This window comes from Streptomyces sp. NRRL F-525 (assembly GCF_000716605.1).
Taxonomy (GTDB): Bacteria; Actinomycetota; Actinomycetes; order Streptomycetales; family Streptomycetaceae; genus Streptomyces.
The window spans coordinates 113,728-171,398 of the sequence record NZ_JNXE01000018.1; the positions used below are offsets into that span (position 1 = coordinate 113,728).

49 protein-coding genes and 1 pseudogene (2 of these 50 only partly in view) are annotated in these 57,671 nt (G+C 69.3%); 32 read left to right on the top strand and 18 right to left on the bottom strand.

Translation table 11 applies throughout. The features are described 5' to 3' along the window. Positions 1-567, top strand: partial view of a 5-dehydro-4-deoxyglucarate dehydratase gene (locus OO69_RS25865; RefSeq protein WP_033283168.1) — the 3' portion only. It extends 399 nt beyond the left edge of the window; 567 of the gene's 966 nt are visible here — the last part of the coding sequence; its start codon lies beyond the left edge, outside the window; the stop codon is at positions 565-567. After that, the gene (locus OO69_RS25870; RefSeq protein WP_033283169.1) at positions 564-1,727 is read left to right on the top strand and encodes a hypothetical protein; all 1,164 of its coding nucleotides are present in this window, start codon (positions 564-566) and stop codon (positions 1,725-1,727) included. The genes OO69_RS25865 and OO69_RS25870 overlap by 4 nt, the downstream gene beginning before the upstream one ends. Here the strand turns inward: OO69_RS25870 and OO69_RS25875 are convergent. Next, positions 1,664-2,977 (bottom strand): MFS transporter, encoded by a 1,314-nt coding sequence (locus tag OO69_RS25875; protein WP_033283170.1) that lies wholly within the window; start codon positions 2,975-2,977, stop codon positions 1,664-1,666. The genes OO69_RS25870 and OO69_RS25875 overlap by 64 nt on opposite strands. A 153-nt stretch (positions 2,978-3,130) precedes the next feature. Between OO69_RS25875 and OO69_RS25880 the strand changes: the two genes are divergently transcribed. The 16 genes from OO69_RS25880 to OO69_RS25955 all read left to right on the top strand — a co-directional run bounded on the left by OO69_RS25880 (position 3,131) and on the right by OO69_RS25955 (position 20,877). Next, positions 3,131-3,721, top strand: coding sequence for a TIGR03086 family metal-binding protein (locus OO69_RS25880; RefSeq protein WP_033283171.1), 591 nt, complete (start codon positions 3,131-3,133; stop codon positions 3,719-3,721). A gap of 296 nt (positions 3,722-4,017) precedes the next feature. Then, entirely contained in the window at positions 4,018-4,767 is a 750-nt protein-coding gene (locus OO69_RS25885) for an MBL fold metallo-hydrolase (RefSeq protein ID WP_033283223.1), read from the top strand. A 191-nt stretch (positions 4,768-4,958) separates the two neighbouring features. After that, on the top strand, positions 4,959-5,627 hold the full coding sequence (locus OO69_RS25890; RefSeq protein WP_033283172.1) for a GntR family transcriptional regulator: 669 nt from the start codon (positions 4,959-4,961) through the stop codon (positions 5,625-5,627). After that, entirely contained in the window at positions 5,624-6,532 is a 909-nt protein-coding gene (locus OO69_RS25895) for a dihydrodipicolinate synthase family protein (protein ID WP_033283173.1), read from the top strand. The genes OO69_RS25890 and OO69_RS25895 overlap by 4 nt, the downstream gene beginning before the upstream one ends. Beyond that, positions 6,520-8,250 carry an L-arabinonate dehydratase gene (araD, locus tag OO69_RS25900; protein ID WP_033283174.1) on the top strand — a complete coding sequence of 577 codons (1,731 nt, stop codon included), beginning with the start codon at positions 6,520-6,522 and terminating at the stop codon, positions 8,248-8,250. The genes OO69_RS25895 and araD overlap by 13 nt, the downstream gene beginning before the upstream one ends. Positions 8,251-8,362: 112 nt before the next feature. Then, a complete protein-coding gene (locus OO69_RS25905; protein WP_033283175.1) occupies positions 8,363-9,298 on the top strand; it encodes a carbohydrate ABC transporter permease in 936 nt (311 codons plus the stop codon). Next, on the top strand, positions 9,295-10,179 hold the full coding sequence (locus OO69_RS25910) for a carbohydrate ABC transporter permease (protein ID WP_033283176.1): 885 nt from the start codon (positions 9,295-9,297) through the stop codon (positions 10,177-10,179). The genes OO69_RS25905 and OO69_RS25910 overlap by 4 nt, the downstream gene beginning before the upstream one ends. 49 nt (positions 10,180-10,228) lie before the next feature. Beyond that, entirely contained in the window at positions 10,229-11,422 is a 1,194-nt protein-coding gene (locus OO69_RS25915; protein ID WP_033283177.1) for a Gfo/Idh/MocA family protein, read from the top strand. After that, positions 11,422-12,267, top strand: coding sequence for a PmoA family protein (locus tag OO69_RS25920; protein WP_033283178.1), 846 nt, complete (start codon positions 11,422-11,424; stop codon positions 12,265-12,267). The genes OO69_RS25915 and OO69_RS25920 overlap by 1 nt, the downstream gene beginning before the upstream one ends. After that, positions 12,264-13,772: a glycoside hydrolase 43 family protein gene (locus tag OO69_RS25925; protein WP_033283179.1), complete on the top strand. Its 1,509-nt coding sequence runs from the start codon at positions 12,264-12,266 to the stop codon at positions 13,770-13,772. The genes OO69_RS25920 and OO69_RS25925 overlap by 4 nt, the downstream gene beginning before the upstream one ends. A gap of 114 nt (positions 13,773-13,886) precedes the next feature. After that, on the top strand, positions 13,887-15,224 hold the full coding sequence (locus tag OO69_RS25930; RefSeq protein ID WP_033283180.1) for an ABC transporter substrate-binding protein: 1,338 nt from the start codon (positions 13,887-13,889) through the stop codon (positions 15,222-15,224). A 106-nt stretch (positions 15,225-15,330) separates the two neighbouring features. Continuing rightward, positions 15,331-16,116 (top strand): rhamnogalacturonan acetylesterase, encoded by a 786-nt coding sequence (locus OO69_RS25935; RefSeq protein WP_033283181.1) that lies wholly within the window; start codon positions 15,331-15,333, stop codon positions 16,114-16,116. A 17-nt stretch (positions 16,117-16,133) separates the two neighbouring features. Further along, on the top strand, positions 16,134-17,444 hold the full coding sequence (locus OO69_RS25940; protein WP_033283182.1) for a pectate lyase family protein: 1,311 nt from the start codon (positions 16,134-16,136) through the stop codon (positions 17,442-17,444). Positions 17,445-17,532: 88 nt separating this feature from the next. Next, positions 17,533-18,702 (top strand): pectinesterase family protein, encoded by a 1,170-nt coding sequence (locus tag OO69_RS25945; RefSeq protein ID WP_033283183.1) that lies wholly within the window; start codon positions 17,533-17,535, stop codon positions 18,700-18,702. A gap of 2 nt (positions 18,703-18,704) precedes the next feature. After that, positions 18,705-19,742: a pectinesterase family protein gene (locus tag OO69_RS25950; protein WP_033283224.1), complete on the top strand. Its 1,038-nt coding sequence runs from the start codon at positions 18,705-18,707 to the stop codon at positions 19,740-19,742. Positions 19,743-19,773: 31 nt separating this feature from the next. Next, positions 19,774-20,877 (top strand): right-handed parallel beta-helix repeat-containing protein, encoded by a 1,104-nt coding sequence (locus OO69_RS25955; RefSeq protein ID WP_033283225.1) that lies wholly within the window; start codon positions 19,774-19,776, stop codon positions 20,875-20,877. 98 nt (positions 20,878-20,975) lie between these two features. Here the strand turns inward: OO69_RS25955 and OO69_RS25960 are convergent, their stop codons facing one another. Genes OO69_RS25960 through OO69_RS25970 form a run of 3 tightly spaced genes read right to left on the bottom strand, consistent with a single transcriptional unit; the run spans position 20,976 to position 26,039 of the window. Continuing rightward, positions 20,976-21,401, bottom strand: coding sequence for a hypothetical protein (locus OO69_RS25960; protein WP_051801196.1), 426 nt, complete (start codon positions 21,399-21,401; stop codon positions 20,976-20,978). Further along, entirely contained in the window at positions 21,398-25,693 is a 4,296-nt protein-coding gene (locus OO69_RS25965; RefSeq protein WP_078652562.1) for a DUF6531 domain-containing protein, read from the bottom strand. The genes OO69_RS25960 and OO69_RS25965 overlap by 4 nt, the downstream gene beginning before the upstream one ends. Beyond that, positions 25,677-26,039, bottom strand: a complete 363-nt coding sequence (locus tag OO69_RS25970; RefSeq protein ID WP_033283184.1) for a hypothetical protein — start codon at positions 26,037-26,039, stop codon at positions 25,677-25,679. Before OO69_RS25970 ends, OO69_RS25965 begins: the two co-directional genes overlap by 17 nt. 202 nt (positions 26,040-26,241) lie before the next feature. Here OO69_RS25970 and OO69_RS25975 point away from each other — a divergent pair, with 202 nt between their 5' ends. Beyond that, entirely contained in the window at positions 26,242-27,036 is a 795-nt protein-coding gene (locus OO69_RS25975) for an HAD family acid phosphatase (protein WP_033283185.1), read from the top strand. Here OO69_RS25975 and OO69_RS25980 read toward each other — a convergent pair. After that, positions 27,029-29,269 carry a family 43 glycosylhydrolase gene (locus OO69_RS25980; protein WP_033283186.1) on the bottom strand — a complete coding sequence of 747 codons (2,241 nt, stop codon included), beginning with the start codon at positions 29,267-29,269 and terminating at the stop codon, positions 27,029-27,031. The genes OO69_RS25975 and OO69_RS25980 overlap by 8 nt on opposite strands. Before the next feature lie 249 nt (positions 29,270-29,518). Between OO69_RS25980 and OO69_RS25985 the strand changes: the two genes are divergently transcribed. From OO69_RS25985 to OO69_RS51995, 4 genes are all read left to right on the top strand, one after another. Further along, a complete protein-coding gene (locus tag OO69_RS25985) occupies positions 29,519-30,673 on the top strand; it encodes a right-handed parallel beta-helix repeat-containing protein (RefSeq protein WP_033283187.1) in 1,155 nt (384 codons plus the stop codon). Between the two features lie 155 nt (positions 30,674-30,828). Next, a complete protein-coding gene (locus OO69_RS25990) occupies positions 30,829-32,037 on the top strand; it encodes an MFS transporter (protein WP_033283188.1) in 1,209 nt (402 codons plus the stop codon). Between the two features lie 153 nt (positions 32,038-32,190). Beyond that, positions 32,191-34,851: a WD40/YVTN/BNR-like repeat-containing protein gene (locus OO69_RS25995; protein WP_033283189.1), complete on the top strand. Its 2,661-nt coding sequence runs from the start codon at positions 32,191-32,193 to the stop codon at positions 34,849-34,851. 53 nt (positions 34,852-34,904) lie between these two features. Beyond that, positions 34,905-35,381 (top strand): hypothetical protein, encoded by a 477-nt coding sequence (locus tag OO69_RS51995; protein WP_033283190.1) that lies wholly within the window; start codon positions 34,905-34,907, stop codon positions 35,379-35,381. A gap of 593 nt (positions 35,382-35,974) precedes the next feature. Here OO69_RS51995 and OO69_RS26005 read toward each other — a convergent pair. From OO69_RS26005 to OO69_RS26015, 3 genes are all read right to left on the bottom strand, one after another. Continuing rightward, positions 35,975-37,657, bottom strand: a complete 1,683-nt coding sequence (locus tag OO69_RS26005; RefSeq protein ID WP_051801197.1) for a rhamnogalacturonan lyase B N-terminal domain-containing protein — start codon at positions 37,655-37,657, stop codon at positions 35,975-35,977. 112 nt (positions 37,658-37,769) lie between these two features. Continuing rightward, positions 37,770-38,627 carry a hypothetical protein gene (locus OO69_RS26010; RefSeq protein WP_033283191.1) on the bottom strand — a complete coding sequence of 286 codons (858 nt, stop codon included), beginning with the start codon at positions 38,625-38,627 and terminating at the stop codon, positions 37,770-37,772. Next, complete coding sequence (locus tag OO69_RS26015) at positions 38,624-39,190, bottom strand: SigE family RNA polymerase sigma factor (RefSeq protein WP_019060605.1); 567 nt, start codon at positions 39,188-39,190, stop codon at positions 38,624-38,626. Before OO69_RS26015 ends, OO69_RS26010 begins: the two co-directional genes overlap by 4 nt. 267 nt (positions 39,191-39,457) lie before the next feature. Between OO69_RS26015 and OO69_RS26020 the strand changes: the two genes are divergently transcribed. Continuing rightward, entirely contained in the window at positions 39,458-40,909 is a 1,452-nt protein-coding gene (locus OO69_RS26020; protein WP_033283192.1) for an NCS2 family permease, read from the top strand. Positions 40,910-40,984: 75 nt separating this feature from the next. Here the strand turns inward: OO69_RS26020 and OO69_RS26025 are convergent, their stop codons facing one another. The 3 genes from OO69_RS26025 to OO69_RS26035 all read right to left on the bottom strand — a co-directional run bounded on the left by OO69_RS26025 (position 40,985) and on the right by OO69_RS26035 (position 43,796). Next, positions 40,985-42,442, bottom strand: coding sequence for a peptidoglycan D,D-transpeptidase FtsI family protein (locus OO69_RS26025; RefSeq protein ID WP_033283193.1), 1,458 nt, complete (start codon positions 42,440-42,442; stop codon positions 40,985-40,987). Between the two features lie 103 nt (positions 42,443-42,545). Continuing rightward, the gene (locus tag OO69_RS26030; RefSeq protein ID WP_033283194.1) at positions 42,546-43,019 is read right to left on the bottom strand and encodes a GNAT family N-acetyltransferase; all 474 of its coding nucleotides are present in this window, start codon (positions 43,017-43,019) and stop codon (positions 42,546-42,548) included. A gap of 3 nt (positions 43,020-43,022) precedes the next feature. After that, positions 43,023-43,796, bottom strand: a complete 774-nt coding sequence (locus tag OO69_RS26035; protein WP_033283195.1) for an IclR family transcriptional regulator — start codon at positions 43,794-43,796, stop codon at positions 43,023-43,025. A gap of 133 nt (positions 43,797-43,929) precedes the next feature. Between OO69_RS26035 and OO69_RS26040 the strand changes: the two genes are divergently transcribed. Next, positions 43,930-45,459, top strand: a complete 1,530-nt coding sequence (locus tag OO69_RS26040) for an aldehyde dehydrogenase (NADP(+)) (RefSeq protein ID WP_078652563.1) — start codon at positions 43,930-43,932, stop codon at positions 45,457-45,459. Between the two features lie 105 nt (positions 45,460-45,564). Next, a complete protein-coding gene (locus OO69_RS26045; RefSeq protein WP_033283197.1) occupies positions 45,565-46,173 on the top strand; it encodes a DUF1349 domain-containing protein in 609 nt (202 codons plus the stop codon). On the opposite strand, the gene OO69_RS26050 is transcribed toward OO69_RS26045, so the two are convergent. Beyond that, the gene (locus OO69_RS26050) at positions 46,139-47,503 is read right to left on the bottom strand and encodes an MFS transporter (protein ID WP_033283198.1); all 1,365 of its coding nucleotides are present in this window, start codon (positions 47,501-47,503) and stop codon (positions 46,139-46,141) included. The genes OO69_RS26045 and OO69_RS26050 overlap by 35 nt on opposite strands. Positions 47,504-47,573: 70 nt before the next feature. Between OO69_RS26050 and OO69_RS26055 the strand changes: the two genes are divergently transcribed. The 4 genes from OO69_RS26055 (at position 47,574) to OO69_RS26070 (ending at position 51,031) form a co-directional block, all read left to right on the top strand. Next, entirely contained in the window at positions 47,574-48,569 is a 996-nt protein-coding gene (locus tag OO69_RS26055; RefSeq protein WP_033283199.1) for a GlxA family transcriptional regulator, read from the top strand. Then, positions 48,566-49,057, top strand: a complete 492-nt coding sequence (locus OO69_RS26060; RefSeq protein WP_199811028.1) for a GNAT family N-acetyltransferase — start codon at positions 48,566-48,568, stop codon at positions 49,055-49,057. The genes OO69_RS26055 and OO69_RS26060 overlap by 4 nt, the downstream gene beginning before the upstream one ends. Positions 49,058-49,145: 88 nt before the next feature. Continuing rightward, positions 49,146-49,874, top strand: coding sequence for a DsbA family oxidoreductase (locus OO69_RS26065; protein ID WP_033283201.1), 729 nt, complete (start codon positions 49,146-49,148; stop codon positions 49,872-49,874). A gap of 107 nt (positions 49,875-49,981) precedes the next feature. Then, positions 49,982-51,031 (top strand): aminotransferase class V-fold PLP-dependent enzyme, encoded by a 1,050-nt coding sequence (locus tag OO69_RS26070; protein WP_420707906.1) that lies wholly within the window; start codon positions 49,982-49,984, stop codon positions 51,029-51,031. A 61-nt stretch (positions 51,032-51,092) separates the two neighbouring features. On the opposite strand, the gene thpD is transcribed toward OO69_RS26070, so the two are convergent. From thpD to OO69_RS26100, 6 genes and pseudogenes are all read right to left on the bottom strand, one after another. Beyond that, positions 51,093-51,989 (bottom strand): ectoine hydroxylase, encoded by an 897-nt coding sequence (thpD, locus tag OO69_RS26075; protein ID WP_033283203.1) that lies wholly within the window; start codon positions 51,987-51,989, stop codon positions 51,093-51,095. A 5-nt stretch (positions 51,990-51,994) separates the two neighbouring features. Next, positions 51,995-52,399, bottom strand: a complete 405-nt coding sequence (locus tag OO69_RS26080; protein WP_033283204.1) for an ectoine synthase — start codon at positions 52,397-52,399, stop codon at positions 51,995-51,997. A gap of 46 nt (positions 52,400-52,445) precedes the next feature. Further along, on the bottom strand, positions 52,446-53,717 hold the full coding sequence (gene ectB / locus OO69_RS26085; protein WP_033283205.1) for a diaminobutyrate--2-oxoglutarate transaminase: 1,272 nt from the start codon (positions 53,715-53,717) through the stop codon (positions 52,446-52,448). A gap of 49 nt (positions 53,718-53,766) precedes the next feature. After that, positions 53,767-54,273 (bottom strand): diaminobutyrate acetyltransferase, encoded by a 507-nt coding sequence (ectA, locus tag OO69_RS26090; protein WP_033283206.1) that lies wholly within the window; start codon positions 54,271-54,273, stop codon positions 53,767-53,769. A 278-nt stretch (positions 54,274-54,551) separates the two neighbouring features. Continuing rightward, positions 54,552-54,978, bottom strand: a pseudogene (locus tag OO69_RS48905) (DinB family protein). 189 nt (positions 54,979-55,167) lie between these two features. Next, entirely contained in the window at positions 55,168-56,268 is a 1,101-nt protein-coding gene (locus OO69_RS26100; RefSeq protein ID WP_033283207.1) for a pyridoxal-phosphate-dependent aminotransferase family protein, read from the bottom strand. A gap of 185 nt (positions 56,269-56,453) precedes the next feature. On the opposite strand from OO69_RS26100, the gene OO69_RS26105 reads away from it, so the two are divergent. Both OO69_RS26105 and OO69_RS26110 read left to right on the top strand, forming a co-directional pair. Continuing rightward, a complete protein-coding gene (locus OO69_RS26105) occupies positions 56,454-57,305 on the top strand; it encodes a transporter substrate-binding domain-containing protein (RefSeq protein ID WP_033283208.1) in 852 nt (283 codons plus the stop codon). Continuing rightward, on the top strand, positions 57,302-57,671 hold the beginning of the coding sequence (locus OO69_RS26110; protein ID WP_033283229.1) for an amino acid ABC transporter permease. Its footprint extends 470 nt past the window's final position; 370 of the gene's 840 nt are visible here — the first part of the coding sequence; it begins with the start codon at positions 57,302-57,304; its stop codon lies off the right edge, out of view. Before OO69_RS26105 ends, OO69_RS26110 begins: the two co-directional genes overlap by 4 nt.

Here is a 57,671-nt window from a genome sequence, read left to right on the forward strand (position 1 = left end):
GCGGCGACGGCACTGCCCGTCATCGTCTACCAGCGCGACAACGCCGTCTTCACCCCCGCCACGGTCGTCGAACTCGCCCGCACCGAGGGCATCATCGGCTTCAAGGACGGCCTCGGCGACCTCGACCTGATGCAGCGGATCGTGAGCACGGTACGCGCCGAAGTCCCGGGCGAATTCCTCTACTTCAACGGACTCCCGACCGCCGAACAGACCCAACTCGCCTACCGGGGCATCGGTATCACCCTCTACTCCTCCGCCGTGTTCTGCTTCGTCCCCGAGATCGCGCTCGCCTTCCACCGCGCGCTGGCGACCGGCGACGACACCACGGCGAACCGTCTCCTGGACGGCTTCTATCTCCCGTTCGTCGAACTCCGCGCCCAGGGCAGGGGTTACGCCGTCTCGTTGGTCAAAGCGGGCGTACGGATGCGGGGGTTGGACGTCGGCGAGGTCCGCCCACCCCTGACCGAGCCGACCGAGGACCACGTCAAGCAGCTGGCCCAACTCATCGAGCGCGGCTATACGTTGATCGAGTCAGAGGTCGCATCGCGGATCGAGGAGGGCGCGTGAAGGCATCGGCATTCGTCTACCCCTGGGATGTCAACGGCGACCCCGAGGCGGGCGCCCGGATCGCCGAACTCGGCGTCCAGCAGGCGACCTTGGCCTCCGCGTACCACTCCACGCGCGCGCTGACCCCCCGCCACCCGCGCCACCGCATCGTCACCGCCGAGCACGCGGCCGTGCTGTATCCGCCGGACAACCGTTGGCAGGGACGGGAGTTGAGGCCGTACCCGGCGGGCGACTGGGCGCCGGGCGACGCCTACGGCGAGGCCGCGGCCTCCCTCACTGAAGCAGGCCTGGAGGTGCACACCTGGGTGGTGCTGGCCCACAACTCCCGCCTGGGCGCGGACCATCCGGACACCTCGGTGGTCAACGCCTACGGCGACCGTTACCCCTGGGCGCCCTGCATCGCGCAGCCCGCCACGCGCGCGTACCTCGTCGACCTCGCCGCCGAGGCGGCCGTACGCCCCGGCGCGCGCGGCACCGAACTGGAGTCCCTCGGCTGGTACGGCCTCGCCCACCTGCACGCCCACGACAAGACCGCCGGGGTCGGGCTCGGCGATGCCGGCCAGTACCTCATGTCCCTGTGCTTCTGCCCGACCTGCCGGGAGGGCTACGGCGAACAGGGCCTGGACGCCGAGGAGTTGGCGGCGGTCGTACGCGCCGCGCTGGAACCGGTGTGGCGGGGCGCGCCCTCCGACGGCGGCTGGGCGGGGGTCGAGAAACTCCTCGGCGACGCGAACGCGACGGCCACGCGCGCGTGGCGCGACGAGCGGGCCCGCACCCTCCAGGAGACGGCGGTCGCGGCGGTCCGGGCGGCCGCCCCCGCCGACTTCCAGGTCCTGCTCCACGCGGACCCGGAGTCGTACCACTGCGGCGCGAACGTGGGTGTGGACCCTGGGCACATCCTGTCCGTGGCCGACGGCGTGGTCGTCCCCTGTACGGCGGGCGGGGGTCTGCTGACCCCGTTCGCCGAACAGGGCGTGGACGGGGCCGTGTTGGCCGCCAACTTCACGGTGGTCTCCGGGATGGGGGGACGGCCGGGGGCACTTGCGGCCGACGCGGAACGGGCACGGAGCCTCGGGGCGACTGAACTGCGGCTCTATCACGCGGGGTTGGCGTCCGAGGGGGATTTGGGTGAGGTGCGGGGGGCGTTGGGCGGGCTCTGAGGCGGGGATGGGGGCGGGGTGGGCGACGACGGGGGTGCGTCCGGCGCAAGCACCGGCGAAGACGCCCCCGTCCCAAGCACCGCCAAGGACAAGCCCGTTGCGAGCAGCGCCACCCCGATCAGTGCCAACAGCACGCGGAAGTCGGCCAGTTCGACCAGTGCCGCCCCTGCTCCCAGCCCGATCACGCTCGGTGTGAAGATCAGGGTGTTCGCGGTGGCGGTGGCCCGGCCGAGCAGGGGACCCGGCAACTCCCGCTGTACCGCGGTGAACGCGGCGATCAGTACGCACGGCAGCCCCAGGCCGATCGCCACGGCGCCCGCCAGGACCACCGCGTCGGACGGCACCGCACGCGCGGCCACCGCGACCCCCATGAGCGCGATCCCGGCCGCCCCGAACCGCCGTTCGCCGAGCCGTCGTAGAGCGGGTCCGGAGACGAGGCCGACCGCCACCGAGCCGGTGCCCTGGGCCGCGTACAGCACGCCGGTGTAAGTGGGCGCGTGGCCCAGGCCGCCGACGATCGCGTAGTTCGTGGAGCTGCTCAGGGAGGCGAGGAACATCGTGGCGCCGCCGGCCAGGACCAGCGGACGTAGAAGAGGATGCTTCCACAACTCGCGTACGCCCTCTGCGGTTTGGGTGCGCCAGGTGCCGGTGGGGCGTTGCGGAGGTTCCTCCCGGGTGCGGATGAGCAGCCACAGGGCCGCCGCCAGCGCGAACGTGACCGCGTCCAGAGCGGCCACCGTAGGGCCGCCGAACGCCGCGTACAGGCCCGCGCCCGTCAGTGGGGCGACCAGTTTCATGCCTTCCACGGCCGTCATCCGCAGCCCGTTGAAGTCGCCGAGGAGGTCGCGGTCGACGACGGCGGCGAGGAGGGCGGACTCGGCGGGGTCCTGGACGACGATGGTGATGCCGTAGACGAACAGGACCGCGAAGAGCAGCCACAGGTCGGCGCGGGAATGGACGGCGGAGAGGGTGAGGAGGAGTGCGGCCAGGGCGAGGTTCGTCCGGATCAGCAGGGGCTTGCGGCGGACGCGGTCGGCGATCGTGCCGAGGGCCGGGCCGAACAGGGTCGGGGCCCACACCGCGAAGGTGCACAGCGCGGCGAGGCCGTTCGAGGCGGTGAGGTCCTTCACCCACACGCCGGCCGCGAGCCCGAGCGCGGACGTGCCGAAGGCGGACACGATCAGGCCCGCGAGATACAGCCCCGCGTTGCGGTCCCGCAGGATGCGGGTCACCGTCCAGTTTGTCGTCATGCCTGGTCATCGTGGGTCTAAGGCGGGGGCGGCGGCATCGGGCAGGTGCCGTAGAAACGCGCGGTGGGGGAGGCGTGGCGGGGCTGTGCGATGAGTTTCGGGGCCGCCGTTGGTCTACCTCATGAGCGGAGCCCAATACCTGAGGAGATGCGCATGACCGACGACACGATCCTCGACCTCGGCCCCCAGACCCGGGTCATCGCCCGGCTCGCCGAGGGGGTGACCGACGAGCAGCTGACGGACGGGACGCCGTGTCCCGAGCTCGCCGTACGCAACATGCTGGGACACCTGCTTGGCCTGTCCGTCGCCTTCCGCGACGCCGCGCGCAAGGACCTGGGTGTCACGACCGACACCAACCCCGGCGCCACCGCCCCGGACATCGGCCCCGACTGGCGCGACCAACTCCCCAAGGCCCTCGACGACTTGGCCGAGGCCTGGCGCGACCCGGCCGCCTGGACCGGCATGACCCGTGCGGGCGGCATCGACCTCCCCGCCGCGGTCGCCGCGGCCGTCGTCGCCGACGAACTGGTCATCCATGGCTGGGACTTGGCAGTGGCCACCGGCCGCCCCTACGCCCCCGACCCGGCCGCCCTCCAGGCGTCGCACGGCTTCCTCCTCGCGGCCACCCAGGACCCGACCCGAGGCGGCGGCATCTTCGGCCCGGTGATCCCGGTACCGGACGAAGCACCGTTGCTGGAACGGGCGTTGGGGCTGAGCGGGCGTGACCCTGGGTGGAAGGCGTAGGGGGAGTAGGAGCGGGCGGGGGGGGCTTCGGCGGGGGAGTGGCGCGCCGTGAACTGGCGGCGGTGGGGCGCCAGTTGCCGCCGTCAGCCCGCAACCGGGGCCCGGCGGCGCCGGCATGCCCGCGAGCCAAATCGTCGTAGGCCCCCCAGCCCCCCGCCTCCACCCCACTCCGAAGCCGAACCCCGTCGAACGCCGAACGCCCCGAATCCCGCCCCATATCCCACCTCGCCCCCATCCCCCACACACCACCCCGAAACCTGAGCGCAGTGGGCCCCGGAACCGTACTCTTCCCCACCATGCCTCTCAGTCTGACCGTCCTCGGCACAGCCTCACCGCATCCGCGCCCCGGCCGCCCCTGCTCCGGGTACCTGCTGCGTGGCGGCGGCGCCGAGGTGTGGGTGGACGCGGGGACGGGGACGTTCGCTGAGTTGCAGCGGCACACGGATCCGGCGCGGCTCACCGCGATCTGGATCTCGCATCTGCACGCCGACCACAGCGCCGATCTCCTCGCCGCCGCCTACGCGTTCGCCTACGGCGGGATGACCCCGACCTCCCCGATCCCGCTGTACGCCCCGCAGGACTGCGCCCGTCGGCTTGCAGGGTTCTTCGGGCAGCCGGACGTACGGTTCCTGAGCGGCGTCTTCGACTTCCGGCCGCTCTACGACGGCCACGCCGTCCGGCACTGGAACCTCCGGCTCACCGCACGTGCCGTCGCCCACGACACCGAGGCGTACGGGCTGCGCGCCGAGTGCCAGGGGAGCGTGCTCGGGTACTCCGGGGACAGCGGACCCTGCGAGGCGCTGTCCGAACTCGCGGGCGGCGCCGACGTATTCCTCTGTGAGGCCGACATCGACCGGCATCGCGAAGGCGAACGGCAGGTCCACCTCACGCCCGAGGACGCCGCCGCCTGTGCCAAGGGCGCGCGTGAACTCCTCATCACCCACGTGGGACCCACCCTCACCAGGGAAGCGGCCCTGGAACGCGCCGCCGCGATCTTCCCCGGCCGCACCTCCGCCGCGCTGGAAGGCGTCACCAAGACCATGTGAGGCCGTGCGACGGCCAGTTGCGGGTTCTTCTGTCAGAAGCATTGACGAAACAAAAGCGCGCTCCTACCTTCAACCCGTCGTACTTCGTACGTCATATATGAGACGCGATACGCGAGATCAGATACGTGAGATCCGATGGATCTGACAGATCCGATCCGCGACCGCAGCCACGTGACATCCGAGAGGCGCGCATGACCTCTGTGCCCACGCCGATCCCGTCCCGCACGCAGTACGTGCAGGAGGAGATCAAACGCCGCATCCTCACCGGACAGTTGACGCCGGGTCAGCCCCTGGTCGAGACCGACCTCGCCGCACAGTTCGGGGTGTCCAAGACCCCGGTGCGCGAGGCGCTCAAGACCCTGGCCGGTACCGGGCTCGTCGTGATGAACCAGTACAAGGGCGTCACGGTGCGCATGGTGGACGCGGACATGGCGCGCGAGGTGTACGACGTACGGCTGCTCCTCGAACCCGAGGCTCTGCGCCGTGCCGTAAGGCGCAACGCCTCCCTCGACGACGCCCGCGCCGCGCTGACCCGCGCGGACGAGGCCACCGACACCGCCGAACGCTCCCTCGCCAACCGGGAGTTCCACCGCGCCCTGTACCTGCCGTGCGGCAACCCGCTGCTCGGCCGGATGCTCGACGAGGTCCGCGACCAGGCCGCCCTCGTCTCCGCCGTCGCCTGGGCCGCCTCGCCCTCCTGGGAACGGGAGGCCGGCGAACACCGCGAGATCCTGCGCCTCGCCCTCGACGGCGACGCGGACGGCGCGGCCACCGCACTGCACGCCCACATCGCGTCGTTCGTCCAACGGGCCTTCCCCGGCACCGAGTTGGGAACCCAGGGAGAGGACGGTCAAGCATGACAGCGGCGTTCGAGGCCCAACGCACCGCCCTGGCCGACGTGGTGGCCATCCCGGTGACCCCGTTCGCCGAGGACGGCAGCGTCGACCAGGACACCCACCGGGCCCTGCTCCGCCGCCTCCTCGACGGCGGCGTCGGCATCCTCACGCCGAACGGGAACACCGGCGAGTTCTACGCCCTCACCCCTCAAGAGCGGCGGCTCGTAACGGAGTTGACCATCGACGAGGCGGGCGACCGCGCCGCGATCCTCGTCGGCGTCGGACACGACGTACCCACCGCCATCGCCTCCGCCCACCACGCCCGCGACCTCGGCGCCCAGATGGTGATGGTCCATCAGCCCGTCCACCCGTACGTCTCGCAGGACGGCTGGGTCGACTACCACCGCGCCATCGCCGAGGCCGTGCCCGACCTGGGCGTCGTCCCGTACATCCGCAACGCCCAGCTCCTCGGCGCCCGCCTCGCCGAACTCGCCGACGACTGCCCGAACGTGATCGGCGTCAAGTACGCCGTCCCGGACGCGGCCCGCTTCGCCGCCTTCGCCCGGGACGCGGGGCTCGAACGCTTCGTGTGGGTCGCCGGGCTGGCCGAACCGTACGCGCCCTCCTACTTCTCGGCGGGCGCCACCGGCTTCACCTCAGGGCTCGTGAACGTCGCCCCGTCCGTCTCGCTGAACATGATCGAAGCGCTTCGATCAGGGGACTATCCGGGCGCGATGAAGGTGTGGGAGCAGATCCGCCGATTCGAGGAGCTAAGGGCGGCGAACGGCTCCGCGAACAACGTCACGATCGTCAAGGAAGCGCTTGCGTCCCTCGGCCTGTGTCGCCGGGACGTCCGCCCGCCCAGCAGGCCCCTGCCCGAGAACGAGCGCGCCGAGGTCGCCGCGATAGCCTCCGGATGGTCCGTATGAAGTCACCGGACGAGCTCAGAAGCCACCAGTGGTACGGCACCGACGGGCTGCGCTCCTTCAGCCACCGCGCCCGCACCCGCCAGCTCGGCTACCTCCCCGAGGAACACCTGGGCAAGCCCGTCATCGCGATCCTCAACACCTGGTCCGACATCAACCCCTGTCATGTGCACCTCCGTGAGCGCGCGCAGGCCGTGAAGCGCGGGGTGTGGCAGGCCGGCGGCTTCCCGCTCGAATTCCCGGTCGCCACCCTCAGCGAGACCTTCCAGAAGCCGACCCCGATGCTCTACCGCAACCTCCTCGCGATGGAGACGGAGGAGCTGCTGCGGTCGTACCCCGTGGACGGCGCCGTGCTGATGGGCGGCTGCGACAAGTCGACCCCCGCGCTGCTCATGGGCGCCGCCTCCGTCGACCTGCCCACCGTCTTCGTCCCCGCCGGGCCGATGCTGCCGGGCCACTGGCGCAACGAGATCCTCGGCTCCGGCACCGACATGTGGAAGTACTGGGACGACAAGCGCGCCGGCCTCATCGGCGAGTGCGAGCTGACCGAACTGGAGAGCGGCCTCGCGCGCTCGCCGGGGCACTGCATGACCATGGGGACGGCGTCCACGCTGACGGCCGCGGCGGAGGCGCTCGGGGTGACCGTGCCGGGTGCGTCGAGCATCCCCGCCGTGGACTCGGGGCACGATCGGATGGCCGCGCAATCCGGCATGAGGATCGTTGAACAAGTCCACAAGGGGCGTGTTCTCTCGTCGATCCTCACCCAGGAGGCCTTCGAGGACGCGGTCACCACCGTCCTCGGCCTCGGCGGCTCCACCAACGCCGTGATCCACCTGATCGCCATGGCCGGCCGCGCGGGTGTCCGCCTCACCCTCGACGACTTCGACCGGATCGCCCGCACGGTCCCGGTCCTCGCGAACGTACGGCCCGGCGGACAGACGTACCTCATGGAGGACTTCCACTTCGCGGGAGGCCTCCCCGGCTTCCTCTCCCGCATCACCGACCTGCTCCACCTCGACCGGCCGACGGTCTCGTACGACACCCTCGGCGAGCAGCTCGCGGGCGCGCAGGTGCACAACGACGACGTGATCCGACCCCGCGACAACCCGGTCGCGAGCGAGGGCGGGGTCGCCGTCCTGCGCGGCAACCTCTGCCCGGACGGCGCCGTCATCAAGCACATCGCCGCCGAACCCCACCTGCTCAAGCACACCGGCCCCGCGGTCGTCTTCGACGACTACCGGACCATGCAACGCACCATCAACGAACCGGAGTTGGGCATCACCGCCGACAGCGTGCTGGTGCTGCGCAACGCGGGCCCCAAGGGCGGCCCCGGCATGCCCGAATACGGCATGCTCCCGCTCCCCGACCACCTCCTCAAGCAGGGCGTCCGGGACATGGTCCGCATCTCCGACGCCCGGATGAGCGGGACGAGTTACGGCACGTGCGTGCTGCACATCGCGCCCGAGTCGTACGTCGGCGGACCACTGGCGCTCGTACGGACCGGGGACACCATCACCCTGGACGTCGAGGCGCGCACCCTCCAACTCAACGTGGACGACGAGGAGTTGGAGCGACGCAGGGCGGAGTGGACACCGCCGCCCGCACGGTACGAGCGCGGTTACGGCGCGCTCTACAACGACCAGATCACCCAGGCGGACACCGGCTGCGACTTCGAGTTCCTGGCCCGGCCGGGCAAGGTGCCTGACCCGTACGCCGGTTGAGCACCTTCCGCATGCCCATCGAGCAAGCGCTTCCTGCATCGAGCGTCCTGCATCGAGCGTCCTGCACTGAGCGTCCTGCACTGAGCGTTCCTGTACTGAACGGAGAACAGTCATGGCCCAAGCCGCAGCCGTGGCGAAACCGCCCGCGCCACCCCGGCGGCGCCGTGCCTCCGCGACCCCGCGCAGGCTCCCGTACCTGCTGATCGCCCCGGCGGCCCTGCTCATGCTGGGCTTCATCGCCTACCCGGTCATCAGCGTCTTCTACTACAGCCTGCAGAACTACAACCCCACCAAGCCGTGGCGCAACGGCTTCGCGGGCCTCGACAACTTCACCCAGGCTTTCACCAACGACCCGCAGTTCTGGGACACGTTGACGTTCAGCGCCAAGTGGGTCGTCGTCGAGGTGGGCCTGCAACTGCTCTTCGGCCTGGCCCTCGCACTGATCGTGAACCAGACCTTCGTGGGCCGTTCCATCGGCCGCGCGCTGGTGTTCTCCCCGTGGGCCGTGTCGGGCGTCCTGACCTCCGCGATCTGGGTGCTGCTCTACAACTCCCAGACGGGCGTGACCCGTTACCTCGCCGACATGGGAATCGGCCAGTACGGCACGAGTTGGCTCTCCGACCCCTCAACCGTCTTCTCCGCAGCGGTGGTCGCGGACCTCTGGCGAGGGGTCCCCTTCTTCGCGATCCTCATCCTCGCCGACCTGCAGTCCGTGTCGAAGGACCTCTACGAGGCCGCCGAGGTCGACGGCGCGAGCCGCTTCCAGCAGTTCCGGAACATCACCCTGCCGCACCTCAAGGACGCGATCGTCCTGTCCACACTGCTGCGCGCGGTCTGGGAGTTCAACAACGTCGACCTGCTCTACACCCTGACCGGCGGCGGCCCGGCCGGCGAGACGACCACGCTCCCGCTCTACGTCGCCAACACCAGCGTCGAGGCCCACAACTTCGGCTACGCGTCAGCCCTCACCACGGTCGCGTTCGTGATCCTGCTCTTCTTCTCGATCGTCTATCTGCGCCTGAGCAAGTTCGGAGGCGGCGACAAGTGATCACCGAGATCGCCCCGGCCCGCGAGGGGGAGTCCGCCGCCCCGCAGCAGCCGCGCAAGGTCCGCCGCGCCTGGGACGAGGTCCCGCGCTGGCAGATCTACGTCCCCCTGGGGATCTACCTCGTCTTCACCCTGATCCCCTTCTACTGGATCCTCCTCTTCGCGTTCCGCCCGGCCGGTTCAACCTCGCTCGTGCCCTGGCCGATGACCTTCGACCACTTCCAGAAGGTGTGGACGGAACGCAGCTTCGGCGTCTACTTCCAGAACAGCGTCTACGTCGGCGTCGCCACCCTGATCCTCACCACCGTGGTCGCGCTGGCCGGCGGCTACGCGCTCGCCCGTTTCGAGTTCAGGATCAAACGCGCGTTCATGCTGGCCCTGCTCTGCTCCCAATTCGTGCCGGGCGCCCTGCTGTTGGTCCCGCTGTTCCAGATCTTCGCCAAGCTCCAGATGATCAACTCGCTCGGCAGCGTCGTCATCGCGGAGACCGTCTTCCAGCTGCCACTCTCGATGATCCTGATCAGCGGCTTCATCAGGAACGTCCCGCAGTCCCTGGAGGAGGCCGCCTGGGTCGACGGCTGTAACCGCTTCGCCGCGTTCCGCATCGTCGTCCTCCCGCTGCTGCGGCCCGGGTTGATCGCCGTCGGCTCCTTCGCCTTCGTGCACGCCTGGAACCACTTCCTGTTCGCCCTGATGTTCCTGTCCGACCAGAGCAAGCAGACGATCCCGGTCGGCCTCAACACCCTGATGGGCGCCGACAGCGTCGACCTCGGAGCGCTCGCCGCGGGCGGCATCATCGCGGCCGTACCGGTGGTGATCGTGTTCGCCTTCATCCAGAAGTGGCTGATCACCGGCTTCAGCGCGGGGGCGGTGAAGGGATGAGGCAACCGCTTACCCTGCTGACGAAGATCGTCGAAGCAGGGAGAATCCCATGAACCCCACCACCGGTCCTACGACCGTCACCACACCTGCGGCTACGGCAGTCACGCCGCCCGTCTCCATCGTCCTCGCCGGTGCGCGCGGTCACGGCCGCTGGCACGTCGAGAACATCCGCCGGCTCCAGGACAAGGGGCTCGTACGCCTCGTCGGCATCTGCGAGCTGACCCCGCTGACCGAGGAGGAGTTCGGGGGCGAACTCCCCGCGCAGTCACCGGACTTCGGCGGGCTCCTCGACTCCACCGGCGCCCAGGTCGCGGTGATCTGCACCCCGATCCCGACCCACACCGACCTCGCCCTGGCCGCCGCGAAGCGGGGCGTGCACCTGCTGCTGGAGAAGCCGCCCGCGCCCTCGTACGCCGAGTTCCGGCGCATGGCCGACGGGGTCGCCGCCGCCGGAGTGGTCTGCCAGATCGGGTTCCAGTCGCTCGGCTCGCACGCCGTGCCCGCGGTCCGCGAACTGATCGAGAAGGGCGCGATCGGCACGCTGACCGGCGTCGGCGGCGCCGGTGCCTGGGCCCGCGACGAGGCCTACTACCGGCGCGCCCCCTGGGCGGGCAAGCGGCGCCTGAACGGCGTCGACGTCATCGACGGCGCGCTCACCAACCCCCTCGCGCACGCCGTCGCCACCGCCCTCGCGCTCAACGACACGACCCGCGCCGAGGACGTCGTCCGCATCGAGACCGAACTCGTCCGCGCCAACGACATCGAGTCCGACGACACCTCCTGCGTCCGCGTCACCACCGTCCAGGGCCGCCCGGTCACCGTCGCGGTGACCCTGTGCGCCGAACACCCCGGCGAGCCCTACGTGTTGGTGCACGGCACCGAGGGCCGGATCACCTACTGGTACAAGCAGGACCGCGTCCTGCTCCAGCGCGCGGGCCACGGCCCGGAGGAGTTCGAGTACGGCAGCACGGACCTGCTGGAGAACCTGGTCGCCCATCTCACCGACGGCGACGCCCTGTTGGTCGAACCGGACGCAACCGGCGCCTTCATGAAGGTCGTCGAGGCGATCCGCGAGGCCCCCGACCCGGCCCCGCTGCCCACCGACGCCTGGCACCTCATCCCCGCGGAGAACCGCCGGGTCGTCCCCGGCATCGACGCACTGGTCACGGCGGCGGCCGACACCCTCGCCCTCTACTCAGAGCTGGGCGCCTCCTGGGCCCCACCGAAAGAGGTGAGCACCTGATGATCACCCATGACACGCCGGTGCTGCGCGTCGCGGGCCGCCCGGTCGCCCGGTACGTCACCCGGCCCGAGCTGCCCGACCGGCTCTCCCCGCGCCCGTATCTGCACCCCGTGACCACCCTGGCGGGCACGGCGGTCACCGAGCTGAGCCCCGTCGACCACACCCACCACCTCGGCGTCGGTGTCGCCGTTCCCGACGTCGAGGGGCACAACTTCTGGGGCGGCCGCACCTACGTCCAGGGCCAGGGCCCCACGGAACTGGACAACCACGGCGCCCAACGCCACGCCGGCTTCCAGCTCCGCGACCCCGACGGCTTCGTGGAGGAACTCCGCTGGGTCGCCTCCGGCGCCGAACTGCTCCGCGAACGCCGTACGGTCGCCGCCACCGAACTCACCGACAGCGCCTGGGCGTTGGACTTCACCTTCTCCCTCACCAACGTCACTCCGGACACCCTCTCGATCGGCAGCCCCGCCACGAACGGCCGCCCCGGCGCGGCCTACGGCGGCTTCTTCTGGCGGGCCCGCAAGGAGGCCGAGACCCCGAGCGTCTTCACCGCCGACCACGAGGGCGAACCGGAGGTCCACGGCACCCGCGCCGACTGGCTCGCCCTCGCCGGCACCGGCTGGACCCTGGTCTTCGCGGGCGCCACGGACCGCTCCCGCCAGGACCCGTGGTTCGTCCGCACCGCCGAATACCCGGGCGTGGGCGCGTCGTTGGCGTCGGACGAGCGGCTGCCGATACCGCCCGGCGACACGGTCGTACGACGGATCGTCACCGTCGTGGCCGATGGCTGCCTCTCCCGTGCCGAGGCCGCCGCGCTCGTGCGGAAGGCGGTCGGCCAGTGACCCACGAGACGTACACCAACCCCGTCCTGAACGCCGACTGGTCCGACCCGGACGTCATCCGCGTCGGCGACGACTTCTACCTCACCGCGTCCAGCTTCGGCCGCGTCCCGGGCCTGCCCCTGCTGCACTCCCGCGACCTGGTCAACTGGACCCTGGTCGGCCACGCCCTCCAACGCCTGGAACCGGCACGGGAGTTCAGGACCCCGCGCCACGACTGCGGTGTCTGGGCACCGGCGTTGAGGTACCACGACGAACGCTTCTGGATCTTCTGGGGCGACCCCGACCAGGGCATCTTCCAGGTCAACGCCCCCGAGATACGCGGCCCTTGGACCCGCCCGCACCTCCTCAAGGAGGGCAAGGGCCTGATCGACCCGTGCCCCCTGTGGGACGACGACAACGACGAAGCCTATCTCGTCCACGCCTGGGCCAAGTCCCGCGCGGGGATCAAGAACCGCCTCACCGGCCACCGTATGCACCCCGACGCCACGACCCTCCTCGACGACGGCAAGGTGATCGTCGACGCGGACCGCATCCCCGGCTGGTTCACCCTGGAGGGCCCCAAACTCCACCAGCACGACGGCTGGTTCTGGATCCTGGCCCCCGCAGGGGGAGTTGAGACCGGCTGGCAGGGCGCACTCCGCTCACGCGGCTTCTTCGGCCCGTATGAGGAGAAGGTCGTCCTGGAACAAGGAGACACCGACATCAACGGCCCCCACCAGGGCGCGTGGGTGCGCACCCCGTCCGGCGAGGACTGGTTCCTGCACTTCCAACAGCGGGGCGCCTACGGCCGGTTGGTCCACCTCCAGCCGATGCGCTGGGACGCCGAGGGCTGGCCGGTCATCGGCGACGCGGGCGCCCCCGTAGCCGTACACCGGAAACCGGACCTCCCGCCGCAGCCGCCGGCCGCGCCCGCCACCGACGACGACTTCCCCGGCGGACGGTACGGCCGCCAGTGGCAGTGGACGGCGAACCCCCAGGACGGCTGGGCCACCCACCACTCCGGCGACGGCCTGCGCCTGACCTGCGCCCGCACCGCCGACGCCCACGACCTGCGCCGCCTCCCGAACCTCCTCACCCAGCGACTCCCCGCCGCACCGGTCGCCGTAGAGGTCGAACTGCGGCTGCACAGCGAGGAGTTGGGGGCGCGGGCCGGACTCGCCGTGCTCGGCGACGCGTACAGCTGGATCGGACTTCAGCGGGGCGCGGACGGTGAGGTGCGGTTCGTCCACCGTTTCGCCGAGCCCGTCGCCGAGCGCGAACGGGACGCGGGGGAGTCCTGCCTCGCCCCCGAGGGCCGGGTCCGGCTGCGCGTCGAGATCGGCTCGGGGGCGCGGTGCCGTTTCTTCTACGACGTCGGGGGCGGGCCACGGCCGAGTGGTCAGGTCTTCGCCGCCACCCCCTGGCGCTGGGTCGGCGCCCTGCTCGGGCTGTTCGCGCTCGCGCCCGTCGGCACGGGACATGCCGGCGCGGCCGGTTTCACGCGGTTCCGGATCAGTTCTCTCTGACTCACCCTGCCCGTCCGCCTGTTGGGAGTCGCAATGACGCACCTCCGTGGCAAGCGCTTGCCCACCGCCCGCGAGGCCACCACACCGTCGCATCCACAAGAAGAGAGCCGCTCTATGAAGACCAGCATCCGCAGAAGCAGGCGTGCCGCCGTGGCCGTCGCCCTGGGCTCCGTGCTCGCGCTGACCGCCACCGCGTGCGGCGACGACGGCAGCGGGGCCGCGGGGGACAAGGGCGGCGAGGGGTCCGGCAAGGGCACGATCACCTTCTGGGACAACAACGGCGGTGTCCGCACCGACATCTGGAAGCAGATCATCGCGGACTTCGAGAAGAAGAACCCCGACATCAAGGTCAAGTACGTCGGGATACCGGCCGCGAGCGCCCAGTCCAAGTACGACACCGCGATCCAGGGCGGCGGGCTGCCCGACGTCGGCGGGGTCGGAACGGCGGTGCTGGCCGAGGTCGCGGTGCAGGGGGCGCTGGAGCCGTTGGACAGCCGGCTCAAGTCCAGTTCTCTGAACGGGAAGTTGAGTCAGAACCTGCTTGATGTCAGCAAGAGCGCGGGGGGTGGGGACACGCTGTATCAGATTCCTACCTCCGCGAACAATGGCACGTTGTGGTACCGCACCGATCTGTTCAAGGCGGCGGGGCTGGACGCGCCGACGACCTGGTCGAAGTTCTATGCCGCCGCGGACAAACTCACCGACAAGGCGAAGAACAAGTTCGGGTTCACCATTCGCGGTGGCGAGGGGTCCATCGCGCCCGCGTTGGACGCGGTGTACGGGCAGACCGGGATCACGTCCTTCTGGAACGGGGACAAGACGACGGTCAACGACCCGAAGAATGTTGCCGCGTTGGCGAAGTACGTCGGGCTGTTCAAGAAGGACACTCCGTCCGCCGACCTCAACAACGACTTCACGAAGATGGTCGCGCAGTGGGACAGCGGGACGATCGGGATGTTGAGCCATAACCTCGGGTCGTACCAGGATCATCTGAAGGCGCTGGGCGCGGACAAGTTCAAGGGAATTCCCAATCCGACGCTGGACGACGGTACGCGGGTGCAGATCTCCAACCCCGTTGACGGGCTGAGTCTGTTCAAGTCCAGCAAGAACAAGGAAGCGGCCTGGAAGTTCATCGAGTTCGCGGTGTCCGCGGGGGAGAACTCGAAGTACAACGAGTCTGCTGGGCAGGTGCCGGCCAACATGGACGCGGCTGACGCGGCGTGGATTCAGAAGTCCGAGCCTACGCAGTTGGCTGCGGCGGCGTTGAACGGGGCTTCCACGAAGATTGTGCAGCTGCCGTATTACCTGCCGGACTGGAACACGATCTCGAAGGCGGACAACGAGCCGAACTTCCAGAAGCTGTTGTTGGGGAAGGTGACGGCTAAGGAGTTCCTGGACACGTTGGCTGATCAGTTGAACAAGGCTCAGGCGGACTGGAAGAAGAACCACTGAGTTGGGTGGTTGCGGTTGTGGGGGACTGCGGGCCCGTTGTGGCTGGTCGCGCAGTTCCCCGCGCCCCTAAAAGACATGCACCTCAGCTGCGTTGAAAGGCACCCCTGTGTCCTTAAGCCGTAGGCAGGTCACCCTCGCGGCGCTGGCCGCCGTTCCTCTTCGACCCGGAGGGCGGAAGGGCCGCACTCTTTACATCGCCGGTGATTCCACCGCCGCGCAGAAGTACTCCGTCGAAGCTCCGGAGACCGGGTGGGGTATGGCGCTTCCCTTCTTTCTGCGGAAGGGAGTGAAAGTCTCCAATCAGGCCGTGAACGGGCGGAGTTCGAAGAGCTTCGTCGATGAAGGGCGGCTGGACGTGATCCTTGCCGCCATCCGGCCCGGTGATTTCCTCCTCGTCCAGTTCGCGCACAACGACGAGAAGATCGCCGATCCGACCCGTTACACCGAGCCCTGGACGACGTACCAGGACTATCTGCGGCTCTACATCGAAGGGGCCCGGGCTCATGGCGCTCGGCCCGTGCTCGCCACCCCCGTCGAGCGTCGCAGGTTCGACGTCGACGGCAACGCGCTGCCGACGCACGGGGATTACCCGGCGGCGATGCGGGCGCTCGCGCAGGAGGAGCGGGTCGCGCTGCTCGACATCGAGGCGTTGTCGCTCGCGTTGTGGCAGCGGCTCGGGGTGGAGGAGACGAAGGTCTACTTCAACTGGACCGACACCGAGCAGGACAACACGCACTTCAATCCGCCCGGTGCGATCGCCGTGGCGCGGCTCGTGGCGCGGGAGTTGCTGCGCACGCGGGTGCTCGCGTCGCGTGATGTCGTCCGGCTGCACGAGGACATTCCGACGTCCTGGATCACCTGGCCCGAGGCGAGCGACGTCTCGGACGCGTAGGCAAGGAGACCCGCACGATGCGTACACAGAAATGTCATGGACGTGTCATAGCAACGCTGGTGGGCTGCACCGCCCTGGCCCTCGCGGTCACCACGACCACCGCCCAGGCTCATCCGCGCCCCCTCGACCGCCAGACCCTCGGCGCCGCTGACGGCTGGGCCTCCTACGGCACCGGCACCAGCGGTGGCGCGGCGGCCACCCCCGACCACGTCTACACCGTCTCCAACTGGGCTGATTTCAAGGCCGCGTTGGCCGCCGGTGGCACCGCGCCGAAGATCATCAGAGTGAAGGGTGTGATCGACGCCAACGCCGAGGGCTGCGACTCCTTCGCCGCGCCCGGCTACGACTTCGCCCAGTACCTCGCCACCTACGACCCCGCCGTCTGGGGCTACGGGCAGAACCTCGACAACGAGCCCGCCGACAGCCCCGAGGGCCTGCGCCGCGTCTCCGCCGCCAACCAGAACACCGCCATCAAGGCGTTCGTCCCCGCCAACACCACCATCATCGGCATCGGCAGGAACGCCGGCTTCAAGGGCGCCAGCCTGCAGATCACGGCCGTCGACAACGTCATCGTCCGCAACCTCGCCTTCGAGAGCCCGCTCGACTGCTTCCCGCAGTGGGACCCGACCGACGGCGACACCGGCAACTGGAACTCCGAGTACGACAGTGCCGTCATCTACGGCTCCACGCATGTGTGGTTGGACCACAACACGTTCACCGACGGGGCCCACCCGGACAGTTCGCTGCCCACCTACTACGGGCGGATCTTCGAGCAGCACGACGGCGAACTCGACATCGTCAAGGCCGCCGACTACGTCACCGCCTCCTGGAACGTCTTCACCGACCACGACAAGACGATCCTCATCGGCAACAGCGACAGCGCCTCCACGGCCGCCATCGACCGGGGCCATCTGAAGGTGACGCTCCATCACAACCTGTTCTCCAACCTCGTCGAGCGCGCACCCCGCGTCCGCTTCGGCCAAGTCGACTCGTACAACAACCACTTCGTCGCCGACCCCGGATACGGCTACAGCTACGGCATCGGGCTGGAGTCCCAACTCGTCGCGGAACACAACGCGTTCACGGTCCCGGCCGGAATCGACGAGGCCACCATCCTCAAGAAGTGGTCCGAGGCGCCGCTCACCGCCGACGACAACTACGTCAACGGCGAGCTCACCGACCTGATCGCCGTCCACAACGCGGGAGTTCCGACCGAGATCCTGCAGTCCGGCGCGGGCTGGACCCCGACCCTGCGCACGAAGATCGACCCCGCGAAGGCCGTGCCGTTCATCGTCGACCGGGGCGCGGGCGCGGGCCGCCTGCGCTGACCAACACCCGTACACACCGGGCCGGTTCCTCCCGACCGGCCCGGCGCCGGGGCCCACCTCACGAGCCGCACCGCGAAGGAGCACCCGCATGCCCTCGCACCACCACTCCCGCCAACTTCCCCTGTCCAGACGGGGATTCCTCGTCGCGAGCGTCGGCGTCGGCGCGGGCGCCGCGCTCGGCCTCACCGCGGTACCCGCCCTCGCCGTCGGCGGACCGCGCGCGTTCGGCCGCTACGGTTCACCCGCCGCGCGCCTCACCCCGCTCACCCGGTACGTCGACCCGCGCGGCCGGGGCGACTTCACCACCGTCCAGGCCGCCGTCACCGCCGCGACCACCGCCGGGTACACCCTGGTCATCGCGCCCGGCGTCTACCGCGAGACGGTCACCGCCGGAGTCACCGACCCGGCGACCGGCCAACTCACCCCCGCCGCCTCCGAGATGACCTGGATCGGCGCGAGCGAGAACCCGCGTGACGTCGTCATCGTCTACGACAACGCCAACGGGACGCGGAAACCCGATGGTTCGGGCACCTACGGCACCACCGGCTCGGCCACCACCACCATCCGCACCGACGGATTCACCGCCCGCCGGATCACCTTCGCCAACGACTGGCTGCGTGCCGACCACCCCGAGATCACCGGCACCCAAGCGGTCGCGATCAAGGTGCAGGGCGACCGTTCGGCGTTCTTCGACTGCCACTTCCTGGGGCATCAAGACACCCTGTACGCCGACTCGTTCGCCCTCGGCGTCTTCGCCCGCCAGTACTACGCGCGCTGCTACGTCGAGGGAGACGTCGACTTCGTCTTCGGGCGCGCGACCGCCGTCTACGACCACTGCCACTTCCGGACGCTCAACCGCACCGACCTGGCGACGGCGCCGTACGGCTTCGTCTTCGCGCCCTCCACGGCGGTCGCGAACCCGCGCGGATACCTGGTGACGCACAGCCGCGTGAGCAGCCAAGCCCCGGACGCCTACTACAAGTTGGCCCGTCCCTGGGTGCCCGGCTCGGACACCACCGCCCACCCGATGCTCACCGTGCGGGACACGGTGCTGGGCGCCGGGATCGACGCGGTGGCGCCGTACACCAACATGTCGGACAGCTATCCCTGGCAGGGGCAGCGGTTCGCCGAGTACCGGAACGCGGGTCCGGGTGCCGAGATCAGCGTGCCGGAGAACCGGCCCCAACTCACCCCGGCACAGGCCGAGTCGGCGACGCGTGAGGTCTATCTCGGCGACTGGAAGCCGGGGCGGCGATGACCCTGCGCAGACGCACCCTCCTGACGGGGATCGTCGGTGGGCTGGTGGCCGCAGGCGCCGGGCCCGCCGTAGGTCTCGGCCGTCGTCGTGTGCTGCATGTCCGGCCCGGTGACTCGGTGCAGGCCGCCGTCGACGCGGTGGAGGGCAGCGGCTGGACGGTCGTCGTGCACCCGGGGACGTACCGCGAGGTCGTCAACGTGCCTGCGGGGGCTGGTGAGTTGACGTTGCGCGGGGCCACCCGCGACCCGCGTGACGTCGTCATCGTCTACGACAACGCCAACGGGACGCAGAAACCGGACGGTTCGGGGACGACGTACGGTACGGCGGGCTCCGCGACCTTCACGTCGGCGGCGCCCGGGCTGACCGTACGGGACCTCACGCTCGCCAACGACTGGCTGCGCGCGGACCATCCGGAGATCACGGGGACGCAGGCGGTGGCCGCGTATGTGACGGGGGACCGCTCGCGGTTCGCGCGGGTCCGTCTACTCGCCCACCAGGACACGCTGTTCGTGGACACGTCGGCGCTGGAGGTCTTCGACCGGCAGTACTTCTCCCGCTGTTACATCGAGGGGGACGTCGACTTCGTTTTCGGGCGGGCGACGGCGGTCTTCGCGGACTGCCACTTCCACACCCTGCAACGGGACGTGGCCTTCACGCCCAAGGGCATGGTCTTCGCGCCGTCCACCGCCCGTGCCAACCCGCACGGCATCCTCGCGGTCCGCTCCCGGATCACCTCCGGCGCCGAGGACGCCGCGTACAAGCTGGCCCGGCCGTGGGTCCCGTCGTACGAGACGACGGCGTGGCCGTCCCTCGTCGTGCGGGACACCCGGATCGGGCCCGGCATCGACCCGGTCGCGCCGTACACGAACATGCGCGACGCCTATCCCTGGCAGTCGATGCGCTTTGCCGAGTACCGCAACACAGGGCCGGGCTCCGTGATCACCGTCGCGGAGAACCGGCCCCAACTCACGCCCGCCGAGGCTGACTTGCACACCCCTGCCGCCTACCTCGGTGACTGGCGACCCGTCCGCCCACTCTGATCGACGAAAGGACCCGCACGTCATGCGTCGTATCAGCACCTTCACCGCACTCGCCGTGACCACGGCCTCGCTCGGACTCGCCGTGATCGCCACCCCGGCACACGCGGCGACCGTCGTGGTCAGCAACTCCACCGATCTGACCAGCGCCATCAAGAACGCCACCGCCGGTACGGTCATCCAGGTCCGGGCCGGCACCTACTACCCGACGGCCACCCTCCAGTCGACGGCCAACGGCACCTCCTCCGCGCCGATCACCCTCACCGCGTACGGCTCGGAGACGGTCAAGATCGACGGTTCGTCACTGCCGTCCGGTTCCTGGATCTTCAAGCTGACCGCCGACTACTGGAACGTCTCCAACCTGACCTTCCAGAACTCCCCGGACAGCGCGGTCGTCTGCCAGTCCTGCACCGGCACCAACTGGAGCAACGTCAAGACCATCAACGGCGGCGACTCCGGCTTCACGCTCACCGGCGACGGCACCGTCAACAACACGGTCAAGAACCTTGACTCGTACGGGAATTACGACGCCGCCACCCATGGCCAGAACGCCGACGGGGTCGCCATCAAGTTCGGCTCCGGCACCGGCAACCTCGTCACCGGCGCCCGGCTGTACAACAACTCGGACGACGGCATCGACCTCTGGTCCTTCTCGTCGCCGGTCACCATCGAGCACAGCTGGTCCTTCGGCAACGGGATCAACCGCTGGGGCGACTCCGCCTTCGAGGGCAACGGCAACGGCTACAAGCTGGGCGGCAACGGCGTCACCGTCGCCCATGTCGTCAACAACTCGGCCGCCTGGGGGAATTCGGGCAACGGCTTCACCGAGAACTCCAACACCGGCTCGATCGTCATCAACCGCACCACCGCGTACGCCAACAGCGGCTCGGGCTACTACTTCGCCACCAGCTCAGCCAAACTCGGCAAGAACCTCGCGGTCAGCAACGGCGGCGGCTCGGTCAGCAAGGGTTCCGCGGTCACCTCGTCCGGCAACAACTGGGACTCCGGCATCTCCACCCCGTCCTTCATCTCCACGGACGCGTCGACGACGTACAACGCCCGCTCATCGAGCGGCACACTCCCGGCGACGACGTTCCTGACGACGGGGAGCACGACGATCGGCGCGACGATGAACTGACGTGTGGCGTGGGCTCGGTCGAGGTGCCGCGGAAGGTCGGCCGAGCCCGCGTCCGCACCACAGAGCGGGCGGACCGCCCAGGGCGAAGACGACGTCGATCACGTCGCGAGTGCGCGAAACGCCGCCAGGGAGTCCTCGTAGTCGGATGCCACCGGGTCCTCGGAGGGAAGGGCGCGGGACAGCGACTCGGCCGCGCGCAGGACGGCCGAGGCGAGCTCGGCAGGGGTCGTGCGGGCGATGACGCCGTCCCTGGACGCCACGGAGAGGCCGTCCTTGGTACGCCGGACCACGAGAGTGAACGAGGTGTCGACGCCGGTGAAGGTGAACACCCTGTCGCCGCCCCGGAGAAACGTGCCGAGGCCGTCCAGCAGCTGTACCACCGAGAGATGGATCATCATTCCCTGGTCGGGCGTACGACCCGCCGAGTCGGCTGTACCGAGATCCCCCGTGACGGACATGTCACCCAGGTCGAAACCGCTCGGGTCGCCCTGGCCGGGTCGTACGGTGAACTGCACAGTGATCACGGGGTGTAGCTCTTTTCCACTGGGAAGAAGGTGATGACGCGGTTTCCGTCCCCCGAGTCGACGACCAGCCGGTAGCGGGCCGACATCCCGTTCACCGTCATCCTCTTCTCGAAGATCTGGATCCGGCGCGCGGGATCCGAGACCCGCGTGCCCCTCTGGATCATTGTCCTCGCGGCCTTGTCCACCTGGTCACGTGTGGTCGTCGGAGGCATGAGATCGCCGTGGCCGTCCGCCGCGGTGCCCGCGATGTGACGCTCGTCGATGTGCTGCCAGCCCTGCTTGGGGTCGCCGTCCTCCAGCCTCGGGGTGGTGCGGCAGAGCGCCAGCCCATGGGGATCGATCCAGGTCAGCGGATGCGGGCCGTACCAGTACGGGTTCGGGCCGGCGTCGAGACCGAGCGGGTCGGAGGAGATGTACCGGGCGGTTTCCGGGTCGTAGTACCGGTGGAAGTTGTGGTGCAGCCCCGTTTCGGGGTCCGCGTACTGACCGGGGAACCTGAGCGGACAGTCGACGGACTCGTGGTCGTCCGTGGGCGCCGGGTATCTCGTGCCCCAGAGGGTGGTACGGCGCTGCCAGGCGACGTCGCCGCCGGTCGAGACGAGTTCGGTCGGTGTACCCACGGCGTCGGTGACGACGGCGTGGAAACGGAGGGTGCGGTCGGCTGTCGTGTCCTCGGCCAGTCGGGCGAGGAACGACGTGCCCGCGGTGGGCTCCGCTGACCGGTGGCTCGTCTGGGTGAGAGGGCGGTGCGTGCCGGGCGCGTAGTCCCAGGTGATGACCGCGCCGTCGGCGGTCCGCTGTTCGACGAGCTGCGTGCCGTCCCAGGTGAAGTCGGTCCGCCCGGTCGTCGAACCGCCCTCGTCCAGACGGTACTTGGCTGTGCGGCGGCCGAGCGGATCGTACTCGTAGCGCCAGCGCTCACCGTCCGGCGTGGTCGCCCCGGTGAGACGGTCCTCCGTGTTCCATTCGTACGTCCAGGCCTGTCGTTGCCCGCTGAGCAGCTTGCGTGTCCTGCGTACCAGGCGGCCTTGTCCGTCGTACTCGTGGGACGTGCGGCCGGCCCGGCGGACGAGGGAGCCCTCGAACTCCCGGTCACCGGGCGCCTCGTGCGCCGGCGCGGCCGCATGGGCGAGATTGCCCACGCGGTCGTACGCGTACGTCTCGGTCCAGCCGTGAGCGCGCACGCCCGTGACGCGGCCCATGGTGTCGAGGTCGAACTTGCGGGTGCCCGAGGTCAGTTCGCGGATTTCGGTGACGTGGCCGTCGGCCCGGTAGGCGTAGGCGCGGTGTTGGAGGAGGACGTCTGTATCCGTGGTGCCCCGAGTTGTGAGGGACTGGGTGGTGAGACGGTCGGCCGTGTCCCAGGTCTGGGAGAGGGCGATGTCCGTGCCGACGCGGCGCAGCGTCTCGCGTCCCCCGGCGTCGTGCGTGAACTCCAACACGCCGTCGGCGACGCGGAGTTCGGCCGGTCGCCCCGCCGGATCGTACGTCCACTGCGAGGTGATGCCGCTCGGGGTACGACGACGGGTGCGCCGGCCGAGAGCGTCGTAGGCGCAGGTGGTCGTGCGGCCGTCGACGGTTTCGGTGAGGACCCGGCCGAGTGCGTCGCGTTCGACGGTGACGTCGGCATGCGTGTTGGCCGCGTGCGCGAGGTGACCGTCCGGGCCGTAGGCGTATCTGGTGACCTCGCACGCCTCATCGACCTGCTCCGTCACCCGGCCGAGCGCGTCCCGCGTGAAGTGCAGCGTCTCACCGGCCCCGTTGGTGGTGGAGCGCAGGCCACCCGCCGCGTCGTGCGTGTAGGTGAGGGTCCGGCCGTTGAAGTCCGTCTCGCCCACGAGCCGCCCGGCCTCGTCGTAACGATAGGACCAGGTCAGGCCCTGCGGGTTGGTGACCCCGGTCAGACGCAGCTCGGTGTCGTGGGCGAAGGCGTACGTTCCGCCGTCGGGGTCGGTACGGGTCGCCGGCACGTCGAAGCGGCCGGGGCCGTAGCGGGTGCTGTTGCCCGCCGGGTCCGTGTGGCGGAGGAGGTTGCCCTCACCGTCCCACTCCCACGACTCCCGTGTGCCGTCGGGGAATTCACGCCAGGCCGCCCGGCCCTCGGTCGTCCAGCCCATACGGGTGGTGTGCCCGAGCGGGTCGGTGACGTCCAAGACGCGGCCGAAGGCATCGCGTCGCACGGTCGTGACGTGGCCGAGTTCGTCGGTCAGGGCCATGGGCAGTCCGGCGGGGTCGCGTCGGATCTCACGCGTGTGCCCGAGGGCGTTCACCACGCCGGTCAGGTGACCACGTTCGTCATAGGTGTGCCGGGTCTCGGCGCCGGTCGGGTCGACGGTGGCGAGCAGCCTGCCGCGCTCGTCGTACGTGTGGCGCCACACCGCCCCGCCCGGTTCCGTGACCTCCGTCGGGAGACCGAGTCCGTTGTACGACGCCCGCGCCAACGAGCCGTCCGGCAACGTGAGTTCGGTGAGATTCCCCGCCTCGTCGTAGGCGTATCGCGTCGTACGGCCCAGCGGGTCCGTCGCCGTGACCGGCCGCGAACCGTACTCGTCCCACTGGGTTCGCGTGACGTTGCCCAGCGCGTCGGTCTCCTCCTCGACCAGGCCCTCCGCGTTGTGGCGGTGCGTGGAGACGCGGCCCTGGGAGTCGGTGTACGTCGTCGTGCGCGTCGAGTCGTCGTAGGTCAACGTGCCGGACAGGATGCCGTCGACGCCCTCGGTGCGGACGACCCGGCCGCGTTCGTCGTAGACGTAGGAGAACCAAGTCCCGTTGCGGTCGGTCCACTTGGTGATCCGGCCCTGCTCGTCGTACGCGAACCGCACTGGTTCCCCGGTGGAGTTGACGACCTCCGTGAGATTGCCGGCGCCGTCGTAGCCGTAGCGCATGACGACCGTGCCCTCGCCCACCGGGCCGTCGGGGCCGTAGCGCGACGGGGGTTCGTCGAGCAGGCGCAGGGCGGTGATGCGGGGGCCGGTGGTGTCGACGGCGACGTAGTAGCCGCCGGAGTGGCGCAGGCCGAACGGGATGCCCTCGTCGTCGCGTTCGACGTCGACGCGGGTGCCGTCGCGGTCGGTCCAGGAGTCCAGGGCGAGGTGGAAGACGCCGAAGGTGGGGGAGGGGACCGGGGCGGCGAAGGTGCGGACGACTCCCGTCGCCGGGTCGGTGACCGTCATCGCGCTGTCCGGCTTGCCGTCCCAGTCCAGGGGCCAGCGGACGCCCTTGACCGGCATGGCCGGGACGCCCGGTTCCGGGACCGGGTAGACCAGGCGCATCCCGTCCGCCGCCGCGAACACCACGCCCTCGCCGTCGATCTGGAGGCACTCGTCGAGGGTGGAGATCCAGGTCGGGCCGAAGCGGACGCCGCCGCGGTAGGAGGAGAGGTGGGTGCGGGTGAACTCCAGCGGCAGGCTTCCCGGCAGCGCGAGGTCCGTCGCCGTCATCAGCATCGCGCCGGTCGCCACGTCGATCGGCTCGCCGACGCAGGGGGTGCGGTCGGCGTTGCGGGCGGCCGGGCCGAGTTCGACGAGGTCGGGGCGGAGCGACGGCGGTCGTAGCAACAGGGGTGTCGTGTCGCTGAACGCGCCCTCGATGCCCGCCTTGACGACCCCGCCGCCCGCGCCGAGCGCGCCGCCGAAGATCATGCCGTCCTTGGCGGCCTGGTTGACCTCGTCGAGGCTGAAGCCCTGCTGCAGGCCGGTCGCCATCTTCAACGGCTGGGCCACGGCCAGGTCGACGGTCACCGACTCGATCCCGCCGAAGGTCGCGGCGACCAGGGTGCCCGCGGCGATCTCGGCGATCGTCGTGGAGACGGCCACGCCGAGACCGGCGCCGAACTCGATGACGAGGTCGGCCGCCGCGACGGCCGCGCCGGAGGCCAGGCCCGCGGTGAAGAACGCGAGCGCCACCCCGCCCGCGATCACGGCGGCGTCGATGCCGATCTGCGTCCAGAGCTTGTTGATGGCGTCGTCGATCGCGTCGGCGAACTTGTCGAGCGCGGTGGCCATTTGGCGGCCCGAGTCGGCCAGGTCCTTCAGCCAGCCGCTGTCCTTGCCCTGTGCGCTCTGCGCGTAGCGGCCCCAGAATTTGCCGAACGCCTCAATGGATTCACCGGTGTTGTTGTGGATGATCGACGACGCGCTCTGCTGGACCGGACCCCGTACATCGTCCACGGCGTCCGCGAAGGTACGCCAGGCCGTCGCCGCCGAGCGCAGCTTCCCCGAGTCGGCCTCCGGCCACCACAGGCCCAGATCCAGCAGGATCTTCCGGGCCTCGTCCTCAACGCTCACCGGCACCGTCCGACTTCGTGACCTTCACTTCGGTGAACATCCCCGCGATCAACTCGTCGTTGTCGACATGACCGTCCGCCAGATCGGCCATCGCCTCGTGAATGCTGGTGAGACCGAGCACCAGCGTGCCCGCCGCACTCTCGATCTTCTTCTGGAACGGCTTGTAGGAGTCGCCGAACTCCTTGCCCTGCTTGTCGTTTCCCCACGGCTCGCCCAGCCCGTCCAGGGACTTCACCAGCGCGGTCAGCGCCTTGCCCAGATCAACCGCCGCCGTCTGGAAGTCCGGTGCCGCCCGCTTGATATCGGCGGTCTTGATGTCGAGGACCTCGGCCGGGTCCTTGCCGTCACCCATCGCGCGTTCCCCCGTTCGCAGTCGCGTCCACGACGGTAGGGGAAGTCCGTCAAGGGAGGGTCAAGTGACCCCCATGCGCCGGCAATTCCCCGCCCTGTGGATTGTGTATCGATCGGATAAAGGTCCTCGCGCCTGACGTGTGATGCGCGTAGACAGTCCCTGACCTGGTGCATCACCCATCGGAACCAGATCCGGAGATTCCATGCGGAAGTCCCTTAGAGCGGCCGCCCTCGGCGCCGCCTGTGTCGTCGCCGGTGCCGCCCTCTACGGCAGTGGCGTCGCCACCGCCGGCCAGTCGACGGCCAACTCGACGCACGAGCCGTACAACATCGGCCTGTTGACGAAGGACATCGACACCTACTACGGCACCACGCTCGACAGCAGCGGCGTGTACCAGGCCTCGGCGACCAGCCCGTACGCCAAGGACCTGGCGCGCATCGACGCGTCGGCCAAGAAGTACATCGACGAGGCCGTCCACAAGCACCACCAGAAGGGCGTCAAGCCGGCCGTCGTCTTCGACATCGACGACACGCTGCTGCTCAGCCTCGACTACGAGAAGAAGAACAACTACGGCTACAGCTCGGCCACTTGGGCCGCGTACGTCGCCCAGGCCAACCGCCCGGAGGTCTTCGGCACCCCCGAGCTGGTCAAGTACGCCGCGTCCAAGGGCGTCACGGTGTTCTACAACTCGGGCCTCAGCGAGGCGCAGCGCGCCTACGCGGTCGACAACCTGAAGAAGGTCGGCGCCGACGTCAACCTCGACGCCGACCACATGTTCCTCAAGAACACGGCCAACCCGCCGTCGTACTTGAGCGGTTGCGCGACCGCCGGTACCTGGACCTGCACCACCGTGCAGTACAAGTCCGGTACCCGGAAGCACATCGAGGACCTCGGGTACAACATCATCGCCAACTTCGGCGACCAGTACTCGGACCTCGACGGGGGCTACGCCGACAAGACGTACAAGATCCCGAACCCGACCTACTTCGTCAGCTAGTCCGTACGGGCTGTCCGCCGGTCAGCACGGGGCTGATCGACCCGAGGGTGGGCACCACCGGCTGAATCGTTCCGTCCGCCGCGAACCGCAGGCGGTCGATCGTGGTCTCCCGGTGCGTGCCGTCCCCACCGGGCTTTCCTGGCCCGTTCAGGGCGAACCGGTGATAGACGATGTACCAGTCGTCGGTCCCCGGCACGTTCACCACGGAGTGGTGGCCGGTGCCCAGGATGCCGTACTCGGGGTTCTTGGACAGGATCGTGCCCCGCTCGGTCCACGGGCCGAGCGGGGACGGTCCCGTCGCGTACGCCACGTGGTAGTTCTCGCTGCGGGTGTCGTCCTCGGACCACATGAAGTAGTAGGTCCCCTTGCGCTTCACGACGAAGGACCCCTCACGGAAGTCACCCGCCGTGATGTCCTTCACCTTCGTCGCGTCGTACGACGTCATGTCGTCGTTCAACGGCACCACGTACGCGTGCCCGTTGCCCCAGTAGAGATACGACTGCCCGTCGTCGTCCGTGAAGACGGCCGGGTCGATCATCTGGCCGCTCAGTGAACCCCCTTTCGCCACAAGGGGTTTGCCCAGCGCGTCCTTGAACGGGCCCGCGGGCGAGTCCGCCACCGCGACCCCGATCTGCTGCTCCGCGCAGAAGTAGAAGTAGTACTTCCCGTCGCGCTCCGCGATGGCCGGCGCCCACGCGTTCTTGTCGGCCCAGGAGACATCGGGCCCCAGGTCGAGGATGACTCCGTGGTCCCGCCAGTGGACCAAGTCCCTTGAGGAGTACGCCTTGAAGCTCGTCCCGCCCCAGTTCGCGTAGCCGTCGCTCGTCGGGTAGATCCAGTACTGCCCGTCGAGATAGTGCACGTCGGGGTCGGCGGTCAGCCCCGGCAGCACGGGACTTCGGGTCGGGACCGCCTCCACCGTCCAGGTGCGGCTCGTCCCGTCAGCCGCTGTGACCGTGTACGACTGCGGCGTGCGGAAGTCCCGTCGCGTACCGGACGGCGGGCTGACCTTCGCCCCCGCGCCGATCGCGAGGCTCGGCGCCAAGTGCCGTAGATCCGCGCCGGGTTGCATCGGCAGCACGACCTTCGCCGAGGCCTCCGTGACGACCGCGTACCCCTTCTGCCCGCTCGCCGTCGCGTCCACGACCGACGTCGGCGTCGCCGGATACGCGGCCAGCAGCCGGTCGTACTCCGCCTGCGTCACCGGAAGTACCGTGCCGTGGCGGGGACTTGCCGGGAGCTGGTAGTCCGTGGACGGGGTCCACCGGCCGGAGTCGAGGTCGGTGGTCTCGAAGGGGACGTAGCCGCGCAGCCCGTACTCGTCGACGAACAGGTACCACTTCTTCTCGGTGTTGGACTTGAACACCGTCGGGCCCTCGCCACGCTCGATCGCACCGTTGCCGATGCATTCGGAGACGAAGTCGTACGACGTGGAGGTCAGCGAGGTCGACTTCTCGCCGGTGATGAACTTCGAGCAGGGGGAGCTGGAGGACGGGTCGCGTTCGTCCTTCGTGTAGCGGTAGTAAGTGTCCTTGTACTTCACGACAGTTGAGTCGATGACGGAGTAGCCCGGGTCGTCCCAGACCTTCGGGTCGCTGAAGGTGCGGAAGTCCTTCGTCGTCGCGTACATCATGCGGTTGTACGTCGAGCCGGTGTGGCCGGGATCGTCGTCGGCGTACAGCTTCGACGCCCAGAAGACGACGTACTCACCGAGCGAGTCGTCCCAATAGGCCTCCGGCGCCCAGGTGTTGCCCGCGTTGTCCGGGGCCACCTTCACCAGCCGCTGGTCGGTCCAGTGGACCAGGTCGGTCGACTCCCAGATCATCACGGACTTGCTGCCGTGCCGCTGGACGTCGTCCCAACTCCCGCTGCTGTTCTGGTACATCCGCAGGTCGGTGGCGACGAGGTAGAACTTGTCGCCCTTCGGGGAGCGGATCACGAACGGGTCGCGCAGCCCCTTCTCGCCGATCGTCGAGGTCAGGACGGGCTTGCCCTGGTTCAACTCCCGCCAGTGCAAAGGGTCGTTGCCCCGACTGAGGGCGTAGCGGATCTGTTCGCCGTCGGCGGTGCCCTCGCCCGTGAAGTAGGCGAAGAGGTAGCCGGCGTACTTGGGGTGGGTCACGGGCGGTGCTCCTGAGTGCGCGGTACTGGGCGGGGCGGCGAGGAAGGCGAGGAGGAGGGCGGCCAGGGTCACGAAGGGGAGCAGGAGGGTGCGGGCGGTGCGGGGTCGCATGGCACATCCTGTGGGGGTGTGGGGGATTCTGTTGAATAGCTGTGCCTTCGGAGTGTCACCAGAGGGGCGCGGGGCGTCAATCGGTGCGGGTGGGGTGGGGCGGAGCGAAAGTTTCGCTGCCCGCCGCGTGTCTTTTCCCGTGTCCGCGGCAACCCTTTCCGGCCTCGGCGGCGACCAGGGATCAGAAACGGGCCGGGGCGGCCCCTCCGGCCCGTTTCGTCCTCGTCATCCAGGAAAGGAACCAACGCCGTGCGTACGAGCACCGGACGCCACCGCAGGACCCGCACCCTCTCGATCGCCGCCGCGGTGGCCGTCGCCGCGGGGGCGGGCGGCGTCTACCTCGGCCTCAACAGCGGCGGCGCGCAAGCCGCTTCGTCGACGGTCACCGTGTCCACCACCGCCCAGCTGGAGTCGGCGGTCGCCAACGCCACGGCGGGGACGGTCATCCAGGTCAGGGCGGGCACCTACACCCCGGCCGCGACCCTCAAGTCCACTGCGGACGGCACCGGTTCGGCCCGCATCACGCTGGAGGCGTACGGCACGGAGAAGGTGAAGATAGACGGCTCCAAGCTGCCGGCGGGCCAGTGGCTGGCGGGCATCTACGGCGACTACTGGACGGTCCAGAACCTCACCTTCCAGAACTCCCCGGCACAGGGCTTCGTAGCCACGTCGTCGGTCGGCGGGATCTTCAAGAACCTGGTGACGGCGAACAACGGCGACTCGGGCTTCACCCTGCGCGGCGACGGCACGACCAACAACCTCGTGCAGAACCTGGACAGTTACGGCAACTACGACGCCGCCGGGCACGGTCAGAACGCCGACGGCATCGCCATCAAGTTCGGCTCCGGCACCGGCAACAAGGTCACCGGCGCCCGCCTCTACAACAACTCGGACGACGGCCTCGACCTCTGGCAGTTCTCCTCGCCGGTCACCATCGACCACTCCTGGGCCTTCGGCAACGGCAAGAACCGCTGGAACGACTCCGCCTTCGAGGGCAACGGCAACGGCTTCAAGCTGGGCGGCGGAGGCGTCGCGGTCGCCCACGTCGTCAACGACAACGCGGCCTGGGACAACACCCTCAACGGCTTCACCGAGAACTCCAACACCGGCGCGATCATCCTCAACCGCAACACGGCCTACTCCAACACGGAGTCCGGCTTCTTCTTCGCCACGAGCAAGTCCCGCCTGGCCCGGAACCTCTCCGTCGGCAACAAGGGGGGTTCGGACACGCTGGGTTCGGGTGCGGTCTCGGCGGCGAACAGCTGGGACGGCGGGGTTGCTACTCCGGCGTTCAAGTCGACGGATGCGACTTCGGCGTACGGGGTGCGGTCGTCCAGCGGGACGCTGCCGACGACGACGTTCCTGACGACGGGGTCTACGACCATCGGCGCGACGATGAACTGACGTGCCTCGCCGCGGACTTCGCTCTTCGCGGGACGGCACACGGAGCTGATGCGTGAAAGGCCCCGGTCGCTGCGAGTCGACCGGGGCCAACCGGCATTTTCTCGCTACTCACACTTCCTCACGGCGCACGCTCGTTTCTCGGGGATCCTGTACCTGTGACCGAGCCCAGCAGCGCCCCGCGGCCGACCGGACCCCGCCCCGCGTGGCTGACCCGCAACGTCAAGGTGCTGTGCGGGGTGTCCTTTCTGCAGGACGCGGCCAGCGAGCTCCTCTATCCGATCCTGCCGATCTTCCTGACCGTGGTGCTGGGCGCCCCGCCCGCCGTCGTGGGTGCGATCGAGGGACTCGCCGAGGGCGCGGCGTCGATCACCAAGGTGGCCGCCGGGCGCCTCGCAGACCGGTTCGACCGCCGTCCCCTGATCGGCGTCGGCTACGGCCTGGCCGCGGTGGGCAAGCTCCTGATCGCGCTGGCGACCGTCTGGCCGCTGGTGCTCCTGGCCCGCGTCACCGACCGGCTCGGCAAGGGCATGCGCGGGGCGCCGCGCGACGCCCTGCTCGTCGAGGGCGTGTCGAAGGGGCAGCGCGGCAGGGTGTTCGGTCTGCACCGGGCCGCCGACACCGCCGGCGCGGTGGTCGGCCCGCTCGTGGGGCTCGCCCTGTACGAGGCGCTCGACCACCGGCTGCGCCCGCTGTTCTGGGTCGCCGTGATCCCCGCCGTCGCGTCGGTCGCGCTGGTCGCCGCCGTCCGCGACCCCCGAGCCGGAACGACGGGCAGCTCCTCGACGCGGCCCGCCCGCACACCCTGGAGGTCGCTGCCGCGCCCCTACTGGCGGGTTCTCGGGGTGCTGCTCGCCTTCAACCTGGTCAACTTCCCCGACGCGCTACTGCTGTTGCGCGCCCATGACTTGGGCCTCTCGACAGCTGGGGTGGTGGGCGCCTACGCCGTCTACAACCTCGTCTACGCCGCCCTGTCCTACCCCGCCGGGGCGCTCTCCGACCGCTTGCCGCGCCCGCTGGTCTTCGCCGCAGGCCTGCTCTTCTTCGCGATCGGCTATCTGGGCCTCGGCCTGATCCACAGCCCCTGGGCGGTCTTCGTGGTGCTCCCGCTCTACGGCGGTTTCGCGGCCTGTACCGACGGCGTCGGCAAGGCCTGGATCTCCACTCTCGTCCCCGACCTCCAACAGGGCTCCGCGCAGGGCCTGTTCCAGGGCGCGACCGGCGCCGCCGTGCTGCTCGCGGGCGTGTGGGCCGGGCTCGCCTGGGGCGCCGACGGCCACGTTCCGCTGCTGGTCTCCGGGGGCATCGCATTGGTCCTCGCCGGTGTGCTGCCGGTCATGGCCGGCACGCGGACCGCGGCTCCCTGATCCGGGGCCCCTGAGAGAGGGGTGAACCGGTCGGCTTCCGGCCATGTTTGGTGACAGGTTCTGGTCAAGGACTGTCCAAATGCCGGACGTTTTCTGTCACCAGTGGTCGGGTCGTCCCCAACGGCTGTATTCGTTCCCGTTCGGGAGGACCTGGTGTCAGTGCCGACCCGCAAGAGACGTTGGTTCACGATCTGTGCCATCACCGCATCCGCCGCACTCGTGGCGATACCCGCCGGCGCCGCGCCCGGCTCGGGCGGCACCCCCTTCGGGGTCCGCGCACTGGCTCAACTGGCCGCCGAACGAGGGCAGTCGGTGGGTGCCGTCAGCCCGAAAGCCAAGGCCGACGACGACGGCGGCGACGACGGCAACGAGGCCGACGAGATAGCCGAGGGCGCCGACCAGTACGCCGAGGCCCGCACCTCGCCCGGCATCGTCGCACCGGGCGCGTACGGAGCCGCCTGGACCAGTCTGACCAACCTGCCCAGCACCGGCGGCAGTTGGCGCAACATCACGAACCTGCCGTACAACTCCGACGACCCGCGCTACCGCGACTACGACTCCAACTCCAGTGGCGGCTCGGGCAATGTCACCGGCCGGATGGCCGCGATGGCCGCCGACGACGACGGGTACGTGTACGCGGGCAGCGCGGGCGGCGGAGTATGGCGCTCGCACACCGGAGGCGGTCACTGGCAGCCCATCAGCGACAAGCTGCCCGCCCAGTCCACCGGCGCGCTCGCGCTGGACGGCGCCGGGCGGCTGTGGCTGGGCACCGGCGAGGCGACGACCAACGCGGACGCGTATCTCGGCAGCGGCGTCTACGTCCTGTCGGACCCCCGGCACGGTACGTTCTCCGCCCGCAGCCGCGTCGGCGGCGACGAGCTGGAGTCCACCACCATCCATGAACTGCGCTTCGGCGGCGGCAAGGTGTGGGCCGCGACCAGCGAGGGTGTGTGGAGCCACTCCACGAAGCGGCTCAGCGGCGCCTGGAAGCTGGAGTTCGCGCCCAACCCGGCCTATCTGCCGGGCGGTTCACTCGCGAACGACGACTCGGCCGCGTACAAGAACATCGCCAACGACATCGCGATCGACCCGAAGGACCCCTCCAAGGTGGTCCTCGCCGTCGGCTGGCGCAGCGGTGACGACTACAACGGCTTCTACACCAAGGGCTCCGACGGCACCTGGACGCGGATCACCAGTGGCCTCGGCGATCTGCCGGCCGACGCGGACAACGTAGGCAACGTCACCTTCGCCCGCTCCGCCGACGGCTCGCGCTACTACGCCATCGACCAGTCCCCGGAGCAGCTCAACACCAACCCGGACAGCGGTCTGGAGGGCATCTACGTCTCCAAGTCCGGCTCTCCGACCGGTCCTTGGACGAAGATCGCCGACTACAAGGGCCTGGCAGCCGACGGTTCGGCGCTCACGTCCAGCGGCTACATGCCCGGCGTACAGGCCTGGTACAACCAGTTCCTGACCGTCGACCCGGCCAACGCGGAACACGTCTACGCGGGCCTGGAGGAGGTCTACGAGACCAAGGACGGCGGCACCGACTGGTCCACGGTCGGCCCGTACTGGAACTTCGGCTTCCCCTGCTGGAGCATCGACCCCACCAAGCAGACGGGCGACTGCAACCCGACCACCCACTCCGACCAGCACGGCGTAGCGATCGGCAGCTACCACGGCAAGAGCTTCGTCTACGTCGGCAACGACGGCGGCGTCTACAAGCGCCCCCTCAACGGCTCCCAGGACGCCTCCGGGCACGCCACCGACTGGACCTCGCTCAACGACGGCACCATCGACACCCTCCAGTACTACTCGGTGGGCGTCGGCAAGGACCTGACCTACGGCGGTGTCTCCGTCACCGGCGGCCTGCAGGACAACGGCCAGTCGATCCTGCGCAGCAACGACAAGGTCATGGGCTCCAACTTCGGCGGCGACGGCGGTGACACGCTCACCGACCCGGCCAACGGCTGCGACATCGCCGAGGAGTACGTCTACCTCGCCATCCAGGTGACCCAGAACTGCGCGATCAACGACGGGAGTTGGGTCACCGACCCCAGCAAGATCACGTCGTACAACGTAGCCCCCGCCGACAACGCCACCGGCGAGGCCCGCTTCATCGCCCCGATCACGGCCGACATGAAGAACAGCTCGACCTGGATCGCCGGCGGCCGGCACATCTGGGTGCAGACCCACGGCTACGCCATCCGCAGCGGCGACGAGTGGACCAGCGTGTACGACCTCGGCGCCGGGCGTACCGCGACCGCCGTCGCGGCCTCGGGCGGCAAGGTGTACGCGGCCTGGTGCGGCCCCTGCAACAACCAGGGCTTCGCCCGCGGTATCTCCGTCGGCAACGCGGACGGCACCGGCTGGCACGACATCGCCCTTCCGGCCAGCGGTGCGGACGGCACCGTACCCAACCGCTACCTCGCCGGTTTCGCCGTCGACCCCAAGAACGCCGACCACGTCTACCTCGCGGTCAACGGCTTCTCCCGGCACTGGACCGAGGGCCCCGGCGCCGGCGTAGGCCACGTCTTCGAGTCCACCGACGGCGGCACCACCTGGAAGGACATCTCGAAGAACCTCCCCGACGTGCCGACGAACTCCGCGGTCGTCACCCCGAACGGCGGCCTCGCCGTCGCCACCGACCTCGGCGTCGTCTACCGCGCGCCGGGCCGTACGACCTGGAAGCGCGTCGGGAACCTCCCGGCAGTCGCCGTACTCCAGTTGAAGCTGAGCCCGGACGGCCGGACGCTGTACGCGGCCACCCACGGCCGCGGTATCTACACGATCGACGTGCGCAACCTCCGCTGAGTCGGCGGTAGTTGGAGGGGTGGTCCCGGCTCGCCCGGGGTCACCCCTGCGTCGTGTACGGCACCACACTCACGCGCAACGTGAAGACGACCCGCGCCGCGCCCGCCACGTCCGGCGCCCTCGCCGACACGGTGACGTCCGCCGTACCGCCCCTCGTCCCCGCACATCGCAGCGAGGCGTGGGCCGTACCGTCCGCGTCCATCCGCCATCCGGCCGCGAGGGCGAGACCCGGCGAGGAACTCCGCACGGCCGTCCACCGTTTGTCGTCCGTGCGAGGCCGCAGGACGAGCGACACCACGGTCCCCGGCCGCACGCAGATCCGCCGATCGACCGCGTCACCAGGGCTGACGGTGACCTCCGTGTGTCCGGCGGCACAGTTCGCCGGCGAAGCGGAGGAACTGGTGGCCGACGCCGACGGGCTTCCCTCGGTCGGCACTCCCGATGTGTGCGTCGACGCACTGGCCGACGGCCGCGTCGAACCGCTGCTCTCCGACGTCCCTCCCACCGATCCACCGCCCTCCGACGTGTGACACCCCGCCAGGACGACCACCACGGCGACCATCCATCCGCCGGCCCGCCACCGCATCCCAGTACCTCCCGGCCCACGCGTAGGACCACCAGCATGCCCCGGCGACGCCGACGAATCCCCTCCGATCGCGGAATCGTGGCGCAGACGGACCGCAGCCCGGCCGGCTAGCGCCTGTACGGCATCGACGCCGTCGCACGCCTGGACCTGTTCGCCGCGGCGAACAGGTCCAGGCGTGGGTGGAGTTGGCCGAACTGTCCCTGGACCTGGAATTCCGTGCCTCTGTACGGCGGTTGGTCGAGGAGCAGGCGGCCGAGCAGGCCCGGAGCGGCCCGGCGGTCCCGCGTCGCGACATCGCCGCAGCCGTTCGTGACCAGACCGCCTCGGCTCTGGCCGCCGACATCGACCCGGCCTCACCTCAGGCCGATCCGTTCGTCGCGTCGTTCACGGCGCACTACGCCCAACTCCTCGGCCGCCCGACGACATTGAGCTCCGCCACCGGCTGGCGACCCGGCTGGAGAGGGAGTTACCGGGGACAACGCAACGCCCCCGCCAGTCGTCACCGGCAGGGGCGTTGCTCTGCTGCCCGAGGGGGGCTCAGGTCAGCAGGTCTATGCAGTCGAACGACGTGCCCGGGCTGAGGAACCCCGACCCCGTCGAACCACTGACGACGTTGATCTTCAGAACGTTGTACTGCGTCGCGTCCGAACTCCACGCACTGGAAGGGACGTTGAAAACGAACGTGTGGTTGTTTCCGCGGTAGGAACCCGTGGTGAGATCGCGCGTCGAGGGTTGGGTGGGAGGGGCGGGGATCGCCGAGACCCAGTCGTTCACGGTGACTTGGGGACGGGCGTTGATGTACGCCGTCGTCACCCCGACCCGCAGCGTGTGCGCCGCGGCGGCCTGGGCCGCGGTCAGCTTGAAGTAGACCAGTACCCCGTTGTTGACGTCCTTCCAGATGTACGCCGGGAAGGACGCGGCCTCGCTTCCGCTGCCGATGGTGACGTTGCCGGTCCACTTGGACGCGCGGGCGTCGGAAGGGTGGGCGTACGTCATCAGGGCGGCGTTCTTGAACTCGCCCGGTGTGCCGTCCCAGTTGCCGAGTCGCCATACGGCCGACGCAGTAGACGGGTCACCCGTGATGCTCAGGGTGTGCAAGGACGTCGTACCGCCCGCCGTCACCTCCACCGACCCTGTGTGGACGGCCAGTTCGCCCTTGAAGACGGTCAGTGTGTACGTCCCCGGGAGCATCCCCTTGCAGGAGAACGCGCCGGTGCCGGACGCCGCCTTCGCCCAGTACTGTGCGTCGGTGTTCGAAAAAGCCACCGTGTAGGGGTAGTTGGCGTCCATGCCCTTCAGGCCGACCCCCGCCACCTTGCCCCGGCCCGCCTTGCCCACCCAACCCGTGATGCCGAGCGTGTCCGCCCAGGACGTGTCGAGATTCGCCGCGAAGAGGGACGGGGACGGGGTGCCACCGTCCGTGAAGGCCACCACGAACGGGCCCTGTAGGCCGAAGCGTTCGGGCTCCGTCTGGGCCTCGTTGTAGTGCAGGATCTCGTACAGACCGGCCCCGCCCTCGTTCGAGTGGCGGAGCAGGGAGCGGTAGAAGGGGCCGCCGGACGCCTTCTCGTGGTTGGAGCGGACGACCCACAGGCCTACCGAACCCGTCGTGAAGCCGACGTGGTCGTAGTCGATCGTCCGCTTGCCGGAGTAGTGCTTCGAGCGGGTCGTGCCGTCCGGGTGCTTCCAGACGTCGCCGGCCTCGATGATCGTGTCGGTGGTCGAATCCCACGCGTCCGAACCGGAGTTGGGGAACACCCCGGGCTTCACGCGGACGATGTATCGCGTCGCGGTGAAGGACGCGTCCGCCTTGTTCGTCCACAGGTAGACGTTGTTCTCGCCGCTGCGGGCCGCGTACCACTGGGTGATCGCGCCGTGCGCGACCTTCACCAGGATCGTCGAGCCCGATTGTTTGATCGTGACTGTCGAGGAGCCCAGCCCGGACTCGACGTGTGAGTGCATGCCGCCGTAGCCCTCGTACTCCTTGCCCTTGTAGGCGAGGGACGTGATGTCACCCGTCGACTTGGAGACCTTGAGGACGAGTGAACTGCCCGTGGTGATCACGTAGTTGGAACCGTCGTCGGTGTAACCGAAGGCGGCGGCGCTGGCGGACGAGAGGAGGCCGGTGCCGCCCGCGACGGCCGCGCCGGTGGCGGCGACACCGATCGCGGAGGCCCCGAGCACCCGCCTGCGGGTGAGGTGTTTCTTGTGCGTGCTCAAGCGACTTGCTCCGTGTGACTCCGTGCGAGAGGAACCTTGCGCCCCTTCGTCGTCACCGGCGGAGAAAGGGTTGCCGCCCGTTCGAGATTTCCTTCTACGACTTCTATGACTTCTACGACTTCTGCGCCGCGAAGTCGCCCTTCACCGCGAGCTGTTGGCCGGCCGCCGTGCCCGCCGCCGAGTAGCTGTCGTCCTTGGCGTCCCGGCCGCCGCGCTCGTGGTTGTACTGCCCGGCGAAGACCCAGTCCCCGACCGCGACCGTACGGCCCGCCTTGAGCACCCACGTGTAGACCAGGAAGCCGTCCTGCTCCGTCACCGTCTGCGTGAAGTCCTGCTCGGGCAGCGAGCGCCAGGCGCCCGCGGAGGTGACCCCGCCGGTCTCCTTGACCTTCAACTGGACGGTGAGCGCGGTGAGTTGCTTCGTCGTCTTCAGGGTGACGTCGCTCTGCGCCCAGAAGTCGTTGCTGCCCGGGTCGATCGAACCGTCCGACCAGAGCGGGCCGTCCTGGGTGCCGGAGGCGGCCGGCAGCACGGGGGGCGCGGAGGGCGACGCGGTCGTGGGGGCGGTCGGGGAGGTGCTTGCCCTGGGGGTGCTGTGTGTGGTGCCCGATCCCGAACTCGGCGTCGGGGCAACCGGTTTGACGGGGTTACGGCTCGTCGCGTCCGGTGACGGCGTGGGAGTCGGCGTCGGTGAGACCGACACCGTCTGCTCGGCGGGGGTGTTGTTCTTCACCGCGGACGCGACCGCGTAGCCGCCGATCGCGAGGACGCTCGCCACCGCGGCCGTGGCGCTGACGACCCGCACCCAGCCGAACACGGGCGGCCGGGTGGCCCGGTGGTCGGGGCGGGACTGCGCGGCCATCCCGCGTTCGAGCCGGGCGAGGATGCGGGAGCGGTCGGGTTCGTGTCCCTCGGCCGCCTCGTGCAGTCGGGCGATCAACTCGTCGTCGTGCACGTCCTGGTGCCTCATCGGGTCCTCCCTCCACTCTCGCCGCCGCGTGCCAGCGCCGCGTGCATCCGCAGCGGAGGGCTCTGCGGGCCGAGCAGACGCTGCAGCTCGGCCATGCCCTTCGACGTCTGGCTCTTAACCGTACCGACGGAAACACCGAGGGCGAGCGCGGTGTCCTTCTCCGACAGGTCGAACGCGTGCCGCAGCACGACACAGGCCCGCTTGCGGAACGGCAGCCTGCGCAGGGCCTCTTGGACGTCGACCACGCCGGCCACGTCCGGGTTCTCGGTCTTCTCCTCGCGCTGCGACCAGAACAGCGCGACCCGCCGCCGCTCACGCACCGCGCTGCGGATCCTGGTGCGGGCCAGGTTGGCGACGACCCCACGGGCGTAGGCCGCGGGATGGTCGGCGGCGCGCACCCGGTCCCAGCGGTGCCAGAGCGCGAGCAGCGCGTCGGCCGCGAGATCGTCGGCGGCGTCCGCCTCACCCGTCAACAGGTGGGCCAGGCGCGACAGTTCGGCGTAGTGACGCTCGAAGAAGGCGTGGAACTCCTCGGAGGCGGCGTCGTCGACGACTGTGCCCACGGCGGACCTCTCCTCGCTGCGGTTTGTGTGTGTCGTGTAGATGACACGTGTTTGTTCGGGGGTGACCCCCGCGAGATCCGGAAGCGTAGCAGTGATCAACTGGCCGCTCTGGTACGGACCTTCGAACAGCGTCTGACAGGTCGACCAGGGACTGGCGGGCCGACCTCGATTCCGTAACACGGGGAAAACCTGAAACAGGTTCAACGCGGGAACAATCCAGCCAGCATCCGCGCACCGATGATCATTGAAGCCACGAGGAGTACCCGCATGTCCGAGTCACAGAAGGTGGCCGACCGGCCAAGTGCCGAACCACCGGCGGCGAACGGTGTCGACCGGTTCTTCAAGATCTCCGAACGGGGATCCACCTTCGGCCGTGAGATCCGCGGCGGCTTCGCCACGTTCTTCACGATGGCCTACATCCTCGTCCTGAACCCGATCATCCTCGGCAGCGCCAAGGACAAGTTCGGGCACACCCTCGACACCGGTCAACTGGTCACCGCCACCGCCCTGGTGGCCTGTGTGATGACGGTCATCATGGGCGTCGGCGGCAACCTGCCGCTCGCCATCGCCGCGGGCCTCGGCCTCAACGCCGTCGTCGCCTTCCAGTTGGCGCCGCTGATGAGCTGGCCCGACGCGATGGGTCTCGTCGTCATCGAAGGCGTCCTGATCTGCGTGCTGGTCCTCACCGGGCTGCGCGAGGCGATCATGAACGCGATCCCGCAACAGCTCAAGCAGGCGATCGGCGTCGGCATCGGGCTGTTCATCGCGTTCATCGGCTTCGTCGACGCCGGCTTCGTCAGTCGTATACCGGACGCCGCCGATACCACGGTCCCCGTGCAGCTTGGCGCCGTCGGTCACCTCACCGGCTGGCCCGTTCTGGTCTTCTGTCTCGGTGTCCTGCTCACCATCGCGCTGTTCGCCCGCAAGGTGAAGGGCGCGATCCTGATCAGCATCGTCACGATGACCGTCCTCGCGATCATCATCAACTCCGTTGCCGACATCAAGAGTTGGGGTCTGATGACCCCCAAGGTGCCGGACAAGATCGTGGCCGCGCCCGACTTCGGGCTCATCGGCCACTTCAGCCTGTTCGGCGCGTTCGGCGAGACCAGCGCGATCACTGTCGTCCTGCTGATCTTCACGCTGATCCTGTCGGACTTCTTCGACGCCATGGGCACGATCGTCGGTATCAGCGCGGAGGCCGGTCTCCTGGACGAGGAGGGTCAGGTGCCGAACATCGGGCGCGTCCTGTTCATCGACGGGGCCGCTGCTGTTGCCGGTGGGCTCGGGTCCGCGTCCTCCAACACCGCGTACATCGAGTCGGCGTCCGGGGTTGGTGAGGGGTCGCGTACCGGGTTCTCGAACCTCATCACCGGTGGGTTGTTCGGGCTTGCGTTGTTCCTTACGCCGTTGCTGACGATCGTGCCGTTGCAGGCGGCCGCGCCCGCGCTGATCGCCGTTGGGTTCCTGATGATGACCCACGTCAAGCACATCGACTGGGACAAGTACGAGATCGCGATTCCGGCGTTCTTGACCATCGCCGCCATGCCGTTCACGTACTCGATCACTGACGGGATCGGGGCCGGGTTCATCTCTTACGTCGTGATCAAGGCGGTGCTTGGTAAGGCGAAGGAGGTCAACTGGTTGTTGTGGGGGGTGTCCGCGTTGTTCCTGGTGTACTTCGCTATTGATCCCGTTGAGCAGATTCTCGGTGTGAAGTAGGAGTGAGGGGCGCTGCGCGGTCGGCTTGCGGTTCGTCGTGGCCGGTCGCGCAGTTCCCCGCGCCCCTTAGCCGCGTCACTGCAAGGCTGCTTTCATCATTGCCTTGGCCACTGGGGCCGCCAAGCCGTTGCCGCTGATCTCCGACCTTGCCGCGTCCGACTGCTCGACGACCACCGCTACGGCTATCTCCTTGCCCGTCGAGTCGGACTTGCCGTAGGACGTGAACCAGGCGTACGGGGACTGGTCGTTGTTCTCGCCGTGCTGGGCCGTGCCGGTCTTGCCGCCCACCGTGACGCCCGCGATCTGGGCGTTCGTGCCGGTGCCGTCCGTGATGACTGTCTGCATCGCCGACTGGAGTTGCTGGGCGGTGCGTGAGCTGACGATCTGGGTCGTCGTCGTGTTGTCGTCGTAGTTGTGGACCACATCGCCGCCGCTGTCGGTGGTCTCGGAGACCATGTGCGGGGAGACCAGCTTGCCGTCGTTGGCTATGGCTGCGGACACCATGGCCATCTGGAGCGGGGTGGCCGTCACGTCGTACTGGCCGATGCCGGTCAGGGCCGTGGAGGACTTGTCCATGTTGGACGGGTACACGCTCGGGTACGCCCGCACCGGGATGTCCAGCTTGTCGTCGTTGAAGCCGAACTTCTCGGCCATCGCCTTGACCTTGTCCTGGCCCAGGTCGACGGCCATCTTCGCGAACACCGTGTTGCAGGAGTACTGGAGCGCGACCCGGATCGACGCGTTCGTGCAGGGCGCGGAGGAGCTCTCGTTCCTCAGCGGGGTGACCGTGCCCGGCAGGGTGTACGGCGAGGGGCTCGTCGTCTTCTCGTCCACCGAGGAGTAGAGGCCGTTCTCAAGCGCGGCCGCCGCCACGACCAGCTTGAACGTCGAACCCGGCGGCAGCGGCTGGCGCAGCGCGCGGTTCGTCAGCGGCTTGTCGGAGTCCGCGGTGAGCTGCTTCCAGGCCGACGCGGCGGTGTCGGCGTCGGTCAGCGCCGAGGGGTCGTAGGACGGGGTCGAGACGACGGCGAGGATCTTGCCGGTCGTCGGATCGATCGCGACGGCCGCGCCCTTCTTGTCGCCGAGCGCGTCGTACGCCGCCTTCTGCACATCCGGGTCGATCGTCGTGACCACGTTGCCCGGAGCGGCCCGCTCGCCGGTGACCGTGTCCATGACCGTCTTCAGGCCGCTGTCCGTGCCGTCGAGGAGGTTCGCGTAGATCCCCTCCAACTGCGTCGGCGCGTAGCTCTGCGAGGCGTAACCCGTCACCGCCGCGTAGAGCTTGCCTTCCGTGTACGTCCGTTTGTACGCGAGGTCGCTGTCGCCCCCCGTCCGCGCCGAGCCGGTGATCGCGTTCCCGGCCACGATGATGTTCCCGAGCGGGTCCGCGTACGTCTCGATCGCGTTCCGCCGGTTGTCCTTGTCGTCCGCGAGTGCCTGGCCGTCGTAGAACTGCACCCAGGTCGCCCGCACCAGGAGGGCGAGAACGAGGAGCAGTACGAAGACGGAGGTGCGCCTGATCGTCTTGTTCATCCCGCTCTGAAGACGATCGGACGGGAACGAATCGTTCCCTACCGTCGCTTTTTCTCATCGAGCGCTCATGAAATCAGCGGTCGTTCATGAACTCAGCGGTCGTTCATGAACTCAGCGTCAGCAACAGCTCGTCGATCTCCTCGCCCCGCGCGTTCGCGAAGCCCCGGTCGTGGCCGGTGACGACGAACCCGCACTTCTCCAGCACGCGCCGCGAGCCCGCGTTGTCGGCCGCCACGCGCGCGTGCAACGGGCGTTCGGGTTCCTCGGCGAGCAGGTCGCGCAGCGCGGCCGTCGCGATGCCCTTGCCCCAGTAGGTGCGGTCGATCCAGTACGTCACCTCGCGCTCGCCCGGGTCGCCGTAGACCGCGGCGTTGCCCACGACGTCGCCGTCGGCGAGGACCGTGCGGTTCCGCACGCCGGGCAGGGCGCGGATGCGCTTCCAGTGGGCGTCGAAGGCGTCCCGGTCGGTCGGGTCCTTCGCGGTGAAGGCGGCCATCCGGACGGACTCGGGGTCGTTCGTCAGCCGGAAGAAGACCGGCAGATCACTGTCGTGGACCGGGCGGAGCGCGACGTCCATGGGTCAGAGCCTCCGGGTGGCGAGGGTCAGTCGGTCGCGGGCGTCGAACAGGGCGTCCTTGACCATCTGTTCGTGGGCGGGGGTGAGCCGCGCCACCGGCACCGAGCAGCTGATCGCGTCCCGCGCGGGGGTGCGGTACGGGATCGCGACCCCGAAGCAGCGCAGGCCCAGCGTGTTCTCCTCGCGGTCCACGGCGAAGCCCTGTTCGCGGACCTGGTGGAGTTCCTCGATGAGCTTCTCGCGGTCGGTGATCGTGTGCTCGGTGAGCGCGGGCAGCGTCTCCGGGAGCATCTTGCGGACCTGCTCGTCGGAGTACGTGCTCAGCAGCGCCTTGCCCAGCGAGGTCGAGTGCGCGGGGAGTCGGCGGCCGACGCGGGTGAAGGGCCGTAGATAGTGCTGCGACTGGCGCGTGGCCAGGTAGACCACGTTCGTGCCGTCGAGGCGGGCGAGGTGGATGGTCTCCGTGGTGTCGTCCGAGAGCCGGTCCAGTGTGGGGCGGGCCGCCGCCACGACCTCGTCGCCGTCGATGTAGGAGGTGCCCACCAGCAGCGCCCGTACGCCGATGCCGTACCGCGTGCCCGTCGCGTCCGTCTCCACCCAGCCCAGCTCCACCAATGTGCGCAGCAGCATGTAGAGACTGGACTTGGGATATCCGACGGCCTCCTGGACCGACGCGAGGGAGTGCATACCGGGCCGGCCGGCGAAGTATTCGAGCAGCTCCACCGTCCGCACCGCGGACTTGACCTGTGCCCCGCCGCCTGTCTCGCCTGCCGACATCGCCCTTGACCCCTTCGTTCGACGGGAAATAGTCTCCGAGAGCATATTCATCATCAGAGACAGCGTTCAGCATATCGAACGACCCTGGTGAATGACCCAGAACTGCGGCATTACATGTGTGGAGGGACCCGCGGTGGCAGCAGCACCAGTCTGGAGTGTCGACCCCCGAACCGGGAAGCAGCGTGAACAGGTTGCGGTGGAGGCCACAGCCCAGGAGGTGGACACCGCCGTCCGCGCCGCGCACGCGGCACGGGGTTCGCTCGCCGACCGCACGGTCCGCGCTGCCTTCCTGCGCGGCGCCGCCGACCAGCTCGAAGCCGCCAAGAACCAGCTGGTCGAGGTCGCCGACGCGGAGACCGCGCTCGGCCCGGTCCGGCTGAACGGCGAACTGGCCCGCACCTGCTACCAGTTGAGGGCCTTCGCGGACATCGTCGACGAGGGCGCCTTCCTCGACGTGGTCATCAACCACCCCGACGACACGGCCACCCCGCCGATCCCGGACCTGCGCCGCTACAAGGTGCCGCTGGGTGTCGTCGCCGTCTACTCGGCCTCCAACTTCCCCTTCGCCTTCTCCGTCCCCGGCGGCGACACCGCGAGCGCGCTCGCCGCGGGCTGCCCGGTCGTCGTCAAGGCGCACCCCGACCACCCCGGCCTGTCCGAGCTGGTCGCGAGCGTGCTGCGCCGGGCCGCCGCCGAGCAGGGCATCCCGGCCGGTGTCCTCGGCCTGGTCCACGGCTTCGAGGCGGGCGTCGAGCTCGTCAAGCACCCACTGGTCTCGGCGGCCGGGTTCACCGGGTCCGTACGGGGTGGTCGTGCCCTGTTCGACGCGGCGGCTGCGCGGCCGGTGCCTATCCCGTTCCACGGTGAACTGGGCTCTCTGAACCCGGTAGTTGTGACCGAGGCTGCGGCGGCCGAGCGGGCCGAGGCGATCGGTACGGGGCTTGCCGGTTCGATGACGTTGGGTGTCGGGCAGTTCTGTGTGAAGCCGGGGCTTGTGCTCGTGCCGTCCGGCTCCGCGGGGGACGGGCTGGTCAAGTCCCTTACGGATGCCGTCAGTGACACGGACTCCGGGGTGTTGCTGGATCACCGGATGCGGGACAACTTCCTCGCGGGTGTTTCCGAGCGGGCTCGACTTGACGATGTGGAGTCGCCGGTGACGCCGGGGGCGGGGAGTGAGCACACGGTCAGTCCGGGGTTCCTGACGGTGCCGGCGGAGAAGCTGGCGGCTGCGGGGGCGTACGACCTGCTTCTTGAGGAGTGCTTCGGGCCGGTCACTGTCGTGGCGCGCTACGACGATGACGCGCAGGCGAATGCCGTGTTGTCGCGGCTGCCGGGGAATCTTACGGCGACGGTTCATCTGTCGGCGGGGGAAGCGGCCGGGGAGGGGCGGGGGGCGGAGATCCTTGCGGAGCTCACTCCGTTGGCTGGGCGGGTGTTGGTCAATGCGTGGCCTACGGGGGTTGCGGTGGCGGCGGCGCAGCATCACGGGGGGCCTTATCCGGCTACGACGTCTACCTCGACGTCCGTTGGGGGTACGGCTATTGAGCGGTGGCTGCGGCCTGTTGCTTACCAGAACACGCCTGAAGCGTTGCTGCCGTTGGAGTTGCGGGACGGTAATCCGCTGGGGCTGCCTCGGCGTTATGACGGGCGTTTGGAGCGGTAGCGCCGTTGGGGGTGCGGTTGAGTGCGGAGTGCCGGTTCGTCGTGGCTGGTCGCGCAGTTCCCCGCGCCCCTAAAAAACACTTCCCTGGGCTGAGATGATTAGTTGATGGACTTGGAACTTTCCCAACTGCCTTTCCCCCTCCGTACTTACGGGCCCGACGGGCATTGGTCGTACGACGATGGTGTGCTCAGCGGGTGGGCCGGGCCCCGTCAGGATCGGTTCGTACCGCCCACCGGGGAGGGGTTGGACCCCGCCTCCGATGCACCCCGTCTTCTCGGGGCGCCTCATGGGGACTTCCAGCTCATCGCCCGGGTCACCGTCGGGTTCGCGGGGTCCTTTGACGCTGGAGTGCTCTACGTCCACGTCGGTGAGCGGGCCTGGGCCAAGCTGTGCCTGGAGTACTCGCCGGACGTGCCTACCGTTTGTACGGTGGTTACCCGGGGGCACTCGGATGACGCCAACTCCTTTACCGTGGACGGTAGTTCGGTGTGGCTGCGGGTCAGTCGGACCGGGCGGGCGTTTGCCTTTCATGCGTCTCGGGACGGGAAGCGGTGGATATTTATCCGGCTTTTCACCCTGGGTGACGAGAAGGAGACCGACGCCGCGCTCGTCGGGTTCATGACGCAGTCGCCGATGGGGGAGGGGTGTGTCGTGACGTACGACCACCTTGAGTTCAGGCCTAGTTGGCCGGACGATCTGCGAGACGGAAGCTGAGGAAGGCCGTTGCCGCGAAGAGGGCCGCGCTGATCGCGAGGCTCTCTCGCAGGCCGGTTGTGAAGTCGGCGGAGACCAGTACTCCGAAGACGGCGATGCCCAGGCCGCCTGCCACCTGGCGTGCGGAGTTGAGTACGCCCGCTGCCAAGCCCGCTCGCTCCGCCGTCACCGCGTCCATCATCACCGCGGTCAGCGGCGGGACCGTCAGGGCGCAGCCCAGGGCCATCGGTACGAGGAGTACGGCCACCAGGAGCGGGGGCGTGCCCGCGTCGACGTACAGCAGGACCAGTGTGCCCAGCGCGGCCAGCAACTGGCCCGCCAGCATGGGGAGTCGGGCGCCGTAGCGGGCCGTCAGTTTGCCCGCCGCGATGTTCGTCACCGGGATCAGACCGGTCATCGGGAGGAACATCAAGCCGGCGTACAGCGCCGAACGGCCCTGTACCTGTTGGAAGAAGAGCGCGAAGACGAAGGTCAGGCCGAAGAAGGCGACGCTGCACGCCGCGCCCGTCGCGACCGCCACCGACACCGTACGGCTGCGGAACAGGGCGAGCGGCACCACCGGGTGCGACTGGCGTCGTTCGACGGTGATGAAGGCCCCGGCCGCGAGGATCGCGATGAGTGCGGCCACAAGTCCCGTGCCCCCGCGCTCGATCACCGCGAAGGTCGCCGCCGTCAGGGCGATCACCGCTGTCAGCTGGCCGGGGAGGTCCAGGGGTGCGGGGCGGCGTTCCGAGCGGGGGGCCCGGAGGAGCAGGGCGAGCGCCGTCGCGCCCAGGGGCAGGTTGATGAAGAAGATGCCCCGCCAGTCCCAGAGCGTGGTCAGCACCCCTCCAGCCACCGGGCCGAGCGCCACCGGTACCGCGCCGCCGGCCGCCCAAGTCGCCACCGCACGGGCCCTCTTGACCGGTTCGGCGTAGGCCTGGCGTACGAGGGACAAGGAGGCCGGGAGGACCACGGCCGCCGCGACGCCCTGGAGTGCGCGGGCGCCGATCAGCGCGGGGAGGGTCGGGGCCAGGCCGCAGGCCGCCGAGGCGAGGGTGAAGAGGGCGATGCCGATCGCGTACGCGCGGCTCGCACCGGCCCGGTCGGCGAAGGCGCCGGTGGACAGCATCAGGGCGGCGAAGGACAGGGTGTACGCGTCGACCACCCACTGGAGTCCCGCCATCCCGCCGCCCAGCGCTGCCCCGATCGACGGCAGCGCCACGTTCACCACGGACGCGTCGAGGGTGATGAGCGCGAAGCCGAGGAGCGCGGCGGTGAGGGTGAGTGTGGGGGAGGGAGGGGTCAAGTCGCCGGTGCGGGGGGTCAGTTGGGTGGTGGGCGTTGTCATGTCCTCATGGTGCGGGTGGGTGGCGCCGTACAGTAGTGGCCGGAATGCCATACGTCCGGAGGTTCTGGCCATGGTCCAGCCCAGCCGTCCCCGTCGGGTCGCCGTTGTCGCGGCGACCCCGGTCTCGATGTTCAACCTGGCCATCCCTGAGCTGCTGTTCGAACGGGTCGAGGTCGACGGGGAGCGGGGCTACGAGACGGTCATCTGTGCTCCGGAACCCGGTCCCGTGCCGACCACGGGCGGCCTCGACCTGCACGTACGGCAGGGGCTCGGCGTCGTGCGGGACGCGGACCTGGTGCTCGTCGTCGGGACCGGGCACCGGTACACGCCCGACCCGCGCACGGTCAGCGCCCTGCGCGAGGCCGCCGCCGCGGGCAAGCGCATCGCGTCCATCTGCAGCGGCGCGTTCGCCCTGGCCGAGGCCGGGCTGCTCGACGGGCGCCGGGCCACGACCTACTGGAACCAGGCCGAGGAGATGCGCAGGCGCTATCCGGAGGTCGACCTCACCGGTGACGTCCTCTACGTCCAGGACGGCCAGTTCCTGACCGCGTCCGGATACGCCGCCGGTATCGACCTCTGCCTGCACATCATCCGCACCGACTACGGCGCCGCCGTCGCCAACGAGGTCGCCCGGCTCGCCCTCGTCGCGCCCGTACGGCCGGGCGGGCAGACCCAGTTCACGCAGACCCCGCTGCCGCCCGAGCGCGGTGTCGCCTGCGCGGACACCCGGGGTTGGGCCATGCGCAACCTGGACAAGCCGCTCACCCTCACCGACCTGGCCCGGCACGCGGGTGTCAGTGTGCGGACCCTCACCCGCCGGTTCCACGCGGAGAGCGGGGTGAGCCCCTTGCAGTGGCTGCTCCACCAGCGGGTCGAGCGGGCCAAGGAGCTTCTGGAGACCACCGCCCTTCCCATGGACCAGGTCGCCCGCGCCTGCGGCCTGGGCACGGCGGACTCCCTGCGCGGGCACGTCGTCCGCCGCACCGGGCTCACGCCGAGCGCGTACCGGTCGCAGTTCAGCCGTCTGGGAACCGGGGCCGCCGAGGTCACGTCATCGGTTGCATGATCAGTGACCGAGTCAGTGGAACCCTGGTGATCCGTACGGCCCTGCCCGCCGAGGCGGAGAGCGTCGCCGCGCTGCACGCTCGGGCCCGGGCGACGTACTACCCCGACGGCGTCCCGGAGGACGGGCGGGACTGGCTCGCCGCCTGGCGGGGCGTCATCGAGCGGCCCGACGCCCAGGTGCTGTGCGTGGTCGAGAGCGGTCGTATCGTCGCCATCGCCTCCTTCCGTGTCCCGGAGGGCGGGTCGCCGGACACGGTCACGCTGTTCCAGTTCCACGTCGAGCCCGAGCGGTGGCGCTCCGGGCTCGGTACGGTCCTGCACGCGGCCTGCGTCGAGCAGTGGCGGGCCGACGGGCGGCGGGCCGCCGTACTCGACGTGCATGTCGACAACGAGCGGGCGCAGGGGTTCTACGTCCGGCAGGGGTGGGTCGCCGAGCCGGGCGACGGCGGTCATCATCTGGAGATGCGGCTGGTCGTGGCGGGGGAATGAGCGGGGAATGAAGCGCGGAACTTGAACGTTCACGGGGGAGACGGAGGGAGTCTCCGTTCCCTCCGAACGAGCCGGAAAGAGCCGAAGAATGCGCGTCGAGATCTGGTCGGACATCGCCTGCCCCTGGTGCTACGTGGGCAAGGCCCGCTTCGAGAAGGCGCTCGACGCGTTCCCGCACCGTGACGGCGTCGAGGTCGTGCACCGGTCCTTCGAACTGGACCCGGGCCGCGCCAAGGGCGACATCCAGCCCGTGCTCAAGATGCTCACCAAGAAGTACGGCATGAGCGAGGCGCAGGCGCAGGCCGGTGAGGACAACCTCGGTGCGCAGGCCGCCGCCGAGGGGCTCGACTACCGCACCCGCGACCGCGACCACGGCAACACCTTCGACATGCACCGCCTCCTCCACTTCGCCAAGGCGCAGGGCCGCCAGGACGAGCTGATCCAGGCGCTGTACCAGGCGAACTTCGCCGAGGAGCGGTCCGTGTTCGGCGACGACGAGCGGCTCGTGGAGCTGGCCGCCGGTGCCGGGCTCGACGCCGACGACGCCCGCAAGGTGCTCGCCGACCCGGCCGCCTACGCCGACGACGTCCGCGCCGACGAGCGCGAGGCCGCCGAGCTGGGCGCGAACGGCGTCCCCTTCTTCGTCCTCGACCGCAAGTACGGCGTCTCCGGCGCCCAGCCCGCCGAGGTCTTCGCCCAGGCGCTGACCCAGGCGTGGGGCGAGCACTCCCCGCTGAAGCTGATCGACAGCGGGACCGGCGGCGGTGGCGACGCCGAGGCGTGCGGGCCCGACGGGTGCGCGGTGCCGCAGGCCTGAAAGGCGCAGGTCGGGAACGGGCGTCCGCTCACCTATAAGCGTTCCTTAGCGGATCCACGTAAAAACTCGCAATGGACGAGGGCTTCTCGGCACCGCAGAGTGGTGGCATGGAGACCTTCGAGAGCCTCGTCCGCGCCGAGTTCGCCCCGAAGAACACCTACCTCAACACCGCGAGCACCGGCCTCCTCCCGACCCGCACCGTCACCGCGATGCACACCGCCGTCGAGGCCGCCGCGGTCGGTACGCCGACCGACATGTTCGACGACGTCGAGGCCTCCCGCGCCGCCTTCGCCCGGCTGACCCGGGTACCGGTCGACCGGGTGGCGGCCGGGGCCTCGGTCGCCGTCTACAGCGGACTGATCGCCTCCTCACTGCCCGCCGGGGCCGAAGTCCTCACCGCCGAGGCCGACTTCAGCTCCGTCGTGAACCCCTTCCACATGCGCGCCGACCTCAAGGTGCGCGCCGTCCCGTTGGAGCGGATCGCCGAGTCGGTACGCCCCGGCACCGCGCTCGTCGCGGTCAGCGCCGCCCAGTCCGCCGACGGCCGCGTCGCCGACCTGCCCGCGATCAGGGCGGCGGCACACGAACACGGGGCGCGTACGTACGTCGACGCGTCGCAGGCCGTCGGCTGGCTCGACCTCGACGCGGGCGCCTACGACTATGTCGCCGCCGTCGGCTTCAAGTGGCTGTTCTGCCCGCGCGGGGTCGCGTTCCTGGTCACCCCGGAGGATCTCGGCGGCCTCAACCCGGTCTTCGCCGGCTGGGTCGCGGGCGAGGCCCCCTGGGACAGTTGCTACGGCCCGGTCGAGGAACTCGCCCACTCCGCCCGCCGGTTCGACGAGAGCCCGGCCCTCTTCTCCTACGCCGGTGCCCGCCAGTCGCTCGCGCTGCTGGAGGAGTTGGGGGTCGATGTCGTACGGGCGCATGACCTGGCCCTCGCCGATCGCTTCCGCGCGGGTCTCGGCACCCTCGGGCATGAGCCGGTGGCGTCTCCCGGGTCACCGATCGTGTCCGTGCCCGGACTCGGCCGGAGGCAGGGCGAGTTGAGCGCGGCGGGGGTCGAAGTCTCCGACCGGGCGGGGAACTTGCGGGCGGCCTTCCATCTCTACAACACCCCAGAGGACGTAGACCGGTTGTTGGAGGTTCTGGCCAGTTGACGCACGCGAGGGCACCCCGGCCGCCGTGACCAGGGTGCCCTCGCGGTGAACGACCTCGCCGTCACCTCACCGGCGTGAAGTCCCGCGCCCCGATGAACTCGGGCCGTCGTACCGGAGCCGCGAACGGCTCAACGGCCTTGTTCTCCACGCTGTTGAACACGATGAAGACGTTGCTGCGCGGGAACGGCGTGATGTTGTCGCCGGAGCCGTGCATGCAGTTGCAGTCGAACCAGGTCGCCGAACCGGCCCTGCCCGTGAACAACTTGATGCCGTACTCGGAGGCCATGCCGGTCAGCGCCTCGTCGGACGGGGTGCCCGCGTCCTGCATCTGCAGCGACTGGCGGTAGTTGTCCTCGGGGGTCGCGCCCGCGCAGCCGAGGAACGTGCGGTGCGAGCCCGGCATGATCATGAGGCCGCCGTTGGTGTCGTGGTTCTCGGTGAGCGCGATCGACACGGACACGGTGCGCATGTTCGGCAGGCCGTCCTCGGCGTGCCAGGTCTCGAAGTCCGAGTGCCAGTAGAAGCCGCTCGCGCCGAAGCCGGGCTTCACGTTGATCCGGGACTGGTGGACGTACACGTCCGAGCCGAGGATCTGCCGGGCCCACCCGACGACCCGCTCGTCGCGCACGAGCCGCGCGAACACCTCGCTGATCCGGTGCACCTCGAAGACGGACCGGATCTCCTTGGACTTCGACTCGACGATCGACCGCTCGTCGGCCCGGATCGCGGGATCGGCGACGAGCCGCTCCAACTCCCGCCGGTAGACGTCGACTTCGTCGTCCCGCAGGAGTTCCTGCATGGAGAGGAAGCCGTCGCGCTCGAAGGCCTGGAGGTCGCCCGTCGGGATCGGGCCCGGGGTGTCGGGGGAGCCCCAGACAACGGGGTCCTTGCGCGGGACGGACACCTCGGTGGTGCCGCGGCTGGGGTACAGGTCGGTGATGTCGGTGACGGTGGTCATGCTCGTCACACCTCCTCGGGCTCGGTCAGCAGCGGATAGACGCCGTTCTCGTCGTGGTCCTCCCGTCCGGTGACGGGCGGGTTGAAGACACAGATGCAGCGGAAGTCCTCCTTGATCCGCATCGTGTGCCGCTCGTGGCCGTCGAGGAGGTACATGGTCCCGGGCGTGATCGTGTACGTCTGCCCGGTCTCGTCGTCGGTGAGTTCGGCGTGGCCCTCGACGCAGACGACGGCCTCGATGTGGTTGGCGTACCACATCGACGTCTCGGTGCCCGCGTAGAGGACGGTCTCGTGCACCGAGAAACCGACCCGCTCCTTGGCGAGGACGATGCGCTTGCTCTCCCAGGTGCCGGACGCGGCCTTGATGTGCCGGTCGGTGCCTTCGAGTTCCTTGAACGAACGGACAATCACGGTGTGGTGACGCCTCCTTGACGTGGTGTCAGATGGTGGTTCCGGGTCAGGCGGTTTCGCGTACGGCGCGGGCGAGGATGCTCAGCCCCTCGTCCAGTTCCTCGGGGGTGATGGTCAGCGCGGGCAGCAGCTTGACGACCTCGCTCTGCGGGCCGGACGTCTCGACGAGCAGGCCGAGTTCGAAGGCGCGGGCGCAGATCCGGCCGGCGCGCTCGGGGTCCTTGAACTCGAGGCCCCAGACCAGTCCGCGGCCCCGGTACTCCTTGATGTCGGCGAGGTTCTCCTCGGTGATGGAGATCAGCCCCTGCTCGACCTGCTCCCCGCGGGCCCGGGTCTGCTTCTCCATCGCGGAACCGTCCGCCCAGTACGTCTCCAGGGCGGCGGTGGCGGTGACGAACGCCGGGTTGTTGCCGCGGAACGTGCCGTTGTGCTCGCCCGGCTCCCAGATGTCCAGCTCGGGCTTGAACAGGCACAGGGACATCGGAAGGCCGTAGCCGCTGATGGACTTGGACACGGTGACGATGTCCGGGACGATGCCCGACTCCTCGAAGGAGAAGAACGCGCCGGTGCGGCCGCAGCCCATCTGGATGTCGTCGACGATCAGGAGCATGTCCTGGCGCTCGCACAACTCGGCCAGCGCGCGCAGCCATTCGGGGCGGGCGACGTTGATGCCGCCCTCGCCCTGCACGGACTCGACGATCACGGCGGCGGGCTTGTTCAGGCCGGAGCCCTGGTCCTCCAGCAGCCGCTCGAACCACAGGAAGTCGGGGACCTTGCCGTCGAAGTAGTTGTCGAATGGCATCGGCGTCCCGTGCACCAGCGGGATGCCGGCACCGGCCCGCTTGAAGGCGTTGCCGGTCACGGCGAGCGAGCCGAGGGACATCCCGTGGAAGGCGTTGGTGAAGGAGACGATGGCCTCCCGCCCCTTCACCTTCCGTGCCAACTTCAGTGCGGACTCAACGGCGTTGGTGCCGGTCGGGCCCGGGAACATCACCTTGTACGGCAGATCGCGCGGGCGCAGCACCAGGTCCTGGAAGGTCTGGAGGAAGGCGCGCTTGGCACCGGTCGACATGTCGAGGCCGTGCGTGACGCCGTCCCGCTCCAGGTAGTCGATCAACGCCCGTTTCAGGACAGGGTTGTTGTGCCCGTAGTTCAGCGAGCCGGCGCCCGCGAAGAAGTCGAGGTAGGCGTGGCCGTCCTCGTCGTACATACGGCTGCCCCGGGCCCGGTCGAAGACGGTGGGCCAGGCGCGGCAGTAGCTGCGGACCTCGGACTCCAGGGTCTCGAAGACGCTCAGATCGGGCTGGGTGATGGTCACGCGAATCGCTCCTCGGGGTGGGGGGTGAGGGGGGAGGGCAACGGGGAGTTCAGAGGCTCAACGGGCCGATGCGGTACAGCACTTCGGGGTCGTGCGGTCCGTCCGGGAAGTCACCGGCCTCGAACAGGACCGTGCGCTCGACGACGGCGCCGTGGCGTTCGGCGTACGACGTGAAGAGGCGCTCGGACGCGGTGTTGCCGGGCGTGATCGTGGTCTCGATCGCGGTCACGCCGTACTCGTCCGCGACCCGCTCGGTCAGCCCGTCGAGCAGGCGTGCGGCCAGCCCGCGACCGCGCTGCGCGGCGTCGACGGCCACCTGCCACACGAGCAGGGTGCCCGGCCGGTCCGGCGGCACGTACCCGGTGACGAAGCCGACCGGCTCCCCGCGCTCGTCCCGCACGACGGCGGAGGTACCGGCGAAGTCCCGGCACCACAGGAGATAGCTGTACGACGAGTTCAGGTCGAGGGCGTTCGAGTCCTTGGCAATACGCCACAACGCGGCGCCGTCGGCCACCGTGGGGCGGTCGATGTGCAGGTCTGCTTGGGTGGCAGTCATGCGAATTGAATTTACCGAGGGAAATTCGAAATTGCATGGAGGGATGGGGTTACGTCTGGGGCGGTGCTGTGTTATCACGCGTGCGAGGTTGCAGTTTATGTACGGGTTTGACCGGCACGTAAGTAATAAAACGGGCGGCCTGTGTAACGGGTCACAAGGGTGTAACCCTCACGAGATCTACGCGAATTATTTGCGTTTGGGTGCACGGAAATCGGGCAGAAGAATATGGGAAGCTGCCCGTTGAGAAGGCGATAAAATTCCCAGGAATTACATCTGAATTAGGCGCCGGTGACGCCGTCGATGCTTTCCCGGAGGATGTCGGCGTGACCGTTGTGCCGCGCGTACTCCTCGACCAGATGAATCAGCACCCACCGCAGACTGACTTCCATCCCGGCGGCCATCGGCCCGTCCGGGATCGAGGGCGTACCCGTCCTCGCTGCCGTACACCGTCGGCACGTCGAGCCCGAACACCCGCTGGAACCAGTTCCGTTCGACCTCGGCGAGGTGCTGGACCAGTCCGAGTAACGTCAAGGAGGAGGGCGCGGCCGCGGCGAGCCGTACCTGAGCGTCATCCAGCCCGGCGCACTTCACCTCCAGCGTGGCGCGATGAAAGCCGAGCCAGCTTTCGAGCATGGGGCGTTCGGCGCCGGTCATGGCGGGGATGGGGCGGCCGTCGGGGAGGGTCTGGGGCGTGTCAGTGGTCATGCGGGGGAGCATGGCACGGGGGGTTCTGCGCCGGTGCCCTTCGAATCAGGTCCGGCACCATCAGCCTGTCCGCTCACTTCTGGGCGCAGGCCGGCATAACTCAGCCCGTCCGGCGTTTGAGGACGAGGCCCCTTCAGGGCCGATCGGGGGTCTGGGGGCGGAGCCCCCAGCTCTCACCTCAGCCCACGACTACCGCCACGCGTTCTCTACGGCGGACCGGGCGCCCTCCAGATCCACCGACACCCCCTGCTCAGCCAGCGCCGCGCCCAGCGCTGCCAAGGAACCCTGTACCGCCCCCACCGTCCCATCCACCCCGTAGTGGTTGACCCGGATCATCTCCTTCGCCAAGGCACCCCCACCCGCAGCCAGCGGCAACGAGGGGTCCGAGGACAGGGCCGTCGCCACCAGCTCCGAGGCCACCACACCCGACGGAGTCCTGAGCGTCGTAGCGACCGGCGCAGCCTCAGCCGCATCGTGGACGTACGGTTCGAGCCCGCCGCCCAGGGCGATCACCCCCGCCCGTGTTGCCGCGGCAGCGCTCGCGTGGCGCTGCATCACCGTGGCCAGACCCTCCGCCTCGATGCGCTCCACGCACGCCTCCAGCGCGAGCATCTCCAACTGGGCCGGTGCGTGCGGCAGCGCCGTGCGGCCCGCGTCGGTCCAGCGGTCCTTCCAGTCAAGGAGGGAGAGGTACGAGCGGCGCGGGGCCGAGGGGTTGGCCGCCATACGGGCCCACGCCCGCGCGCTCACCGACACCGCCGAAACCCCCGCCGGCCCGCCCATCGCCTTCTGCGCGCCGATCACGCACAGGTCGACACCCCACGCGTCCGGCAGCACCGGCTCCGCGCCGATGGAGGCCACCGCGTCGAGGTAGAAGATCGCGCCGTGGGCCCGCACGATCTCGCCGATCTCCGCGACCGGGTTGGTGTTGCCGGTCGCGGCCTCCGCGTGGACGAGGGACACGAAGTCGATCTCCGGGTGCGCGGCGAAGGCCTCCCGGATCTGGTCGGCGGTCACCGCCGTGTGGAACGGGACGGCGAGGTCGATCACCTCGGCGCCGCAGTCCCGCAGCCAGTTCCCGAAGGTCTGCCCGTAGGGGCCGGTGATGACGTTCAGCGCGAGCGTGCCCGGCCCCGCCGTGGAACGGATCGCGCCCTCCAGCGGCAGCAGCGCCTCGCCCTGCATGATCACGACATCCTGCTCGGTACCGAGCAGCCGGGCCACCTGGTCCTCGATCGAGGCGAAGTGCGCGGCGCTCAGCGGGGCCAGGTCGAGGAAGGGGTGCGTCACGGCGGTGCTCTTTCACTCGCGGGAGTCGATGGGAACGAGGGTAACCGGCCCTCCTGACCGCCCTCCGCACCCCTCCGACCGGCGACTTCTTAGCCCGGACGGCCCCCTGGTCACCGGTCCGGGTGAGCGGCCCGCCGAACCCCTCCGAATAATCGGAACCCATAATTCCGTCACAGGAGGCCTCCGTGAACACGCTCCTCGGCCGCCGGGCCCGCACCCTGGCCGCCACCCTCGCGAGCGCCGCACTCGTCCTCGTGGCCGGCTGCACGTCGAGCGACAGCGGCGGCAGCGGTTCGAAGACCGCCGCCGGTGGCGTCGAACTCGTCAAGGCCGGCCGGCTCACCACCTGCACGCACCTCCCGTACCCGCCCTTCCAGTCCGAGATCGACGGCAAGGTGCAGGGCTTCGACGTCTCCCTCATCGACCTGGTCGCCAAGGACCTCGACGTGAAGCAGACGATCCTCGACACGCCCTTCGAGAACTTCAAGACCGGCGCCTTCCTCAACGCCGACGAGTGCGACCTGGCCGCAGCCGGCATGACCATCACCGCCGAGCGCAAGAAGAACGTCGACTTCTCCGACCCGTACTTCGATGCCACCCAGGCCGTCCTCGTCGACAAGAAGAGCGGGATCACCTCCCTCGCCGACGTGAAGACCAAGGGCAAGAAGCTCGGCGCGCAGGCGCAGACCACCGGCGAGGACTACGCCAAGAGCAAGGGCTTCGACCCCGTCTCCTTCGAGTCCTCCGACGCCGTCCTCAACGGCCTGCGCACCGGCCAGGTCCAGGCCGTCATCATCGACTACCCGGTGGTCCAGGGCTGGCTGAAGACCAAGGCCAACGCCGACGCGTTCAAGGTCGTCGACAACCTCAACACCGGTGAGCAGTACGGCTTCACGGTCAAGAAGGGCAACACCAAACTCCTCGCCGCCATCAACAAGGCCATCAAGGACGCGAAGGCCGACGGCACGTACAAGAAGCTGTACGAGAAGTGGATCGGCCCCTACGACGCCTCGGCCGCCTCCCCGTCGGCCTCATGACGGGCGACACCGCGGACCCTCAACTCCAGCCCAGGAGACAGGGGTTGAGCAGACGGCAGCGGCGCAGGCTGTCCCAAGGCGTGCAGTACGCCGTCTTCGCCGCCGCCGTGATCTCCTTCGCGGTCACCGCCGACTGGGGCCGCCTGAAGAACCAGTTCGCGCAGTGGAGCATCGCCAAGCAGATGTTCCCGGACGTCATCACGCTGGCGTTGAAGAACACGGTGCTCTACACCTTGTCCGGCTTCGTCTTCGGCCTGGTCCTCGGCATGGTGGTCGCGCTGATGCGGCTGTCGTCCGTCGGCCCCTACCGCTGGCTCGCCGGGATCTACATCGAGATCTTCCGCGGCCTGCCAGCCCTGCTGATCT

Excerpts from the sequence above, each read along its gene's own strand:
- OO69_RS25885 (WP_033283223.1), top strand. The coding sequence starts at position 4,018 with ATGCCTCTCAGTCTGACCGTCCTCGGCACAGCCTCACCGCATCCGCGC.
- OO69_RS25940 (WP_033283182.1), top strand. The coding sequence starts at position 16,134 with ATGCGTACACAGAAATGTCATGGACGTGTCATAGCAACGCTGGTGGGC.
- thpD (WP_033283203.1), bottom strand. The coding sequence starts at position 51,989 with ATGACCACCGTCACCGACATCACCGACCTGTACCCCAGCCGCGGCACC.
- OO69_RS25905 (WP_033283175.1), top strand. The coding sequence starts at position 8,363 with ATGGCCCAAGCCGCAGCCGTGGCGAAACCGCCCGCGCCACCCCGGCGG.
- OO69_RS25895 (WP_033283173.1), top strand. The coding sequence starts at position 5,624 with ATGACAGCGGCGTTCGAGGCCCAACGCACCGCCCTGGCCGACGTGGTG.
- OO69_RS25920 (WP_033283178.1), top strand. The coding sequence starts at position 11,422 with ATGATCACCCATGACACGCCGGTGCTGCGCGTCGCGGGCCGCCCGGTC.
- OO69_RS26050 (WP_033283198.1), bottom strand. The coding sequence starts at position 47,503 with ATGACAACGCCCACCACCCAACTGACCCCCCGCACCGGCGACTTGACC.
- OO69_RS26020 (WP_033283192.1), top strand. The coding sequence starts at position 39,458 with ATGTCCGAGTCACAGAAGGTGGCCGACCGGCCAAGTGCCGAACCACCG.
- OO69_RS26035 (WP_033283195.1), bottom strand. The coding sequence starts at position 43,796 with ATGTCGGCAGGCGAGACAGGCGGCGGGGCACAGGTCAAGTCCGCGGTG.
- OO69_RS26060 (WP_199811028.1), top strand. The coding sequence starts at position 48,566 with ATGATCAGTGACCGAGTCAGTGGAACCCTGGTGATCCGTACGGCCCTG.
- OO69_RS26045 (WP_033283197.1), top strand. The coding sequence starts at position 45,565 with ATGGACTTGGAACTTTCCCAACTGCCTTTCCCCCTCCGTACTTACGGG.
- OO69_RS26025 (WP_033283193.1), bottom strand. The coding sequence starts at position 42,442 with ATGAACAAGACGATCAGGCGCACCTCCGTCTTCGTACTGCTCCTCGTT.
- OO69_RS25945 (WP_033283183.1), top strand. The coding sequence starts at position 17,533 with ATGCCCTCGCACCACCACTCCCGCCAACTTCCCCTGTCCAGACGGGGA.
- OO69_RS26030 (WP_033283194.1), bottom strand. The coding sequence starts at position 43,019 with ATGGACGTCGCGCTCCGCCCGGTCCACGACAGTGATCTGCCGGTCTTC.
- OO69_RS26055 (WP_033283199.1), top strand. The coding sequence starts at position 47,574 with ATGGTCCAGCCCAGCCGTCCCCGTCGGGTCGCCGTTGTCGCGGCGACC.
- OO69_RS26010 (WP_033283191.1), bottom strand. The coding sequence starts at position 38,627 with ATGAGGCACCAGGACGTGCACGACGACGAGTTGATCGCCCGACTGCAC.
- OO69_RS25980 (WP_033283186.1), bottom strand. The coding sequence starts at position 29,269 with ATGCGACCCCGCACCGCCCGCACCCTCCTGCTCCCCTTCGTGACCCTG.
- OO69_RS25915 (WP_033283177.1), top strand. The coding sequence starts at position 10,229 with ATGAACCCCACCACCGGTCCTACGACCGTCACCACACCTGCGGCTACG.
- ectA (WP_033283206.1), bottom strand. The coding sequence starts at position 54,273 with ATGACTGCCACCCAAGCAGACCTGCACATCGACCGCCCCACGGTGGCC.
- OO69_RS25975 (WP_033283185.1), top strand. The coding sequence starts at position 26,242 with ATGCGGAAGTCCCTTAGAGCGGCCGCCCTCGGCGCCGCCTGTGTCGTC.
- araD (WP_033283174.1), top strand. The coding sequence starts at position 6,520 with ATGGTCCGTATGAAGTCACCGGACGAGCTCAGAAGCCACCAGTGGTAC.
- OO69_RS25875 (WP_033283170.1), bottom strand. The coding sequence starts at position 2,977 with ATGACGACAAACTGGACGGTGACCCGCATCCTGCGGGACCGCAACGCG.
- OO69_RS25930 (WP_033283180.1), top strand. The coding sequence starts at position 13,887 with ATGAAGACCAGCATCCGCAGAAGCAGGCGTGCCGCCGTGGCCGTCGCC.
- OO69_RS26065 (WP_033283201.1), top strand. The coding sequence starts at position 49,146 with ATGCGCGTCGAGATCTGGTCGGACATCGCCTGCCCCTGGTGCTACGTG.
- OO69_RS26070 (WP_420707906.1), top strand. The coding sequence starts at position 49,982 with ATGGAGACCTTCGAGAGCCTCGTCCGCGCCGAGTTCGCCCCGAAGAAC.
- OO69_RS25880 (WP_033283171.1), top strand. The coding sequence starts at position 3,131 with ATGACCGACGACACGATCCTCGACCTCGGCCCCCAGACCCGGGTCATC.
- OO69_RS25890 (WP_033283172.1), top strand. The coding sequence starts at position 4,959 with ATGACCTCTGTGCCCACGCCGATCCCGTCCCGCACGCAGTACGTGCAG.
- OO69_RS25970 (WP_033283184.1), bottom strand. The coding sequence starts at position 26,039 with ATGGGTGACGGCAAGGACCCGGCCGAGGTCCTCGACATCAAGACCGCC.